Raw genomic sequence first — 56,182 nt, forward strand, 5'->3', positions numbered from 1 at the left:
GGGTATTTGCGTGGTGCTGGCACTGCTCGTGGTTCTCCTTCGGGCCAGGATCATAAGCCTGGCTTCAGGGACTCCACGAATCCGGGGTCAGCTCACGTCGTTTTCATGGAAGGTCCCAGCGAGATGGGCACTGCCGCGCAAGCGGCAACCGGCGCTTTGGTGCCGTATTTCGGTGCAATCATCGACTGGCTGCACGCGGTTGACAATGAAACAGAAACGCCGCAGCACAGGGCAGAGCAGGATAGAACGCACAGCGAAGCATACGGCAAGCTCCTGGAGTTCCTCTATGCCGCCGCGGATACCACCTTGCCGGGCATCCAGGACTGGTGAGCCTGGCGTATTCGGGCAGTTTCAAGACCCGACTCCACCATTACATGTGCGTGCCGAGCACATCAAGCACGCGTGGCAGGGGAATGCGCGGGTGGCCGGCGGGCCGGCTGGCCCTCGGCGACGGGCCGGGGTGTTGATGCGGTAGGAGCTGCGGGAGCGGGCGGCCGAGCGCGGGATCACGACGTCGGCCGAGGTGCGCCATCGGCAGGGCTGTGTGCCAGCACGGGGAAGGTGTCCGCACTGTGGTCGACCACGCCGGTCAGTATCCGGCTGGACGATCTGGAGGTGATCTGCGCGGGGCTGGGGTATTGAGCCGTCCCATCTGCTGATCCGCCAGCCGCCGCACCCGTTGCCCGGCCCGATCACGCCGTCCCGGCCTCAACCCCGGCGCGCCTGCGCAGCGACCCGGGCCGCTGTGCCGGGCGGTGCCGCCGCTGTGAGGGCCCGGCTTGTCCGGGGGTCCCCTGGGCTGTGTTCGTGACAGGCATGGCTTGTGTGGCCCCGATCTTGCGTGTCAGCCTGGGGTGCTTGTTGGCACCGAGTTCGCGGACCGGCCCGCACCGGGTCGATCCGGCGATAGCGTGATCGTCATGACGGCTGAGGGCGAGGCGCTGGTCGGCGGGATGATGAACGCGGGGGCGGTCTTCCGCCGGGGTGCGCTGGTTGACCGCCCGGCGCCGCGCAACGCGCGCGCCCTGCATGCGTATCTCCTCGCGCTGAAGGCGCATGGCTTCGACGCGGCGCCGGCCCCTGTCGGTCTCACCGCGGACGGCCGCGAGCAGCTGACCTTCATCCCAGGCGACGTGGCTCTGCCACCCTTCCCGAACTGGGCGATGACGAAGGCTGCTCTCGAATCGGTGGGGAGCCTGCTGCGGCGCTTGCATGAGACCAGCGCGGCCGTGGCGGTTGACACCCATGCCGAGTGGCCCTGGGACCTGGCCGACCCGAAGGGGGGAACGATGCTGTGCCACAACGACGTGTGCCCGGACAACGTCGTCTTCCGCGACGGCCGTGCCGCTGCCCTGATCGATTTCGACTTGGCGGCCCCGGGCCGCCCGCTCTGGGACCTCGCCATGACCGCACGCTATTGGGTGCCCATGCTCGATCCCGGATCCGCAGCTCCCTTCTACCCCTCCGGGCTGGATGCCCCCGCACGGCTGCGGGTCCTTGCCGACAGCTATGGCCTCTCGGCGGGGGACCGCGCTGAGTTGCCCGGCGTCATCGAGCAGGCCACGGAGGTCTGCCGGGCCTTCGTCACCCGCCGCGTGGCCGACGGTGACCCTGTCTATCTCCAGGCGCTGGCCGAGCGTGGGGGATGGGAACGCTGGGACCGTATGCAGACGTGGCTGGTGGACCACCGCATGACGTTCACGGCTGCCCTGCTGAACTGACTGGACCGGACGTTCGAGGACAAAGGGCAGGGCTTGAACCGAGCCGGGTCGACAACCCTCCACACACCTGTCGGGGATGCGCTGACCAGGACTCCTCGTCCGGTCGGCGGTCGGCGGTCGGAGGACGCAGCGGAGACACAGCGGCCGCCGTGGACGCGATTCTGCGTGCGGGAGACGGCCGGCAGCGGTGCCCGACCTCGGTTGAGAGCCCGGCCGCCGTTGCCGTAGAGGCCGTTCAGCCCAGTTCGGCGTCGCCGTCCGTGCTGCGCGAGTACCTCCTGCCGCACATCCCGCAGGCGACCTTGACCACCGCCCTGGCCGTCGGCCTTTGCTCCCTGCGGAAGCCCCCGGTGCCGTTGCGGCCGCGCTGCGAGGCTTCCTCACACACCTTCAGTCCTGACCGCCCACGGACCCGGTCCGGCCCGGAGGCCGGACGGGCCGGCGGGCGGAGCCTAAACGGAACACGCGCCTTCGGAGGTCGCGGCTTGAGGGGAGGCCGCGGTTTCGTGGTCACTCGGGTGTGGTCCGCTCCGCGTCGAGAACCGGCGCGTGGGCATGGCCGGTATCGCACAACTCCGCGACCAGTCCTCGTGCGAAGCACTCGTCCGTCCCGGGGATCGTGAACACCACGCGGAAATACAGGGGCGCCACCACCCGGTCGAGCACCTGCTCCAGGGAGGGCGTTGCCTCACCCCGCTGGGCTGCCGCTTCCAAGGGGGCCTGGAAGCGCGCACTGACCCGCTCCAGGCAGGCGCGCAGGCCGGCCCTGCGGTCGTCCACGTCCGGTGCCACTTCGGCACGGAAGAACGCCACCCCGCCCGGGCGGGACAGATCCGTGAGCGTCCAGACCGCCACCCGCTCCAGGTCCTGGCGGAGGTCACCGAGCAGTTCGGGTGTCTCCTCGTCCTGGAGTCGGGCGGCCACGTCCGCCAGCAGGGCGGCGGTCGTACCCCACCGCCGGTACAGCGAGCTGGGGTTGACGCCGGCGCGGCGCGCCACGGCCGGGATGGTCACCTTGTCGGCGCCGACTTCGTGCACAAGCTCCACCACGGCTTGATGGACGGCGGCACGTACGCGGGCGCTCCGGCCACCCGGTCGGGTGTCTTTGCTTTTGGCGGGCATACTCCCACATTAAAGCAAAGGCTTGCGCTTTAGCGATCCGCATGCTTAGGCTGCTAAAGCAAAGATAGACGCTTTAAGCGCCCTTCCGCGTCACGTGCTTTCCCGGAGGATCCATGTCCCAGTACGAGGCTGCCCAGCAGCTCGGCACCAGGTTCCACGCCCTGCTCACCGTCGGCGACTGGGACGGCATCAGAGCGCTGCTCACCGACGACGCCACCTGGACGCTGCCCGGTGACAACACCGTCTCCGGTACGGCGGAGGGCGCCGACGCGGTCGTTGAGCGGGCCAAGAAGATCGCTTCCTACGGTCTTCACTTCGAGCTGCTGCACATCCTGGTCAGCCGCGAGAACATGGCCCTGTCGCTGCACAACACCGCCCGCCGGGGTGACGTGCGGCTGGACGAACACCTGTCCACCGTCTGCCGCTTGCGCGACGGCAAGATAGCGAGCATCGAGACGTACCTCTCGGACGTCGCCGGCATGGACGCCTTCTTCGTCTGACGGAGCCGCTGTGGTGGCACACAGCGAGCTATCGTCTGGCGCAGCTCCGGCCGGCTGATGCCCGGGGTGGCGCATGCGCGGCCCCGAGAGATGCCTCCGGTTCGCGCAGCGCGAGACCCGTGCGGTCGGCGCCGCCGTCACCGCACGCACCATCCCGCCGCGCGTGATGATCCGGCGAGGCGTCGTACCGCTCGCGGGTCAGCGGATTCCACGCCGCAGGCGGGCCGTGCGGCGGTCAGGCGATGGTCGCCTGCCGCTCGGTGGGGAGGCCGAGGCCGCGGGCGGCGATCAGTTGGGCAATCTCCTCACTGCCCTCGAAGGCTGCGGACACCGTTATCGGACCCTCTACGAGCGGCTGTGCCGGCGCCGGGCCGGGGCGCGCGGCGCGGAGAGCGCCGTCCACGGCTGCCGTGCGAGTGGTCCGGTCATGGAGGGGACATCACCCGGGGCGGTGCGGGTACAGGTGCTGGGGAACACGACGAGCGCGGGCTGGGAAGGGCGGTTTCGATGAGCGGTGCGGACAAGGCAGGCAACGCCGGCGACAAGATCAAGGGCAAGGCCAAGGAAGCGGTCGGCAAGGCGGTCGGCAACGAGCGTCTGGAAGCGGAAGGCAAGGCCGACCAGGTCGAAGGCGACGTCAGGCAGGCGGGGGAGAAGGCCAAGGACGCGGCGAAGGACATCTTCGGGGACTGAACGGCATGCTGACGAAGGCGAGTCATGGCTGATCGGGCCGTGGCCCGCCTTCGACGCATGCTTCCGCGGATCCCCGGCGTCGAGCCGCCGCAGGGGGACGGACAGCCGGGCGCGAGTCGGTGACGGTGCGTGGAGAGGGCGTCGCGGTGATGCGGCACGCTGACGGTCGGCGGTACGGGTGGTGGGCGGCGCTGCGCCGGACACCGGTGTCCGTCTGGAACGACGACGTCATGGACTGGGCGGCCGCCCTGACGTACTACGCGGTCCTGGCCCTGTTTCCCGTACTCCTGGTCATCCTCTCGGTCCTCGGCCTGACCATGCCCAAGACGACTCCTGAGGTGATCGACCGGATGACGGGGGTCGTCCCGGCCACGTCCCGCGGACTGCTGCGCAGCGCTCTCCGGCAAATGGCCGGTCAGTCGTCAGCGGCATGGATGCTGGTGTTCTTCGGTGTCGTGGGGGCGCTGTGGTCGGGCTGCAGTTACCTGAGTGTCTTTCGCAGGGCTCTGCACGCGATCCACCACGTCAGTGCGCACCGACCGGTGTGGCGCACGGCTCCCCGCATCATCGTCACGGCGATCGTGCTGATCAGCCTGCTGGTCACCACCACCCTCGCGCTGCTGGTGAGCGGCAGCCTGGCCAGACGTCTGGGCCGGGTGTTGAACCTGGGCACCGTGCCCCAGACGGCGTGGGACACACTGCGCTGGCCTGTTCTGGCCGCCGTCGCGGGCGCCCTGGTGCTGGTGCTCTACCGCTCGGGCCCGGCTTGCTCGAGACCCGTGCGGAAGATGGCACCGGGCGGCGGCCTGGCGATCCTGCTCCTGCTGATCGTCTCGTTGGGCTTCACCGTCTACGCCTCGCATGTGAGCACCTACTACCGCCTGTACGGCTCACTGGCAGGCGTGGTGGTCTTTCTCGTCTGGCTGTGGCTGTCCAACCTCGCGCTCCTGATTGGCGCCCAGTTCAACGTCGAGTTGGCGAAACCTGCCGCGCTCCGGTCGGCATCGATCACCGGCTCCGCGTCCCCGACCGCACAGCCTCCCGGATGATGATTCAGGTCATGACTGTCCTCGGTGCCGGCAGGCGCGGGGCGTGTGAGGGCGCAGTGACATCACGCAAACCGCATCGCAGGAGTCTCGGCCGTGGCGCCAGTGGCGCCGTACGCGCGGGCACCGGCGTGGGACTGGATGAGCTGCGCGATGGACCGGTGGGCCGGCAGGCGGGTCTGGACGTGAACCGGACCCCTCCCGTCCCGTCCGCCGCTGACGTCGTGAAACGCCGACAGGCTTGAGCCTGCCGCATGCCTGACGGGGGAGCGGGACAGCGACACGTCCGCGCCGACGACCGGCCCGCTGTGTCTCCGCTGCGTCCGCCGACCGCCGACCGGACCAGGAGTCCGCCGACATCGAACCCGACTGGCTACCACCGTGCGCAGCTCACTCCCGTGCCCTCGGACTCCCGTCGGGCTCGACGCGGACCACCACGGCGTAGGAGCCGAGGCCGAGGAGGTGGTCTGCGGGGATGTCGCCGAGTGCCGTGTAGAGCGTGAGGATGTGCCCGGTCGTGTTGTCGAAGGCGATGTCCTTGACAGTGCCGTGCGCGGTGCCGTGCTCCGTCAGGACCCGGTGCCCGAGGGCCTCGTGGTGGGCGGGAACATCGCTCTGCCCGGGCTCGGTGCCGACGCGGGAGCGCACGATGACGGCGTCCCGCCCGACGGCTTCGACCGCGTTCCATGCGATGGTCGTGGCGTGTTTCGGGGCCCCGGACAGACGAAGGCAGGCGACCCGCCTGTTGCGGGCATCGATGGTCAGCGACTCCACGCGCCCCAGCTGTTCGGCCTCTTCCGCGGTGATCACGGGCAGGCCCAGGGCCTGGGAGAACATCATCATGCCGCGCCTCCTTCTCCGGCCGTGGGCACGCCTGCGCACGGTTGCGCGGCCTGCGCACGGAAGGCCTCGACCTGGGCGCTGAAGCTGGGCAGATCGTCGGCGACGAACCGGCTGGCGTGCGCGGGGACGACCAGGGCCCGGCCGGAGACGGCCAGTGTCTCCCCGCGCGGGATGAACGTCTTCCGCTTGTGGGAATCGAGGTTCTCGTGGGCGGCGATCTCGAAGCCGATGACCCGTCCGCCGACGCCGGCCTCGATCACCACGTCCAGGACTGTGCCCACCTCGGTCCCCTGGTCGGTGAGGACGGGCGCGCCGATGACCTGACCGCGTTCGGCTTCGCCGGTACCCACGACCACGTTGCGGTTCTCAAGAACCGCCTCACTGGGAATCATCACGGCGGACGGTCCGATGGCGTGCACTCCGGAGAAGGGGAGGCTCTCCTTGAGAGGGCCGGACAACAGCCCGCGTCCGCTCAAGGTGAAGCCCGTGACCCGACCGGCCTGAACGTCGAAGACGGTGTCGCGGATCTGGGCGACCGCCTCGCCGCCCAGCGTCACGACCACGCGCTTGGTCAGCTCGGAGGCGAGCATCAGGGTGTTCACCGTCCCCCCTCCCTGCCGCTCCGGTGACCCGAACGCACCGCGATCACCGTGCCGTTACGGCGTTTCGCCTGAACTCCCAACGTTGTCGCGGCGAGCAGTCCTGCCACCGCGATCAGCAGGACCACCCAGCCCCACCATTCCATCGCCGACCTCCTTCCTTCCGTCGTCACCCGGGCCGTCGCGCTGTGTGCACGTCCCCTGGGCTATCCGGTTGCCCGCGGTAAGGGCTTTGCACGCCTACGGCGCAGCGGGAGGCACGCGTTGGAGACATCAGGTCCCCCCTGGCTCCCTTCCGGGGCGGCGGGCAGGGTCAAGCAGCAGCGGGTGCCGGCCGGCGTCGAGGTGTCGCCCCATGCGGGTGAGAGGGGCCAGACCCGCTGTCCGGTGCGTTGCCAGGTCGGGCGTGCAGGCGCAGCCGGAGCAGACCGGTCAGCCGGCCGGCCACCTCGCGCTGGATGCCGGGGACGGTGTACTTCGGGGTCAACACCTGCGTCATGGCTCACCCCGGTATGTCTGCGAAGAATCGGTTTCCGCGTAGATCGCGCGTCCGCACCAGCTCGCTTGCCCGGTTCGTCCGGCGCAGACCTGAGCGACCCAGGCCGGTGCCGTCTCGGCGTGCATGGCAGGCGGTAACCGGGCAATGCGCGAGGTGTGACACGCATCGTCATCATCGTCCTGACTCTGCTGGCCGCTCTCGGGGCCCTGGCCGCGGCGGTCGCCGACTCGCCCGCCTGGTGGTTCGCGGTCCTGCCGCTCACCTTCTTGGGTGCGCTCGGCGCCTGGGACCTGCTGCAGCGCCGGCACTCGGTGCTGCGCAACTATCCCGTTCTCGGCCATCTCCGCTTCCTCATGGAGAGCATCCGCCCGGAGCTGCAGCAGTACTTCATCGAGCGGAACTTCGACGGGCGTCCCTTCGACCGGGACGTGCGCAGCATCGTCTACGAGCGCGCCAAGGGCACCGACGCGGAGGAGCCGTACGGCACCGAGCGGGACGTGTACCAGCCCGGTTACGAGTATCTGGTCCCGTCGATGGCGCCGTGCCCGGTGCCCGAGACCGCGCCGCGCGTGCGGATCGGCGGCCCGGACTGCGTCCGTCCGTACGACATGGCCCTGCTCAACGTGTCGGCGATGAGCTTCGGCTCGCTGTCGGCCAACGCCGTCCTCGCGCTCAACGGGGGTGCCGCGGCCGGGGGTTTCGCCCAGGACACCGGTGAGGGCGGACTGTCCGAGTACCACCTGCGGCCCGGGGGCGACCTCGTGTGGGAGATCGGCACCGGGTACTTCGGCTGCCGCACCCGGGACGGGGACTTCGACGCGGCCGAATTCGCCGACAAGGCCGCGCACGACCACGTCAAGTGCGTGTCCCTGAAACTGTCGCAAGGCGCCAAACCCGGCATCGGCGGTGTCCTGCCCGGAGCCAAGGTGAACGCCGAGATCGCCCGCGTCCGGGGCGTGCCCGAGGGGCGTACGGTCGTCTCGCCGCCGTACCACCGGGTGTTCTCCACCCCGCGCGAACTGGTCCTCTTCGTCGCCCGCATGCGCGAGCTGTCCGGTGGCAAGCCCGCCGGGTTCAAGCTGTGCGTGGGCTCGCGACGGCAGTTCCTGGCCGTGTGCAAGGCCATGCTGGAGGAGGGCACGGCACCCGACTTCATCGTGGTGGACGGCGCCGAGGGCGGAACCGGCGCGGCACCGCTGGAGTTCGCCGACCATGTGGGAGCCCCGCTCACCGAAGGCCTGCTCACCGTGCACAACGCCCTTGTGGGGACCGGTCTGCGCGACCGGATCAGGATCGGCGCCAGCGGCAAGATCGCCACTGGCGCCGACCTGGTCAAGCGCATGGTGCAGGGCGCCGACTACGGCAACGCCGCACGGGCCATGATGTTCGCCGTCGGCTGCATCCAGGCCCAGCGGTGCCACACGAACACCTGCCCCACCGGTGTCACGACCCAGGACCCCCGCCGGGCCCGCGCGCTCGACGTCCCCGACAAGACGAAGCGCGTCCTGCGCTTCCAACAGGCGACCGTGGCCAGCGCGTTGCAGCTCATGGCGTCCATGGGGGTCACCGATCCCGCGGACCTGCGCCCGCACATGCTGCGCCGGCGCGTCGACCCGTTCACCGAACGCTCCTACGAGGAGCTGTACGAGTGGCTCGAGCCCGGGCAGTTGCTCGCCGAGCCGCCGGACTCCTGGGCGGCCGACTGGAAGGCCGCCGACCCCGACCGTTTCACCGTGTGAGCTGGAGGAATCACGTGGCCCGTACCGTTGCCCAAGCCATCGTGGACCCGCTGAGCGAACTCGGCGTGCGCCAGGTGTTCGGCGTCGTGGGAGACGCGCTCAACCCCCTGACCGACGCCATCCGCACCATCGAGGGCCTGGAATGGGCAGGTACCGCTCGCCGAACTCGGCAGCGACTACTTCCAGGAGGTCGACAACGACGCCCTCTTCAGCGATGTGGCCGTCTTCCGCGCGACGGTCACCCCTCCCGACCAGCGACCGCAGATGCTGGAGACGGCGGCTCACCGGAGCGTTCAGGAGAACCGGGCCGGCCGGCCAGCGGTCAGTTCCCGCTCGCCCAGGTCGCCCGGTACGGGAGCCGAGCAGCGTGGCGTTGATCTTCGCGATGGTGCCGTCCATCCGTGTGGACAGATAGCCGCACGGCGCGGACTCGTACAAGTCCTCGGCGCTGTCCTCCAGCAGCGAGGCGAACGCCGCATCCGATGTCTTCTCGTGGTCGGCGTCGTGGGGGTCGGGCGCCGGCTGGACACAGTCCCGTTGGGCAGGCGGTCGGGTCGGCGGCGTTGCTCGCGGGCGATGGCGCTGGGGGCGTCACGCTGGGGCTTTTGGAGCGGATCATGCGGGATCGGTGACGGTGGGGGAGCTGGGGCGGGGGATGGCGCCCGAGGGGGCGTATTGCGCGGCTTGCGCGTCGAACATGGAGGCGTAGCGCCCTTGAAGAGCCATGAGTTCGTCGTGGCTGCCCTCCTCGACCAGCCGTCCGTGGTGTAGGACGTAGATGCGGTCGGCGTGGCGGACACCGGACATGCGGTGGGTGACCAGGACGACGGCCCGGTTCGGGGCGGCGAGCCGGCGGATGCGGTCGAAAGCGGCGATCTCGGCTTCCGGATCGAGGGCGGAGGTGGGTTCGTCGACGATGAGCACGCCGTCGGCATCCGAGGTGGAGCTGCGCCAGTGGGTCCGGGCGAGCCCGATCTTCTGCCACTCACCACCGGACAGTTCGCTGGCACCGCGGAACATCCGTGCCAGCAGGCTGCGCAGTCCGTCGGGAAGTCTGGCGATGACCGGTCCGGCACCCGCGTAGTCCACGGACGGCTGCAGGTCCACGGGACCGGCCTCCTGGTCGGGTCGGCCGATCCGGATGTTCAACGCCGCGGTCACGGGCCAGCGTTGAAAGTCCTGGGTGAGCAGCGCGACGCGGTCGAAGACCTGGGAGCGGTCCAGGGAAGCGACCTCCGCGTCACCCCACAGCACGGTCCCGCTCTGCGGCAGCAACAAGCCCGACAACACCTTCATCAGCGTGCTCTTGCCGGAGCCGTTCTCGCCGACCACGGCGGTGACCGAGCCCATGGGCAGCGTCAGTGACACGCCGTCCAGAGCGGGTGTGTCCCGGTCCGGGTATCGGTAGTCGACCCGGGCGAGGACGACCTGCTTCACCTGTGCCGGAACGGGATCGCCCCCGCTGGGGATGGTGCGCCGTGCCGCCTCGTCCAGGAACCGGGCGTGGTCGCGGACGTAGAGGGACTCCTCGTGCAACTGGTTGATGTTCATCACCAGCGCGCCCAGGCTCGCCGAGCCGGACCGGACGGCGATGACGGCGGTCCCGGCCACGGCCAGACTCATGTGCCCACTCATGATGAGCAGGAACATGGCCGCGTACGTCGCCGCAAGGGCGAGTCCGGACAGCGCGGCGGCCACCCACTCGGTGACGGCTTTGCCGGTGGCCAGCCGCTCTTGCTCGGCCTCGGCGCTCTCGGCCATCCGCTCGTAGCGGCTGAGCAGGAACGGCCCGACGGCGTGGATGCGCACCTCTTGGGCGGCGGTGCGCTCGGTGAGCAGGTTGCCGATGAGGCGGCTGGCCCGCACGTGTTCGACCCAGGTCATCACCGACACGTACCGTTCCTGCGCCACCCGCATTGCGCCCCAGCCGCGCGGCGCCGCGATCAGGATCAGCATCGGCAGGAGGACCGGGTGGAGGATGGTGAGGACGCCGGCCGTGGAGATCAGGGAGATGGTTCCGTTCAGCGCGGCCACGCAGGCGCTGATCATGCGGCGGGCGGATCCGGCGCCGTACTGGGCGACGTCGATCAGCCGCCGGAACTCCGGGTCCTCGATGGCCTCCAGCTCCACGGACGCGGCGGCGGCCAGGTAATGGGTCGTGGCGATCCGCTCGACCAGCGGCTCCAGCCGGCCCGCCCGCGAGGTCGACCAGCCGGCCAGGCCCGAGTTGACCACGGCGGCTCCGGCGGCGGCGAGCAGCCCGGGCAGCACTGCGTGCAGCCGCTGCCCGGGAGTGCCCGAGCCGAGCAGCGCGTGCATGACGGCGTTGACCGCGAGCAACCCGACGGCCGCGGCGAGACCCTGTCCGATCTCGCTGATGGCGACCGTGAGCAGCGCACGGCGGTCTGCCTGCCACGCCATCCGCAAGGTCGCCCCGACCAGCCTCGGCATGGAGCGCAGAGCGGACATCATCGTCAAGTCCAGCCGGGCACGCTCGTGTTCCGACCAGCCCAAGTCGTAGCGCAAAGGACCGCCGAAGAGCTCATGCTCGGCGTCGGAGACCTCCGGCTCGGCCATCTGCACGCGTCCGAAGAATCTCTTCACAGCGCGCCTCCCGTCCCGGGCCGGCTCAGCGTCTGGAAAGCCGGCGTGGGCAGCCGCCGCGCCGTGGTAACCGTGTTCATCCGCACTGAGGCCCTGCGGCTGGGCTCGTCGCGGTACGAGTACTGCGCACTCGCTGTCACGTTATGGGGAGTCGCATGTGCTGGTGTCCTGGCCGAAGTCAACGTGGTCCCCCTTGACGGTTGTGTGGCTGCTCCTGCGGTTCAACGAGCCGGCGAGAATTTCGAACACATGTGTTTCGGTCGTGTTGGTAGCCCTGGGATTCAGCGCGCGCCGGAGCTTGTGGGTTGCATCGACCCTTGCGGCCCCTGGGCCAGGGGCTGGAGCAGCGGTGGCCGAAACGCCGAGGGTTCCGGGGTCTTTCGTACCGAGTGGCGACGCCCGCCATGCCTTGAGCTTGTTGATCAGCCGTTCGACGGTGTTCCTCTCCTTGTGGAGGCCGGCGTCGTGGCCGACGGGCCGGCCACCCCCGGAATCCTTCCTCTTCCGGTTGGCGGCCTGGTCGGCCTTCTCCGGGATGACCGCCTTGATGTGGCGTTCGCGCAGGTGGGAGCGATTGCCGCTGGAGGAGTAGGCCTTGTCCCTGTCCCCGGCGACGGCGTCCGGTCGGGTGCAGGGGCGGCCGACGGGCCCGCGGACCCGGATCTTGCCGCAGGACGAGGATGAACTGCGGGCTGTCGGCTGCCTGTCCGGCGGTCAGCACGAACGCCAGCGGGCGGCACCTGCGGTCGGCGGCGAGGTGGACCTTGCTGGTCTGCCCGCCCCGCGAGCGTCCCAAGAGGGCGGTCTTCAGGCGGAGCTTTCGCCGGCGGCGAACCCGTCGACATTCCTCCCGCTCGGGGGCCGCTTCGGCGTCGCGTCCGCTTTGTTCTTCGGGGCTGCACCCTTTGCCACTGGCGGAAGCGGTTGGAGACGGTTGACCGGGCACCGAACTCGCTACGGCATCTCCCGCCACTCCCCGCCGGTCCGGAACCGCCAGATCACGCCCTCGAACTGCTGCCGCAGGGCCTTGGGGTACGGGCCGTACTCGCCGATCGGCAGGCGCGGCTCGATGAACTCCCACTCTTCGTCCGTCCGTTGCGCGCGCGTCACGCACGACGGTCTAGCGGGCCAGGGCCTGGAGCGGGGCGAAACCCACGGATTGATCACGACCCGATCCGCGCCTTGGAGGAGCTGACACAATGCCTGGACTCGCCTGTATGTGATCACACAGCAGGCGAGCTTCAGGAACGCCTCGTGGATGTCGTCGCGGATTTCCCAGCGGATCCGTAGCCGTCGGAAGCCGTGGATCCACGCGTTCGCCCGCTCGACCACCCAGCGGACCGAGCCCAGGCCGAAGCCGTGCGAAACTCCGCGTCGGGCGATGACCGGCTTGATGCCGCGCTTCCACAGGAGCCGACGGTACCTATCGAAGTCGTAGCCCCGGTCGGCGAACAACTGCCGCGGCCGGTGACGGTGCGGACCGGTCACTCCGCGGATCCGCGGGATCGCGTCGAGCAGGGGCAGCAGCTGGGTGATGTCGTGGCGATTGCCGCCGGTCAGGGTGATGGCGAGCGGGGTGCCGCCTGCGTCGGTGATGACGTGGTGCTTCGAGCCGGGCCGGGCACGGTCGACCGGGCTCGGCCCGGTTTTGGGCCGCCCCCACGGGCCTGGTGGTGGGAGCCGTCGATCACCCCCCGGGACCAGTCCAGCTTCCGGCACGGTGCAGCTGGGTCAGCAGCACCTGGTGCAGCCGGTCCCACACCCCGGACTCGTGCCCGTCCCGCACCCGGCGCCAGGACGTCATCCCGGACCCGAAGCCGAGCTCCTGCGGCAGCCACTCCTCCTGGATCCCGGTGTGCAGCACGAACAGGCTGCCCTGCAGGCAACCACGGTCGTCCAGTGGCAGCCGGCCGGGATGGCGCGGACGCCGCTGCCTGACCGGCAGCAACGGCTCAATCCGCCCCCACGGGTCATCCGGCACCATCCACGGAGGACCGTTCCCCTTCCCCATGACTCGGCCAACGAGCCGGCCAGGAAGGGGACATGGCTACAACCAGGCTTTCTATTAGGTGCTCCAACTCCCGCAGCTGACGGCCTGGAAAATAGGGTGCGGTCGGCTGAACTGGGGTGATAGGTAAGCGATGTGACAGAGAGTCTTGAGTATTCCGCCCTGCTGCAACTGATCGACGAGCGGTCGGCCGCGTTCCGGAGTGCGGTTGCCGCCGCGCCCAGCCTTGACGCGCCGGTGCCGTCCTGCCCCGCGTGGACGTTGTTCGATCTGGTGCAGCACCTGGGTACGGGCCAGCGCTGGTGGGCCGCGATCGTCGCCGCGGGCCCGGCCGAGGCTCCGCCGGCCAAGGATGCCGCGGAGGTGCCGCGCGAGCTCGAGGCGCTGCTGGCCTGGTACGCCGAGTCGAACGAGCTGCTGCTGAGCGCGCTGCGCGAGGCTGGCCCGGAGCGCGAGTGCTGGGCGTGGTGGGCCGCCGGCGTGTCGCCGGCGAATGCCTGGGGCGTTGCCCGGCGCCGGGTGCACGAGGTGCTGGTGCACACCTACGACGCCCAGCTCGCCGCAGGCGCCGTGCAGCCAATGCCGGCGGACGTCGCGATCGACGGCGTGGCCGAGTTTCTCGATACCTGCAACTCCACACCGGCGGCCTGGCCGCACGAGGCCGCCACCATCCACTACCACGCCACCGAGGGCCGCTCCTGGCTCCTCACACTGGACGGCACCGGCGCCTGGCCCGCACCCCTCACGGACGACGCCGCGCCCGCCTCCGCTTCCGCCACGGGCACGGCCGAGCAACTGCTCCTCTTCGTCTGGGGCCGCCTGACGCTGAGCGACCTGAAGATCGAGGGCGACCAGCAGGTGTTCGAGCAGCTGATTGCCTGGGAGCCCGAGGAGTAGCCCGTCAATACCGCCAGCGGACGGCCAGTACGACCTCGTACAGCTCGGGCCCGAGCGCCTCCCGCAGCACGGTCGACTCAGCGGGACACTTTGTTAGCCATCGCCCAGTGGATCATCGTCCGGGATCGCCGCGGCAGGGCTTCGTAGTCCCGCGCCAGGCGGCGATGTTGCATCAACCAGCCGAAGGTCCGCTCGATCACCCACCGCTTCGGCAGTGGCTCGGACCCCTTCGCCCGCGATCGTTGCGCGACTGGGGTGCGCCATGGCCAGGCCGTCGAGCAGGAGCTTTCCGCTGGCCGCCGAGGTCTTCACGCTCTGGGCGTCCACCACGGTCGCGGTCGGCTGCGTGCTGCGGCCGTGGGCTCGGCGGCTCTTGTCGCGTAACAGGTCGTGGACCTGCTGCGTGGTTCCGTCGGCTTCCCACTTGGCGTAGTAGTCGTAGACGGTCTTGTAGGGCGGGAAGTCGTGCGGCAGGTACTCCTACGGGATGCCGGTGCGGTTGACGTAGGGGATCGCGTTGACGATCTCCCGCAGGTCGTGCGCACGGCCCGCCGTGCCGGGGCCGGTTCGCTTCGCCCTCCAGGCGGTGAAGACCGGCTCGATCAAGGCTCAGCGGGCATCAGACACGTCACTGCGGTACGGACGACGAGCACTCACACACCGTGCAACGACCACCAACACCACCAGTCACAAAAACCTCCCAGAACACCAACTACGTAGATCAGATGCCTTCTTAGGCGGGCTGCGGGGCGGGTGTTGCCGGAGTGGCCGCGACCTTGCGGGTCTCGTGCATCATCAGAAGGCCGTTGACCACCATCAGTGTCGCGGTCAGGCCGTGGACACCGAGCGCGGTGGCCACGGAGCCGTGGTGGGCCAGCACGGTGGTCATGTCGCCGTACGCGGCGAGGGCCTCCACCAGCAGCACCCAGCCCAGCGCCCGGCGGTGGCCCGTCACCAGCAGGATGCCCAGGACCAGGGCCAGGACGACATCGCGGATTCCCTTGATGATCAGGAAGCCGTCGCCGTCGCCGGACGGCCAGCTCGGCAGGCCGAAGCCCGGCGCCGTCGTCTCCGGGCTCAGGATGAACTCCATCCCGAACCAGAGGATGAAGAGGATGAAGGCTGCGGCCAGTACGGTATTGATCTTCTTCAGCGACATTGTCCTTCTCCTTGCGAGTCTTCGCCGGCTTGGTGGGCTTCGAGGAGCTTGCTGAGTTTGTGGGATCTGCGCGGCAGCTGTACTTCCGGATGTCGGGATTTCGGTGGTCAGCCGCCGCTGAGGAGTGGGGATTGTGCGGCCACCGGTGCCGCGTCGGCCTGCGGGGTCAGAAGTCCGAAGCCCTCTCGGGCTCACCCCGACGGGGCAAAAGCCGTCGATATGCAGGGGCGAACCAGCGCATGTCGGGGCAGCGCTGGTATCAGACGAGGGCGGAGGTCAGCAGGGCGAAGGCCGTGATGATGACGGCGACGCGGACGTAGTGGTAGCGGTCCCAGCGGTGCAGCTGCTCCTTCCAGTCGGCGGGCCGGTTCTCGGGGGTCCAGGTCTTGTTCCGGTTGTTGATCGGGACGAGCAGCAGTACCGACATGACCACGCTGACGATCAGCAGGCCGGCGGCGGTGGCGACGAGTCCGGCGCCGTGGCGGTGCCATCCGGCGACGGCCCAGATCGCGGTGAGGACGAGCGAGCCGATGTACCAGAACGGCATCAGTGCTCCCAGCATCCGGCCGCCGTGGGCGTGGCCGAGCTGGCCGCTGTCCTCGGGAAGCGCGTCCAGGATCCGGTTCATGATGAAGGCGACGGAGAACTCCACCCCCACCATCAGGCCGACGACGACGGTGGTTACGGCCTCGAGTGCGTTGAGCATGACGATCCCTCCGTGAACTAGCGTTGCTAGCGAATGAGGCAACGCTAGTACTGCTGCCGCTCGGTTGTCTAGCGATGCTAGGATCGATGCATGTCGGTACAGGAACGCAAGCAGCGCGAACGGGCGGAGCGCGAGCGCCTCATCGTGGCGACAGCCCGCGAACTCGCCGAGCAGCAGGGCTGGGACGCAGTCACCACACGCCGGCTCGCCGAGCGCATCGAGTACAGTCAGCCCGTCCTCTACAGCCACTTCCGAGGCAAGCGCGAGATCATCGGTGCCGTCGCCCTTCAGGGGGCCGCCGAACTGGCCACGGCGGTGCGGTCCGCGACCTCCGCCGCGGACCGCCCCCGCGCCCGGGTCGCCGCCCTGGCCCGCGCCTACCTCGACTTCGCCGCACGCAACCCGGCGGTCTACGACGCCTTGTTCCAGCTCGACGGCGGCCTGGCGTACGCGCAGGAGGACACCCCCGAGCCTCTGAAGGACGCCTTCGCCGCCCTGCTGGAGACTCTCGCCGAGGTCGCCGGCGACGGCGTCCACCCGGGACTGTTCACCGAGGTGTTCTGGGCGGCCCTGCACGGCCTTGCGACCCTGACCCGCGCGGGTCGCCTGCTGCCCGAGGACGCCGAGCCGAGGGTGGAGCTGCTGGTGGACCGGCTCGCCATGATCTGACACACCGCCCCGGCGGGCACTCAGCCGGGGCCCTCGGGACCCGTCGCTGCCTGCCTGCGGCAACGCTTCCGATGTCGAGCTGGCATGGGAGCCGGAGGACTACAGGCCGCCCCGGCACACCGCTGCGGCCTGGCCGTTCGTCGAGGATGTGTATCAGTGCCTGCGCTCTGCGGCGGGTGTCTGGGCGGGTGTCTTGGCGGCTTGGGGCGCGGTCGACGCCCATCGATATGAGGGCGCGCAGCCACTCCATAAGGACCGCGATGTTGTGCGCCGCCGCTGCGGCAGGAAGCTCGCCGCGATTGCTTGTGAAGGCGTCCAGCGCGAGCTTGGGCACAGGCCGAGCAGAAGCAGACCGGAGAAGGCCATCAGGTCGGGGAAAAGAACGTGCGGTGACTGGACGGGGATGCTCTTGTTGGTCTGCGCTTTCTCGCCCGGGGCGATGATGTGCCGGTAGCGGCTGCTGGCGCCGAAGGCTGTGAAGGCGGCCGAAGGCCAGCGCGCCGAATGCCGCGAGATCCGTACGTAGCAGGGCAGCCCTGGGGACTTCCTCGATGACCTGCTTGAGATGGCCTCGGTCGATTCCTCGTCGCGTAGCCATGAGACATCCACCGGAGCGGCGAAGATCCCCCCTGGGCCGTCGAGTTCCAGGACTCGGGTCACGGCGGCCCGGAGGGCATCGGAGTCCTCGGCCCTCTGACCTCGTACACCGTCGGGGCGGCGTAGCCCTCCCTGTGTCGCAGAGCGCCGACCTTCTTCACGGCGTCGGTGCCACACAGGATGAGTCGCCGACACCCGGCGCGGCAGCACAGGCAACTCGACTGCAGCAGCGGCTGGAGCGGCAGGCCGCTCCCTCCGTCAGGTCGAGGAGTGCACACGGACGTCCGCTGTCTGAGGAGCCGTGCCCGTCGCCGGTGTCGCAGGCTCAGCCCGCATGAGGGCGGGCCAGGCCGTGGTCGTAGGCGAAGATCACCGCTTGGATGCGGTCGCGGGCGCCGATCTTGGACAGGACGCGGCCGACGTGGGTCTTCACCGTGGATTCCGACAGCACGAAATGCGTGGCGATCTCCCCGTTGGACCAGCCCTTGCCGATGGCGACGAGGATCTCGCGTTCGCGGTCGGTGAGGGCGCTGAGGCGCGGATCCTCGGCAGAGCCGTTGCCGCCGGGTGGCACCAGACGGGCGAACTCGTGCAGCAGGCGGCGGGTGAGTGCAGGCGCGATCACCGCGTCGCCGACGGCCACGGCGCGGATGCCGGCGAGGAGTTCCTCGGGACGGGCGTCCTTGAGGAGGAAACCGCTGGCTCCGGCGCGCAGGGCCGCGTGGACGTACTCGTCGACGTCGAAGGTGGTCAGAACGAGGACCCGCGAACGGTCGCCGGCGGCGACGATGCGGCGCGTGGCCTCGATACCGTCCATACCCGGCATGCGTACGTCCATCAGGACGACGTCGGGGCGCAGTTCGGCAGCCTTGCGGACGGCCTCGCTTCCGTGCGCGGCCTCACCGACCACCTCCGTCTCGGCCACGGAGTCGAGGAGCATGCGGAACCCGTACCGCTGTAGCGGCTGGTCGTCCACGATGAGGACGGTCGTCATCGAGCGCCACCCTGGGGAGTCAGTTCGAGGGTGGCGCGCACCGTCCATCCGGCACCGGCCGGACCCGCGCTGACGTGCCCTCCGTAGAGAGCCGCTCGTTCCCGCATGCCCACCAGGCCGTGTCCTTCCTCGTTCGCCGGGCCGGGACGGCCGACCGGTGTGGACGGGCCGGAGTCCTGGACGGTGATGGTCAGCCGTGCGTCCTCGACGAGGATCGCCAGGTTCGCACGGGTGCCCGCGCCAGCGTGTTTGAGGGTGTTTGTCAGGGCCTCCTGCGCGATGCGGTAGACCGTGAGTTGCACCCCGCTGTCGAGGGCGTCGACGTCACCGGCCGTACGGTAGACGACTTCCAGGCCGGCGGCGCGCACCGCCTCGCACAGCGCGCCGATGTCCGCGAGACCAGGCTGGGGGCTGAGTTCAGGCTCCCCGCGCGGGCCGTCCGGCTCACGCAGGACGCCGAGCACCCTGCGCAGTTCGCCCAGGGCCTGGCGGCCGGTGTCGCCGATGAGGTGCAGGGCCTCCTCCCCCCGCTTGGGGGAGGCGGCGGTGGCGTAGGCGCCCGCGTCGGCGAGGGTGATGATGACGGACAGGTTGTGGCCGACGATGTCGTGCATCTCGCGGGCCACCCGTGCCCGCTCGGCCGCGACGGCGAGCCTGCCCCGCTGGTCGCGTTCGATCTCCAGCCGGGCCGCGCGGTCCCGCAGCCCGGCCAGCTGAGCCCGCCGGATACGGATCATCAGGCCGAGCGCGAGGGCCGCGGTCGCCGTGCTGAGCAGGAAGAAGAGCGCGTCCCAGACCGAGATCGCCGCCGACAACCTCGCCGCGACCAAGCCAAGTGCCCCCGCTGTTGCCGCGCAGGCCCACGGCAGCTGCTGTAGCCGCCCGTGCAGGGTCAGGCTGTACAGGGCGATGAAGAGGGCAACGTCCGCGCGAAGGGCGGCGCCGATCGCCCACTGGAGAGCGAACACGGCCGTGACCGCGCCGAAGGCCACCGCGGGTGCCCGGCGTCGCCACAGCAGCGGCAGCACCAGACCGGCCTGCAGGGCCAGCATCCCCGCCACGGGCAACCGGGTGAACGCCACTCGGAAGCGGCGCGGTCCGTCACCGTCACCGTCCCCGCCGACCAGGCCGACCGCGTGCAGCAGATCGGGCAGGCAGAACGCCACGAGGACCAGCACCACCGCCCCGCTGTCGAGCACCCACGGACGGGCCCGATCGGCGTACCGGAGCCGCTGGCCGGCCCGGCCGAGCCGGGCTACCAGCGGTCCCATCCCGCTGAAATCTTCGGTGGTCACGGAGGTCACCAGCCCATGATGCGGGTAGCTGCGCTCAGACGTCGCTGCGCAGCAGCCGGTACGCCGCTCCAGCGAGCGCCAGCGCCGTCCAGCCGAGGAAGACCACGAGTCCGCCACCGGGCGACAGGGTGGTCGAGTCATGGGTCAGGGCGAAGATCGACTCCCCCGCGTGGCTGGGAAGGTAGGGGGCGATGTGGCCCTGCCACGAGGTGGGCAGCAGGGAGACCAGCCCGGGTACGAGCATCAGGGCGCCCACGAGCACCGAGATGCCGCCGGCCACGGACCGCAACAGCGCTCCGAGGGCGGTGCCGATCACGCCGACCAGGCCGAGGTAGAGCCCGGCGCCCAGGAGGCTGCGTACGACGCCGGCGTGCCCGAGGCCCATCGCGGCGGGCGTGCCGGACAGGATCCGGCTGCCGACGAGGAAGGCGGCGAACGCGCCGACGGTGGCGACCACCAGCGCGACGAGCCCGTACACCGCCGCCTTGGACCACAGCACCGGCAGCCGGCGGGGCACGGCCGCGAGGGTCGAGCGGATCATGCCGGTGGAGTACTCGCCCGCCGTGACCAGCACGCCGAGCACGCCGAGGGCGAGCTGGGCGAAGTTCGTGCCGAAGAGGGACAGGCTCACCGCGGTGGCGGAGGCGAAGTCGCGGTCCAGGTGCCGGCCGGAGTCGAGGTTCGACTTGTAGTGGCTCGCGGCGATGACGCCGAAGGCGACGAGGAACAGCAGGCCCAGGCCGAGGGTGATCCAGGTGGAGCGCAGGGACCAGAGCTTGGCCCACTCCGAGGCCAGGACGCGCCGACCGGTCACCCGGTAGGCGGGCCGGGTGGGAGCGGCCGGAGTGGTCCCGGAGGTTTCGGGTGTTGCCGTGAGGGTGCTCATGCCGCGCTCCCGGAGGTCTCGGTGCCGGTCGTGGAGCCGTGGTACTCCACGGCCTCCCGGGTCAGTTCCATGAACGCCTCCTCCAGCGACACCGCCTTGGTGGTCAGTTCGAACAGGGGGATGGCGTGCTCGGCCGCCTTCAGGCCGATCTCGCGGGCGGACACCCCGGTCACCTGCAGTTCCTCCGACCCGATGCGGCCGGTGATCTCCACGCCCGGCCCGGCCAGCACGTCCCGCAGCCGCGCTGGGTCGTCCGTCGCGACCCGCACGCTGTCGCCACCGGCCTCGCGCACCAGGTCCTGCACGGTGGTGTCGGCCAGCAGCCGCCCCCGCCCGACGACGATCAGATGATCGGCCACCAGCGCCACCTCGCTCATCAGATGCGAAGAGACGAACACCGTGCGCCCCTCGGCCGCGAGGGAGGTGAGCAGGTTGCGGATCCAGAGGACGCCCTCGGGGTCCAGCCCGTTGACGGGCTCGTCCAGCATGACGGTCTGCGGGTCGCCGAGCAGGGCGGCCGCGATGCCGAGCCGCTGGCCCATGCCGAGGGAGAAGGCTCCGGCCCGCTTCCTCGCGACGCTGCCGAGACCGGCGAGTTCGATGACCTCGTCGACCCGGCGGCCTGGGATGCCGTGGGTCAGTGCGAGCGCCCGGAGGTGGTTGTGGGCTGAGCGGCCCGGGTGGATCGACTTGGCCTCCAGCAGGGCTCCCACCTCCTGCAGCGGCGCCTGGTGGCGGGCGTAGCGCTGTCCGTTCACCGTGACGGAGCCGCTGGTCGGAGCGTCCAGCCCGACGACCATGCGCATCGTCGTGGACTTGCCCGCACCGTTGGGTCCCAGGAACCCGGTCACCGTACCCGGCTTCACGGTGAAGTCGAGACCGTCGACGGCTGTCTTCTCCCCGTACCTCTTGGTGAGCTGCTGTGCCTCGATCATTTGCGCCCTCTCACTCGGACCCCGGCGCCCGAAACGCCTGGCGCCTTCTCCATCACGCTAAGCCCGCGACCTGCGCAATCCGGTGGTACCAGGGGGCTGAACAGCGCCGGGCAGGTGGTACCGGGGTACTACGACCCGGTGGTGCGCAGGGAGCGTGGGCGAGGTTGGAGCAGGTGCGGTTTGTCGGGCAGCGTGTTGGTGATCAGAACGGCGCTCGCGCTGCTGTAGTTCATGCCGCAGGCGAGCGTGAGTGACGAGGCCGAGGGCGTCCAGTCTCAGCAGGCGTGCGGCTGCGTGGCCGGCCGTGAACGACAGCGGGCAAGCGCTTGCCGTCACGGTCGGCGCGGCGGCGAGCAGCACAGGGCGCGGGTGGGCCAGGAAGGAGCCGAGGGCGCCGTAGGCGTTGACGTACGTATGGACGAGCGGGCCGGCCAGGGGAACCGGCTCGATGACGCTGAGTACCCGGCTCAGCCACGGCGCGGGCAGTACCAGACGGCACAGAGCGCCGGCCGCGCAGGGCAGGACCAGCCGATCAGGGTGATTCCGTCATGGGCGGTGTGTGCGGACCTGGCGAGTGTGCCCGCGTAACCATCGCTGAGCAGCGGCAGCAGGCTGCCGATGACAGGGGAATGGTGAGCGGGCTCGAGGAAGGTGGAGGCGAGGACGAGCCCCACCATGGGTGGCTGGTCGCCGTCCCCCTTGCCGGTCCACACGGTGGCTCCGGCGGCGACGGGCATCGCCGTGATGAGGATCATCGCGGTGACCGGCCGCTGCCGCCGTCGGTGTCGGGGGTTTGGTGGAGCAGGGACGCGACGCCGGGGATGGCCAGCAGCGGATCGTCAGGTGCAGGACGAGCCCGGCCGGCAGAGCGATCGGGCGTCGAAGCAGGGTGCCGAGCGCGCGCAGGGGGACCTGGAGCCCTGCCGAGAAGACCACCAGGGAGAGCAGGAGCGGTGCAGTGGACACAGGCAGGCTGCCCGCTCAGCCGAGCGGCAGCGAGTGATCCCTGCGCAATCACGGTCCGGGCCCCGGCTGGAGCAGCGCGGCGGCGTAGGCCAGGACCGCCGCGCGGCCGAACCGGTGGCGCAGCCGGCTCGCCGCCTGCTCAGTCGGCCGACGGTCGGCAGGTGTGATGGGCAAGGCGGCCTTCTTCCGTCACGTGGGCAGGAGCGGGAAGGGGCGCCTGTATGGGGAGAAGTAGGCAGTTGCTCATGGTGCCCAGTGCTGCTGCAAGAGGCATGGTGCGCGCGGTGCCGCGTGAGCAGTCAGGATGCGTTCAGGTGTCCGGTGGCACGGTCGTTGGCCATGACTTATGAAACCTCTGAGACATCCGCGCTCGCCGAGGCCGGGGAGCCTGCCGGTCCGGCGCGGCACCGGCTTCGTTGGAACAAGGTGCCCGAAGTCACCGCCTACTTCTGGATCATCAAGGTGCTGTGCACCACGGTCGGGGAGACCGCGGCCGATCTGCTGAACGAGAAGGCCGGCCTGGGTCTGACCGGTGTGTCGGTGCTGATGAGCGCACTGCTGGCCGTGGTGTTGGTGGTGCAGTTCCGTACGGCGGCGTACCGGGCCGGCGTGTACTGGCTCGCCGTGGCTCTGATCAGCGTCGTCGGCACCCTGATCAGCGACAACCTCACCGACAACATGGGCGTGCCGCTGGAGACGAGTACGACGGTGTTCGCCATCGTCCTCGCGGTCGTGTTCGTCGTCTGGTACCGGCGTGAGCGGACGTTGTCCATCCACAGCATCGACACCACCAGCCGCGAGTCCTTCTACTGGCTCGCGGTGTTGTTCACCTTCGCCCTGGGCACCGCGGCCGGCGACTTGGTCTCGGAGCGCATGGATCTCGGTTACTGGCTGTCCGCCGTCCTGTTCGCGGCTGCCATCGCCGCGGTGGCCATCGCGCACTTCACGCTGGGCCTGGACGCGGTGTGGAGCTTCTGGATCGCCTACATCCTCACCCGCCCCCTCGGCGCGTCGATCGGCGACTACCTCTCCCAGCCCACCGGAGACGGCGGCCTGGGTGTGGGCACCGTGATCACCAGCGCTCTGTTCCTGGCCGTCATCCTCGGCCTGGTCGCGTACCTGAGCGTGACCCGCAAGGACGTCACCGGGACGGAGTCAGCCCCTCGGCACACGGCCTGACCTGCCGCACGGCAGGCGTTCAGGATACGTTCAGGCACGCTGTGCCACGGTCGAAGATCGCCACCGCTCGGCGGTCGGCTCGTCTCACAGGGCGCTCGTCCCGCTTCCCGGGGGCGAGCGTCCTGTCGTTCGACCGGACAGGAGAGTTGAATTGGAGAAACCGGAGGTCCTCACCGACCTCGACGTGGCGAGCACGTCGAGTACGACCAAGTCGGTGATCAAGAAGCTGCCCGAGGTCACGCTGGCGTTCTGGATCATGAAGATCGCCGCGACGACCCTGGGCGAGACGGCGGGCGACCTCTTCGCACAGACCCTCAGGCTCGGCTACTTCCTCACCACGATCGCGCTGTTCCTGATCTTCGTGGTGACGCTGGTGCTCCAGCTGCGGTCCAGCCGCTACAACCCGTTCTTCTACTGGACCGTGATCCTGTCGACCAGCATGGCCGGCACCACGATGTCCGACTTCATGAACCGCGACGCCAGCGCCAGGTACCTCTCGAACGGCGCGACCAGACTGGGCTGGGGCCCGCAGGGCCTCGGCCTGGGCTACCCCGCCGGAGCCGCCATCCTGATCTCGATCCTCCTGGCGATCTTCCTCGCCTGGAAGCTGAGCGGGATGACGTTCCAGATCCGCGACATCGTCACCTTCAGGGGCGAGGCCCTGTTCTGGTCGGCGATCCTCGTGTCGAACACCCTCGGCACCTCCATGGGCGACTTCCTCTCCGACAGCTCCGGCCTCGGCTACGCCGGTGGTGCGCTGCTCGTGACCGGGCTGCTCGCCGTACTCGTGGCGCTGATGAACGTGCCCGCAGTGCCGAATGTCCTGCTGTTCTGGATCGCCTTCGTCCTCACCCGCCCACTGGGCGCCACCGCGGGCGACTTCCTCACCAAGCCGGTCGCCAAGGGCGGCCTGGATCTGGGTACCGCGGGCTCGTCCGCCGTTCTCCTCGCCGTCCTGTTCGGACTGATGGCGTACGCCCAGGTTCAGGAGCGCCGGTCTGCCGCCCGGCCGGCGAGGCAGGGGCAGGACCCCGTCACCCGGCGGGCAGGCTGACCGTGAACCTGGCACCCGGCACGTGCCCGGGGTCGTAGGACACCTCACCGCCGACGGCGCGGGCCAGGCGTCGCGCGAGCGGCAGCCCCAGGCCCGCGCCGTCGTGCCCGTCGCCGGGATCGGCGCGCCGGCCGGGCTGGAACAGCTCCGCCACGAACGCCTCCGGCACACCCGGGCCGTCGTCGACGACGTCGATCCGCACGGCGCCGGGGATGCGTCGCGCGGACACGATCAGACGGGAGTGGGCGTAGCGGGCGGCGTTGGTGAGCAGAGGGCTGAGGATGCGTTCGAGGAGAGCGGGGGCAACACCTGCCTCCAGCACCGGCGCTTCCGTCTCCATGGCGGTCTTCACCAGGGCCGGTGTGTCGAGGCCCTTTAGGAGGCGGTCCAGGACGGGCACCACGTCAGTTGCTCCGGGAACCGTTGCCGGATTCAGGGCGTTCTCGCGGGCCTCGTCGAGGAGCGTGTCGCAGATGGTGCGCATGGACTGGGCGGCCTCGGCGATCACCGCTTGGGTGGCGCTGGTCTCGGCGTCCGTGCGGGGACGGGCCCGCCACCAGTCGAGTTCCATGATGATCCGGGTGAGCGGTGTGCGCAGCTCGTGGGACAGCTCTCCCGTCAGCTGCTGTTCGTGGCGCAGGACGGTGCGTATGCGGTCCAGGAGCGCGTCCAGGGAGACACCCAGGCGGGCGAGTTCGGCCGGGTGGTCCTCCGTGCCGAAGCGCTCGTCCGAGCCCACGGCGCTCCACTGCGTGGCCTGGTCGGTCATCGTCCGCACCGGGCGCAGTGCCCGGCCGACGGACAGGCGGGTGAGTACGTACGTGCATCCGAGCATCACGACGTCCAGGACGAGTGACCCCACCAGCAGGGTGTCGGCCGAACTGCGGTACGGAGCCAGGTCCAGGGCGGTGACGACGGTGGCGGTAGCGCGGCTACCGGGGAGAGGCTGGGCGCACAGCCGGACGGGGCCGCGACCGTGGGCATGGACGGTCGCGCAGGCGTGCTTCCGCTGCGCGGCCAGGCGGCCGGCGGCCAGGGCCGGCGGGCTGCCGGCGGTGGCGGAGGGCGGCTTCTCCAGCAGACGGGTTCCGGCGTAGATCCACACGTTCGTGTCGAGGAGCCGGTCGTTGACGGTTTCCAGGACGCGCACCCGGGGTCCGGTGGTATCGACGGTCGTGGCCACCGCTGCCGCCCGGTTGCGGAGTTCGTCGTCCGCCTGGTGCTGCAGGTGCCGGTCCATCACGGCGTTGAACACCACGGTCAGGATCGTCATCAGCAGGGCGGCGGTGGTCAGCGCCACCAGGGAGAGGCGGCCGCGGAGGGTGCGCGGGGCGAGACGGCGCAGGACACGCAAGGCACGGGTCACGACAGACGGTGTCCGATCCCGCGCGCCGTGTCGATCGTCAGGCCGCTGCCGGCCAGCCGCAGCTTGCGGCGCAGCCGGCTCAGGTACTGGTCCAGGGTGTTGTCGCTGACCTGCGCGCCCTCGGGCCAGCCGGCCCGCACCAGGTCGCGGCGGCGCACGAGGGTTCCATCCGCCGCGGCGAGCGTGGCCAGCAGCCGGAACTCCGTGGGGGACACGGTGACACGGGCGTCATGCACGGTCATGCTGTGGTCCACCGCGTTGAGAACCAGGTCACCGGCCGAGGCCACCGTCGTGGTGGCTGTCCGTCTGAGTACGGCTCTCAGCCTGGCGGCGAGTTCGGCCAGGTGGAAGGGCTTGGGCAGATAGTCGTCGCCCCCGGCGGAGAAGCCGGACAGGCGGTCGGTGAGCTGGTGCCGGGCGGTCAGGAAGATCACGGGGGCGAGGAAGCCGTTGGCGCGCATCGCCTGGCACACGTCCCGTCCGTCGGCGTCAGGCAGTCCGACGTCCAGGACGGCCGCCGCGATGTCGGCCGTGGCGATCCGCATGGCGGTTGCGCCGTCGGCTGCCAGGACGGGGTCGAAGTCCTCGTCGTACAGCCCCCGGCGCAGCACGTCGCGCAGGGCGTGATCGTCCTCGACCACCAGGATCTTGGGGCGCATGATTCTCCGTCGGCTTGCGGCCGGGTCGTACCTGCGATGAACGAATCGGGCAGCTGTCGCCCTCATGAGCTGAGCAGCAGAGCACCCAGGCGCCTGGCGGCGAGCCGCCGCGCCAGGGTTTCCGACTGCCGCCGTGTTGCGAGCGTCGCCATCAGGGCCACCAGTGTGCCGACGACGAGGCCGGCCAGGACGTCGTGGGGATAGTGTGCGCCGACCCACACCCGGGACGCTCCCATCGCCAGCGCGGCCACGATCGCGACCGCCCCGAGACGGCGCGAGACGAACACCAGGGCCACGGCCGCCGCTGCGGCGATGGCCGCGTGGTTGCTGGGGAAGGACCAGTCGCCGGGCGACGGACACGCCTCCAGCGTTTGGACGTGCAGGCTCTGACACGGCCGTTCCTCGCGCACCGCCAGCTTCAGGACGGCGTCCACGCCGTACGCGACAACCACGACAAGGGGGACTGTCAGCGCGGTCACCGCCGCGCCGGCGCCCGAGCGCCGGGCCCGCCACCAGCCGACGGCGGCCAGGACGGCGAACACGGCGAGCCCGTACGTCGACCAAGCCGACAGCGTGTCGTCCAGCCAGCCGGGCGAGTGCTGGGCAAGGCGCACCACGTCCGAGTAGGCGGAGCCGTCGATGGAGGACCCGTCAAGAGCGAGGATCACTTGCTTCCTCCCCGCACGTCGGCGCCGCGTCGGGCGTGCAGCGCCTCGACGAGAAGAGGAACCAGGGACAGGACGACGATCAACGCGACCAGCGGCAACAGGTATCGGTCGACGTTCGGGACCGAGGAGCCCAGCGCGTACCCCGCAAGGGTGAGGCCGATGCTCCAGGCCAGGCCGTCGATCACCTGCCACAACGTGAAGGTCCGCACCGGGACCTCCAGCGCCCCCGCCATCGGGTTGAGCACCGTCCGCACCACCGGGACGAACCGGGCCAGGACGACCGCCTTGGCGTACCCGTACCGCTCCAGCAGCTCCTCGGCACGTTTCACCCCCTCGCGCAGCCGCCGGGAACGGCTGCGGGCGATCAGCACGCCGCCCGCCTTCCGGCCGAGCAGGTATCCGCACTGGGCCCCGGCCAGCGCGCCGAGGGCCGCGGCGACCAGCAGCGGCACCAGGGACAGTTTCACCGCCTGGTCCCCCGTACCCGTGCACAGCAGACCCGCTGTGAACAACAGGGAGTCACCGGGCAGGAAGAATCCGACCAGCAGCCCCGTCTCGGCGAACAGCACCACGCCGACGCCCAGCACACCGAAGGCGGCCAGCAGCGAATGGGCGTCGAGCACGTTGACGGCCAGCTGCGCAGCCAGGTGCGACGGAGTGGTCATACGGGGCGAGCCCTTTCCGGGTGATCAGGGTGGTGCGAGTGAACGGCCGGGATCAGTGACTGCAGAAAAAGGGACCGTCTACGGAACTGTAGACGAACGGCGGCCGAGGAGCGTTCCCATGCCATGGGCAGCGCGCGAAGGCCACCCGTGGTCGCACAGCCGGCCGACCTCGAAGCCCCGTTCTGCGCAGGTGTCGAGGATGCGGGGCAGGGCGCCCAGGGCCGAGTGCCAGGCGCCGGGGGCGGAGGTGCAGTCGGAGTCGTGGAGGAGGATGGTTCCGCCGCCGTCCAGATCGCGCGCCACCGTGCGGTGGACGGACTCCGGCGTGGCCCGGGCCGTCCAGTCCTCCCCCCAGCAGGTCCACAGTACCGGCGTGAGTCCGAGGCGGCGGGCCGCCAGGTGGGCGGCGGTCGACATGACACCGTACGGCGGCCGGAAGAGCGTGGGCCGGCGCCCGGTGATCGCGGCGACGGTGTCCCGGGCGCGGGCGAAGTCGTCATAGGTGGCCCGCGGACCGCGCAGGAGCAGAGGGCGGTGCAGCCAGCCGTGGATGCCGATCTCGTGGCCCGCCGCGACGATCTCACGGACCAGACCGGGGGAGCGGTGCGCCTGCGTACCGAGCATGAAGAAGGTGGCGTGCACCTCACGCTCGGCGAGCAGCCGCAGGAAGTGGGGGGTGGATCCTGGGTCGGGTCCGTCGTCGAAGGTCAGGGCGACGTGGTCCGGATGGCCCCGGCCGGAGAGGCCGGGCAGGAGGCGGTTGCGCAGCGGCCCGAACGTGGAGACGACGGGCGTGGCATGTGCGGCGGCGAGAAAGGCGGCCAAGGCGGCGCTGCGGAGGGTAGGGGCGGCCGTCATCAGCGGTGCCCGTCCGGCTGGGAACCGTGCAGCGGGGCGCGGTCGTCCAGGTCGAGGCCGTGGCTGATGGCGCGTGCCAGCCCAGGGCCGTCGTGCGCCGTCGCGATGCCCGTACCGACGGCGCACGCCCACGCGGCACAGCCGACCGCGACCGTGGTGGCGAGCCGGCGGGGGGCGGGGCGTCGGCGCACGGAGGGCCGCCGGCTCGGCCGCGGGTCCGGTTGCGGGAGCCCCGAGCGGTGCATGCGCCCGATCTCCGCTGCCGGGCCTTCGGCCGGCGACGCGGCGAACAAGGCGAAGCCCGTCTCGCGCTGGCGTGGCCCGAGCGGGCCGTCGATCAGGTCGTGCAGTACCGCCTTCAGGGCGGCCGGCTCGCGGATCCAGACGGCCGCGCCTGCTTCGTCCAGGGCAGCCGCGTTGGTCAGGCCGTGGCCGGGTATGCAGCGGTAACTGGCCACGGGCAGGCCCGCGGCGAACGCCTCCAGGCAGGTGAGCCCGCCGGCGTTCTGGACCAGGACGTCGGCGGCGTGCATCAGGCCGGGCATGTCGTCCACCCAGCCGTACACGTGCTCGATGCCGTCGGCGCGCAGCCGCTCGGCCAGGGCCTCGTTGCGGCCGCAGACGACGACCGGTACGGCGGCACCGCAGTCGCGCACCTCCTGGGCCACCTTCCGGACCGGCCCGACACCCCAGGATCCGGCGACCAGGAGGGCGAGCGGACGGTGCGGCGGCAGCCCGAACCTGGCCCGCGCGCGATCGCGTTCCTGTCTGTCGCAGAGCCTGAACCGCGGGTCGGTGACCGGCCCGCACACCCGGACGTCCCGGGCGCCGACGGCACGCGCCTGGGCGGCGGGCACGGCGTGGGCCGCGAGGTGGACGTCCACGCCCTCCGCCACCCACAGCGGATGCACCGAGAAGTCCGTCAGGTACGTCAGGACCGGGACGGTGAGCCGTCCGGACAGGCGCAGGTTGCCCAGCACCCGACTGGCCCCCGGGTAGGTGGAGACCACCGCGCCGGTCCCCGGGGCCAGGGCCCGCAGCACCTGGTTCTCGGCGGAGCGCAGCAGCGCCCGCGCCGCCGGGCCGCTGCCTCCGGCCCGCTCGGTAGCGGCGTAGATCCGCTGGTAGGCCCACGGTGCCCGGACGAGCATCCGGTGATAGCCCTCCTGGACGGCGCGGCCGAGCCGGGCGGGCAGCAGGTCCAGCAGGTCATGCCGGTCCACGGTGAAGCCGTCCGCCGTGAGGCGGCGGGCGAGTTCGGTGGCGGCGCCGTCGTGCCCCGCGCCGACGCTCGCGGAGATGATCGCGATACGGCGGGAGGCGGCGGCCTCGCTCCGCGGGAGCGGTACCGCGCCCGCGAGTGCGGGCACGGAAAGAGTGCGTCCGGCGTGGGGCATCGACTGGTCCTCCGGCATCGGGAGAGCTGGGGAACTCTACAAGATGTAGTAGTTCGCGGTTCGAAGCCCGGAGCTTACCTCCTACAACTAGTAGGAGATGACCGGGTAGCCTGTTCGGACGAAAGCGAGGAAGGGCGGACAGTGGGCGACCCGAGGGACGACGAGGCTTTTGGCGGATCCGGCAGGCGGGCACGCGGCGAGCTGGAGAGCGACGTGCTGGCCGCTCTCTGGGCTGCCGACGGCCCGCTGACCGCCCGCCAGGTCCTGGAGCGGCTGCCGGGCGACCTGGCCTACACCACCGTCCTGACGATCCTGTCCCGCCTCTACGACAAGGGCATGTTGGCCCGGCAGCGGGAGGGCCGCGGATACGCCTACGCACCGGTCCGGGACGAGGCGTCGCACACGGCCCGGCGGATGCGGTCGCTGCTGGAGGAGGGCTCCGACCGCGAGGCGGTGCTGACCCGCTTCGTGTCCGAACTCTCCGCGCAGGACGAGCAATTGCTGCACCAGCTGCTGTCCGGCCAAGAAGCCCAGGGCGAGAACTTCGACGGGAAGCGGTGAGCCGGTGCTGATCAGCGTCTACGTTCCGTTCGCCGTCACGGCCGTCCTCACGCTGGTCGCGCCGCGTCTGGCACGACGGCTCAGCCCGCGTCCCGCCGCCTGGGCCCTGGCCTGCGCCGCGCTCGTCACGGCGGTCGGCTGGACCGGGTCGCTCGCCCTGCTGGCCTTCACCGGTATCGCGCAGATCCCGCCGGTCGCGGCCGAGGGCCACTGGTCGGTGACCGCACTGCGCGCCGAGGACCCGGTGTACGTCGTCGTCGCGGCCGTCAGCGCACTCGTCCTGGTCGCGAGCGTCGCCTCGCTGGGCGTGACCGCTCTGCGCCAGGTCCGCCAGGTGGTCCGGGCCCGGCGGGAGTGCGCCGGGCTGCGCGGCGACACGGAGCTGGCCGTGCTCGACGACGACGCCCCGCTGGCCTTCGCCCTGCCCGGAGCACCAGGGCGGATCGTGGTCTCCCGGGGCATGTTGCGCTGTCTCGGCGACGACGAGCGCGATGCCCTGCTGGCGCACGAGCGGGCCCACCTCCGCGGAAGGCACCACCTCTTCCTCGGCCTGTGGCGGCTCACCGCGGCCCTGAACCCGCTGCTGCGCCCGCTGGCGGGCACCGGCGCCTTCGTCCTGGAGCGCTGGGCCGACGAGGAGGCAGCCGCGCAGGTCGGCGACCGGGCGGTCGTCGCCCGCGCGGTCGGACGTGCCGCCCTCGCCTCCGCCGGCGCCTCTCGCCCCGCCCTTCTGCCCGCGACCGGCGGGGAAGTGCCCCAGCGGGTACGGGCTCTGCTGGCGCCGCCTCCCACCCGCCGAAGCCTGCCCTTCCTGGCCGGCGCCGTCCTGCTGACCGTGTGCTGCGCCAGCCTGGCCAACGCGGCGTCCGACAGCGATCACATGGTCGACGGCGCGAAGCGAGCGCAGTGCGCAGTGCTGGCAGGGACCGCGAGTGCACCGTCGCTGGGTGAGCACGGGGATGACCCTGGCTTCTGCCGCGGCCCTCACCGCGGGGGCGAGCGCGGAGAACGCCGTCACTCTGGCTGACCACGGCGGTACCTGCTCTCAATCGAGGCAGCGGCGGATCGGTGTGATGCCGTGGGCGACGAATAAGGCGGCCCGGTGCCGGAAGGCGACCGCGGTGATGACCTTCTCATCGTCCAGGGCCTCGGTGTGGGCGAGCCGGGAGTGGTCGTCGAGCGCCGAATGCGGGTACGTGTATCCGACCTTGCCGGTGCCGGGACTGGTGCCTTTGGAGGCGCGGGCGGACTCGGCGCCGACGCCGTGCGACTGCCAGCCGCGGCCGGGTCGGGACGCGTCCGAGTTTCTTGGCGTCGACGTGGACCAGATCGCCGGCCCGGTCGTGCTCGCAGCAGATGGCCTCGCACAGATGCTCGCCGGTCGGTGGGTCGAGGTCCCGGAGCCGGTTGAGTCCTCGCCTCACCAGGATGCGGTGGACGGTCGCGGGCGCGCGTGTGACGGCGCGCAGCCGCTGTAGGGCCGGTGGCGAGCCGGGCCGGCCCGCGCTTGGCCTGCCGCCGCAGCGCCTCCACAGGTCGGCGAGTCCTCGGGGTGCGGGCGGGGCTGGTGGCGGGGCGGGAGGAGTGGTCGAGTAGACCGTTCTCGCCGGGCGCGCGCCGGCGGGCGTACCACTTGGCCAGGCAGCGGCGGGCGATTCCGGCGTCCGCCGCCACGTGCGCGGTCGGACGTCCGACGTCGATCCGCAGACACAAGCGCAGGCGTCCTTCGAAGGTCAGCGGTGCGTTCCGGTGTCCTCTGCTGGTGGCGCTCCTGGACTCGGTGGCCGCGTTCACCGGGAGCCCTGGGATCTCAGGGCTCCCGCGTGAGCGGGTTTGCGTGGCGTCAGCGTGCGAACTTTTCGATGGCCGCTGGGGTGGCGGGGGTGAAGAAGTTCACGAGGTTGCCGTCGGGGTCACGGAACAGCAGCGACCGGTTGCCCCAGGGCATCGTGGTGGGCTCGGTGACGAAGTCGGTGACGAAGCCGGTCAGGTTCTGGTGAACGCGGTCCACGTCGTCGACGAGAAACTCGGTGATCACGCTGTGGTTGTCCGCCGGGCGGGCAGAGCCCGGGGCGAACAGCGGGACGGTGCGGGTGCCGGCGATCGCGAGGGTGGCGCCCGCGGTGTTGAGTTCGGCGAAGTCTTCGGTGGCCCACGTCGCCCGCGCTCCTGTGGCTCGCTCATAGAACTCGACGAGGCGCGCTACGTCGCTGGTGATGATGCGGATCGAGACGAACTCCATGGGGATCTCCTTGGCTGTGCTGGAGGCGTGCACTGCGCAGGCTAGGAGAAATAGTGGACAGAATCGGTCCGGTATGGACGTTAGGCTGTGCCCATGCCCCGACCCGCTGCCCGCGTGCTGACGCTCCTGGAGCTGCTGCAGTCGGGCGGCACCCGGACGGTGGCCGAACTCGCCGACCGGCTCGGCGTCGAAGGGCGCACCGTGCGGCGGTATGTGGACCAGCTGATCGACCTGGATGTGCCTGTGGAATCGGTGCGCGGCCGGTACGGCGGGTACCGGCTTGCTCCCGGGTACCGCTTGCCTCCGCTCATGCTCAGCGACGACGAGGCGCTGGCCGTGCTGCTCGGCCTGGTCGCCGGCCGCCGAGCAGGGCTGACGACGACGGAGCACACGGCAAGCGAGACGGCCTCGGCGAAGATCCGGCGGGTGCTGCCCAAGCACATCGCCCGCCGGCTCGACACACTCCTGGAATCCCTCGCCTTCACGGATCAGATCGGCGAGTTCGACACCCCGGACGCCGGGGTCCTGCTCGCCATCGCCGATGCCGTGCGCCACCGCCGACCGGTCTCGATCCGCTACACCGACCGCGACGGACGGCGCAGCGAACGCACGCTGCACGCGTACGGGATCGTCGCCCATGCGGGCCGGTGGTACGTCACGGGCAAGGACGCCCAGATCGGCGAGGACCGGACCTTCAGGCTCGATCGCATCGCAGACGCGCGGACCCTGCCCGGCTCATTCGAAGCGCCCGTGGGTCCCGGTCCGGCACAGCGCGTGTTGTCAGCGTTCGCCACGGCCGAGTACCGGCATGAGGTGACCTTGCGGATCCACGGGACAGTTGAGCAGATCCGCGCCCACCTTCCCGCCAGCGTCGCGAGCCTGGAGGAGCGGGAGCCCGCGGCAGGCCAGGACCGGGCGACTGAGCGCTGGCTGCGCGTCGAGCTGCGGGCGGAGCGGCTCGACTGGTTGCCTCCCGTACTCGCCTCACTCGACCGGCCGTTCGTCATCGAGCGCCCCGATGAACTGCGCGACCTCGTCACCGCGCTCGCCGGTCGCCTTGCCTCCTACGCCCGCCAAGCCTGACCGCGCGAAACCAATGTCATGAGATGGCACACCTGAAGGGCGATGACCTCATCCCCGCCCACCAGGTCGCCCAGCAGGTCAGCCTCGATCAGGCACGCGAGTCCCGGCTCGGGGCCGAAGAAGCCATGGACCGGATCCGTGCGAAGTCCGGCTCCGGCGCGGTCTGCCCGGCCGCCACCGGGCCGGGGGTGATGGGCGGCGGCGGTACGAGGCCTGCAGGGGGCGACGGCTGGTGCCGGTGCGGGCGTCTTTGGGTGTCGGCGGGTTCGCCCGCTCTGGCGGCCGGACGCCCGCGCCGGGACCCGGCGCTGTTTGCCGGGAGGGGAGCTGCGTGGCGGTGGTGTGTGTGCTGCTGGGCGTGTTCGCGGGCGCGCCGTCGTCGGTGGCGTTCGTGGCCGTGTTCGGCGCGTTGGAGAGTGGACATGGTGGTGTGGCGGCGGCGGGTCGGAAGTCGGGTTGTCTTGCCCAGGGCGGGCAGCGGCTGGGGGCCAGGCCACTTCAGCCTTCTCGTCGCCGCTCCAGTCCTCGCCGGGCTGGGGGTGTAGGTGTGCTGCTGGCCGCGGTAGCGGAGGAGCTCGGCGGGCATCGGACAGATCACTCGGGTGACGACGGCACTCGGCCGTGGCTTCTGACGTAAAGGGAGACTGCTCACCCGGCCAAGGCGCATGCACCCCGCGCACGTCCGCTCGCTGACGACCCCGAAGTCGCGGGCCTACGACCTCGGTCGGAGGCACCACCCTGCGGAACATGTCCCACAATTTCTCTGGCATCAGCCGCTCAACTAGATTCGCCACGAACGGTCCAACGACCGCGAGCAGCACCAAAAGAAACGACGTCGAGTCCAGGGTCGCGGGCGGCCGCCGCTCGCCTCGGCAGCGGTGGCGGTTCCCCTCAGGAGCGTCGACAATCGAAGTTGTTGGCCCGGGGCCATGTCAAGCGGTGGTGTGCGTGATCGAGATCGGCACAGGCAACGACATCGGGTAGCAGGCGAGCGTCCCAGAGTTCTTCCTCACCTCCGACGAGTCCGTTCCGCATGTTCAGGGAGTCGACGGAGTGGACCTCAAAACAGGTCGTTGGCCGCCGGAGTCGGGACTGCGTCCAAGCGCGAGTGACGCTTCTTAACGACCGCCGGGAGGATGATCGTGGCACTTACCGAGACGGATCTGCTCAAGATCGGCGATGCCGGCTTGGAAGAACTGTTCCGCGCCAGTCCGCCCGGCAAGATTCCGAAGGGCCCGCTGGAAGGTACCGGCATCGTCCGGTGGGGAGGCGGTTGGGTGGCTCAGCCGCTTGCCTGGCTGGTACGCATGACCCTGTGGCGGGGAAAGGTCTTCGATCCTGAGGGCTATCTGAGTAATCGGATGACCCCGTTCGACATGCTCGCCATCGTGGCCCAGGTTTATACCGGGCCGAGCCTGATGGACGAGCAGGACTGCATTGTCATCGACTACTCCAAACTCTCGCTCGTGGCTCGCGGCGTCCGCGACGAGATCCGCGAGGTGGAGCCAGGACTGTATTTGGGCGTGGTCTGGCTGCTGGGGGCCCGAATCGGCTGGTTCGCGCTGAGGGTGCCGGAAAGCGGTGAGGCAGCGACAGAAGCCGAGGAAGCCACCCCTGGCCGGTCCCGTTGATCGGATATCGGATCGCCCGCAAGCACGGCCCATGCCTCTCCCCTCGTTCGGTCACGCTGAGTGAAGGGAAATTATGAGCATCCCAGGCATACACGCTCGCAGGTCGCTCGCCCGCAAGGAACGCCGCGCCCGAAGAATGGCCGGGGCGATGCGATGTACGTCGGTCACCGTCGCGGCGGCATGCGCCACGTTCGCACTTCCGGCGGTGGACGCCTCGGCGTCGGCGTCCGGTGCCGCGCCGATCGCGGTGCAGGGGACCGTCACCGGGGCAGGCAAGCCGCTGCAAGGTTCTCAGGTCACGCTCATGGCTGGGTCACGGTCCGGAGTCAGGAAACTGGGCCAGGGCACGACCGATGCGCACGGTACCTTCCGGATCACGTACACGAGGCCTGCCGATGGGGTGGTGTACGCCGAGGCCACAGTCGGGCGGGCGCACAGACTTCGGCTGCGCTCGGTCGTCGGGTTCGGCACGGGTGGCGGTGTGGCCGAGCGGACCGTGAGCAAGGTGACGGTCAACGAACTGACCACGGTCGCCGCGACGTACGCCCTCGCCCAGTTCAGCGACCAACGCGGCATCAGCGGACCCGGTCCGGGGCTGCAGAACGCCGCCGCGACCTCGTTCAACCTTGCCGATCCCGCGACCGGCAAGGCAGGAGGGCCCCTCACCGGCGACAGCGCCAACAGCGAGACCCTCGCCACGCAGAACACGCTGGCCAACCTCGTCTCCCTCTGCGTGACGGACAATGCGCGCTGCGACAAGTTGGTCCACCTGGCGACACCGCGCGGCGCGGCCAGGCCGGCCGACACCGTGCAGGCGATCCTCAACCTGGTCCGCAACCCGACTCAGTCGCCGGGTGGCCTTCAGGCCCTGGCGCGTACCGCGACAGTCTTCACACCGGCGCTCACCGCTGCACCCAAGGACTGGGTCCTGGCCGTGCGCTACACCGCTTCCGAGCTCTACGCGGCTGGGCGCATCGCGCTCGACGCGAAGGGCAACGTATGGGCGACCAACAACTGGAAGCCCGGCACACGCGATCCCAACCCCTACGTCACCGTGCTGGATCCGACCGGTCGGCCGACCCTGGGCAGCCCCATCAGCGGCGGCGGAATGAAGACCGGAGCCTGGGGCCTCGCGATCGACCACGACGGATCCGTGTGGGCGCCCAGTTACGGCGGCAACGCGATGTCGAAGTACTCGTTCTCCGGCAAGCCGCTGTCCCCCTCTTCGGGGTGGAAGGACGGCGGACTCGTCAAACCGCAGGGCGTCGCCGTCGACCAGCGAGGAAACGTATGGATCGCCAACTCCTACGGCCTCAAGGGCAAGCCCGGCGTGGGCAGCGTCGTCGTCTACCCCCACGGCGATCCGAGTAAGGCCATCAGCATCACCGACAAGAGCTTCAACCATCCCTTCGCCGTCCAGATTGACGGCCAAGGCCGGGCCTGGGTCACCAACAGCCACCTTTCCTTCAAAGAACTCATGGAATCACGGCGGCCCAGCAAAGTCGGTGGGAGCGTCACCGTGATCGGTCCCGACTTCAAGCCGATCGCCTCCACCAATGACAGCTCACTCCAAGCACCCGTGGGACTCGCCCTGGACTCCAAAGGCAACGCTTGGACCGTCAACTTCTTCAGCAGCGCCGTCACCGAGATCCAGCCGAACGGAACCGTCGCGGGCGTATACCAGCTGCCCAAGAAGGTTGTCCCCTGGTCGGTCGCCATCGACGGCCAGGACCGCGTATGGGTCGCCGGTTTCGGTGACTCCTCCGTGTCACTCCTGTGCGGGGTGAACACCGCCGCCTGCCCGTCCGGCGCTTCCACCGGCACCGTCCTGTCCCCCGCGCAGGGCTTTCGGAACAAGGCGATCCAGCACCTCACAGCAGTGCAGATCGACTCCTCGGGCAACGCCTGGGTGGCCAACAACTGGGCGAAAATCGTCCCGCCCACCGGAGGCGTGGGCCTTGTGGAACTCGTCGGCGCCGCCTCCCCGGTGTGTACCCCCCTGACCCCACTGCCGGTACGCCCGTCGTCGGCTCACGGGAACGCATGCCCGAAGTAGGTATGGCGGGACAGCTGCGCCGGCCTTGCGAAGCCTTAGCAGTGTTTAGGCGTAGAACTTGACGATAAGTCCCGTTGTCTGGCAGGAGCTTTTGGGATGATGCCTGCGGGACATGCTGCTTAGCGCCCTTCGGCGCATCGGCCCCGCCGTCCGTTTGCTCCGCTAGGGCCGGGACTGATGAACGGCGAACCTAGCGGAATTCGTCCGCGTGCTCTTCCACCCACGAGCGGAACGTGCGCGCCGGCACCCCGGTGATCTCTTCCACCGTGGAGGTCACCAAGTCGGATTCGGGCCGGGTCGCCGCGCTGGCCAACAGGGCCTCGACGAGAGCGGGCGGTCGGCCGTCGGCGAGCATCTGCTGTCGTGCGACCTGTACGGGGACCTTCTCGAAGCGTGTCGTGCGGCCGATCGCTTCCCCGATCGAGTGGACTTGCTCGGCTCTGCCCAGTACCTGCGGGCCGGTCAGAACGTGTTTGAAACCTGCATGCCCGTCATCGGTCAGCGCATGTGCCGCCACGGCCGCGACATCGCGCTCATGGATCACCGCTGTGGCGGCGATGTCGGGACCGCGCACGACGTGCGTGGTGCGGATCTGCTCGGCCCACCCGCGCGCGTTGGAGGCGATGGTGTTCGACCGCAGGACGGTCCACTCCAGGCCGGACTTTTCGATCATGCGCTCCATGTCGGCGTGGAGCTGGTTGATCGGGTCGGTCTGCCGCTCGGCGTCCTCGTTCACACCCGACGACGAGAGATAGACGATGCGGCGGGCATGTCGTGCAATCGCTTCCAGTACGGCAGGGGCGCCCTCGGTCGTAAGGAAAGGCCAGATCAGGAACACTGTCTCGCTCCCGGTCAGAGCCCCCTCCAGCGTGTCCGGCTCGGACAGGTCCCCACCCAAGACCTCGGCTCCCTCCGGTAGCGCGGCCGATTGGGGATCACGCGCCAATGCGCGTACAGCGGTGCCTGCGGCCAAGAGCTGAGCAACAACCTCTCGGCCGACATTGCCCGTCGCGCCAGTCACAAGAATCTCAGTCATGATCAGCTCAGCCTCGGCCGTGCTCGGAGTATTCCGTCCTGCCTGCCCGGGCCCGAAGGCGAGGGGCGGGGGCACGACTGGCGAGGTGTGCCGGAGCCTTGCTGAGGGTTCGGAGCGGAGCCGCAGGGCACTGTGTTCCCCTGGTTACGGGGGTCGGCCGTCACCGACGAGGGGCGGCACCATCTGTGTGCGGCGTGCCAGAGCGTGGATCCTCCCCGAACCCGCCCGGCCCTCGCCGCCGGCGAGCATAGGCGGCTGTTTCTGAGCGGTTCATGCCATAGGTAGGGAGCTGTTGCACCTTTCGGCCTGGTGATGGCCGGTGATGCTCGCGGTTGAGCGGGCTGGCGCCTCTGGCTGGCGGGGAGGAAGGTGGAGGTAGGGAGAGCCGCACGCTCAGGAGGTGCTGCTATGACGATCACCCTGGGCGGGGCGGAATCTCCACAGGTCCGCCCGTTTGAGTCGGCGGACGAGGCGTCGGTGCTGGACCTGCTCGCGGCGGACCGGCTGCCGGGCCAGCCGGCGTGTTCTGCGGTGATGCTCGCCGACGCGGTAGCCGGCCGCTCAGTCGTCGACCCCGACGCGGGGGCCGCGCTGGAAGGGACGGTCATCACCACGGTGCTGTGCGCACCCGACGGCGGTATCGCCGGCATCGTGTCCTGCGCCGGGCACCCGGGCGACGGCACGTCGCTGCTGTTGTGGCTGCACTGCTATGAGGACTTCCCTACGGCGCAGGCTCTGATTGCCCAGGCGCTGGAGTGCCGCGGTGCCGGGCCTGTGCAGGCCTTCACGCTGGCGTGCGCTCTCAGCCGGGGTCTGGTCGGTCTGCCGGAGCACCACCGCCGGGTCACCCGCGAAGCCCTCCAGGCCGCGGGTTTCACCAGCCGGTGCCGGTGCAGGTACCTGCGTGCTGAGCTGCCCATCGCAGGCTTGCCCCACCTCGCCGGTGTCCAGATGAACGACACCGCACAGCCGCCGGGCAAACACCTGGAGGTCCGCCGCCGCGGCCGCATCCTGGCCCAGGCCGCCCTGGAGTACCCCGCCGCCGGGGTCGGCTTGATCCGCAGCATCACCGTCGCCCCGGACGCCCGAGGCCAGGGCATGGGGCTGGGCCTGCTCGGCAACGCGCTGGACGTCCTCGTCTGCCTTGGTGCCCGCGAGGCGATCGTCTACCTGAACGAGATGCCTGCCGACCCGGAACGGGACCCCGTCGCCGCCCTGCGTACGTACGCGGCTTCCGACTTCACCGAGGTCGACCGGCTGCTCACGTTCACTCGTCCGTCGACGCTGTCCCTGGCGGAAGCGTGACCAACTCGCCGCCTGGGGCGTGCCGTGGCCTCTGCCAAGGGCTGGAAGGACGAATTGACCAGGCGCTGGGAGAGCGCACGGCAGGACGGCTGACCCGACGGCATCGGGCCCGGAGAGGATCACCTTTGTCAGTCATGTGTACCGGGCCCGGCGCGGGCGCTCAGCCCGCCTGCCGTCGGTCGGGAGCCGACCGGTGGGTGAGGGGTTCGCGCAGGCCGAGGTTCTCGCGCAGGGTGGTGCCGGTGTACTCGGTGCGGTAGATCCCGCGTTCCTGCAGGTCCGGGACGAGCAGGTCGACGATGTCGTCGAGGCCGTCGGGGATGAGGTACGGCGTGACGTTGAAGCCGTCGATCGCGCCGTGCCGCACGAAGTGGGCGAACTTGTCGGCCAGGCGGGAAGGAGTGCCGATGTGCCCGCGCTGCGGGCCGATTGCGATGACGGTCTCGCGCAGCGACCAGCCGTGGGCCTCCGCCTTCGCACGCCATTCGGCCACGACCGAGCGCGGGTCGGCGATGCGCCGGGCGCCGAAGGAGCCGTCGTTCTCGGTGACGACCGGCTCCTCCGAGCCCGGCCAGTTCGCAAGCCGCTCCGAGGGCGCCGTCATGGCGTGCGGACTCCGCCGCGGCCATCAGTGTGCGGGCGGTGGTCTCGTCCTCGTACGGATGGGCGTAGGCAAGGTGGCGGGCCCGTTCCACGGGCTCGGTGACCGCGCGGGCCAGCAGGGCGTGGGCCTGCCGGCGGCCGTTTTCCGTCGCGTCGGCGGAGACGGCGGCCCGGACCAGTGGATGACCGAACCGTACGGCACCTTCGGCGTCGGCTGTCGCGAGGCCGACCCGCTCGGCCTCCGCGAGGTCCGCGGCGGGGTCGGGGAGTCCTGCGGCACGCAGCAGGGTGAGGCTGGGGCGAGCGGCGACGCTGCTGACGAGGAGGGCGCGCTGTACGGTCTCCGGCAGTGTGCGTGCCTCTTCCAGGAGCAGGGTGCGCAGTCTTCGGGGCACGCGCAGCGGCAGGGTGGAGCCCGCGCGCGCCGGTCCGAGCAGGGCGGCCCGGCCCAACTCCAGTGCGTAGGAAGGGTTTCCGGCAGCGGTGTCCTGGGTCGCCCGCAGCGTCGTCGGCGGTAGGTCGGCGCCGATGCCGGCCCGCAGGAGGTGGGCCGGTCTCCTCGTCCGTCAGCGGCGGCACGGCGAGCTCGGCGGTGCTCGGCGGGCAGCGGCGCAGCCGCTCGGGCTGTTCACCGTCGCGCACCCGGTCGGCGGCCACCACTCGGACGTTTACGCTCTCCAGACGCCGTACGGCGAAGGCGAGCGCCTCGGCGGTCGGCTCGTCGAGTCACTGCAGGCCGCCGAGAACCAGCACGACCGGGTTGTCGGCGGCCAGGACACGCAGCACCTCGAGGACGGCGACGCGCACCGCGAGCCGGCCGCGAGCCGGCCGCGGGCGCCGGACCACGCAGCAGGGCCGCCCGCAGTGCGTCCCGGAGCTCGGGCGCGAGGGCCTGCAGGCAGCTGTCCGGTATGCGCGCGACCAGGTCGACGAGCCCGGCGAACGGGAGGTGGGCGTCCGCCTCGGAGGGCGAGCAGCGCAGCACGGTGCCGACCGTGTCCGCCGCCAGGGCCGACACGAGGACGGACTTGCCGATTCCGGCCGGACCATGGAAGAGGACTCCGGAACGGGCCGTCAACCCGGTCCGGGCAGTGTCGAGCAGTTGAGTGCGCAAGGTCAGTGACCGTACTCCCGTGACGGTCGGCCGCCCTGTGTCCGGCACGTACCAAGACCTCGCTTCATGTGTTCATGACAGCCTTGGTGGATTCCGGTTGTCAACGGCCTCTGTCCCGTCCGGCGATCAAGAGACGCGGAGACACCTCCGGAGAACTGACAGTCCCTCGGCCGGGGCGATCTCCACGCGCAGCGGAAACCGACGCCCCGTACCGTGGCGAGGAGGGACGCGGCGCGCGGGCCGAGCTTGCTGCGGGCCGCCGTCGATCGGGTGGGTGCTCTCGCCCCGAGAAGGAACAGATGACCTCGCCCCTGCAACTGGTGCCCGCCCCGGCATCGGATCTGCTACCAGCTCGTGCCGAGCGGCTGCGTGAGCTGATCTGCCCAAGACGCTGGAAGTGCTGAACTGGGACGAGGTGTCCCAGATCTTGGGAAGCCTCCGGGCTCGGTGCCCCCGCGGACGTCGAAACACTCACCCGCCGGATCGGCGAGCCGGAGCAGCGGATCCTCGATCTCCGCTCCGAACTCGCCGAGCGCGACGAGGACTTCGCCGCGGCACGTGCCGCGAACCGGGACTTGATGGCTCAGCTGAACCGCTGACGGGGTGGTTCCGGACTACGCACGCCGAAGACCTGCCTGAGACCTGCCTTCTGCCAGCGGCAGAACATCGGCCCGACCGAGCTCGGCGATCACTACAGTCCAGGCTCATGACGACGGTTACAACGCGCACGGTCGAATATGCAGCCGACGGCCTGACGATGATCGGGCACCTCGCGCTCCCGGCCGGTGTCGACCGCCGGCCCGCGGTCCTGGTCGGGCCCGAGGGGATGGGGCCCAGCGACGTCGAGCGCCGCCGGGCCGATGCGCTCGCCGAACTGGGATACGTGGCGCTGGCCTTCGACCTCCACGGAGGGCGCTATTTGGGCGACCCTGAGGAGATGCTGGCCCGTTGCATGCCGCTGCTCGCCGACCCCGACCGGATGCGAGGCATCGGCCACGCCGCGCTCGACGTGCTCCGCGCAGAGCCGCGGACCGACTCCGACCGGATCGCCGCCATCGGCTACGGCACCGGAGGCGCAATCGCGCTGGAACTCGGGCGCGACGGCGTCAACCTGCGCGCGATCGGGACACTCAACGCACTGACCACGGGCCGACCGGGCGAGACGGCGCGCATTCGCTGCCCGGTGTGGGCCGGAGTCGGGTCGGAAGACCCGATCATGCCGCCCGCGCAACGGGACGCGTTCACCGCCGAAATGCAGGCCGCGGGCGTCGACTGGCGCCTCGTGGTCTACGGCGGCGCCTTGCACGCCTTCCACCACCCACCGGTCGGCCACACTGTGCTCCCCGGCGTCGGCTACCACCCACGGCACGCGCAGCGAGCCTGGCGTGACATCGTCGACCTGCTCGCCGAGTGCCTGCCCATAACGGAGTGATCTGGTCGGCAACCGCGATTCCGGATCGCAAACCAAGCCGGTCGACCGTCACCACTTACCAAGCTCGGCCGCCTGCCGCCGGTGCTTACCGGTCACCACTGCGGGTTTCTGGCGCATTCCGGTCCTGCCCCCTGACCAAGTCATCGCCATCACCCCCAACAGGTCAGGGCGACGGCGTTAAACGCCAGGTGCACAGTGTTGTCAGCAACGACGACCAGGGCGTTCGCCAGGCCGGACGGCACGGCCACGGGCGAGCCCTGGTTCTTCTGCACGTCGGCCCAAGCGACCCGACGTGAGGCAGGCGCCAGCAGGTTCCGCGCCCAGACCAGGTACTCCGCGGCCCGATAGCGGTCCAGGACAACGTGCGTCGCCACGATCACCGCAAGTGGGAGCGGGGACTGCGTGATCAACAGGAACGGCAGCCCATACGTGGTGCCATGCACGATCGCGGGTCACCACCGCTTGACCTTCTCCTCCGCCATCCCGTCCGACTGGATGAGGTAGTCGCCGGCCAGATGCGCCAGCAGGCTCTCGAAGAACAACATCAGGCGGCCACCGCCTCGGTCCGCGACACCTGTCGCTCACCCAACGACCGCGGACACACGCCCCTGAGCTGCACGGTCATCGTGCTTCCCGAGCTCGAACTCCGAGCGACCCCGAGAGAAGCGACGATGTCGGTGGCTGCAAGGCAGTCCCAGGTCGTGCACCGGCCGCCTCCATGCTCGACACGTAGCCCTGCGAGCACATGACGACGGCGCGCAGGGAATGGTCGGCGGCCTCCTAGATGCGCCGGCTGCTGCACAGGTCGAGCCGCCACTCCAGCAGGTCGCGGTCCACCACCAGCGAGCCGGGGATCTCGCCCTCCGCCCGGCGCACCAGGTCGGCGCGCACCTCCACCGGGAGGGTGCCGTCGGCGAGTTCGCGCGCCGCCTGCCGGGGAGTGAGCCGGACGAGACGGCAGCGGGGCTTGAGCCAGCAGGTCGTCGATCGACCGCTGGCGGACGGGCTCCCCGGTGTCGTCAGTGCCGGGCGGATCCTGCCACCGTATGTGCCCCGGTGACTGCATGGTGAGCAACTCCTGTGTCGTCCCTCGGAGACGACCAGTGGTCGTCGGAATCGGGGCGGCGACAGCCTTCGGCGAGCCGCAAGGGAACACGGATCGCGGAGACCTTGTTCCGCGCCACCCTCACGGCCACCGAGCACGCGGTGATGGACGGCAACATCGCCGTCCTCCACCGGATGCGCACGCCGGGCGAGGACATGCGACCCACGATGAACGAGGTCGCCTACCAGCTGGTGCGCTCCTGTTGCGGCGGCCGGCGCTCGCGGTCGCTGCGCTGGCTGACCTACGCGCAGGTGGCCCGCTTCCCCGACCTCATCGAGATCGTCCAGGGCTGTACGTCGGTGCGCATCGCCGAGGCCATGGCGGACCGGCCCGTCCGGCTCAGCCTCGCCGGTCGGCTGCGCCCCTGCGACCCCGTCCTGGCGGCCGAGCAAGTGCTCGCCCTGATCACGGGTCCGCTGGAGACCCGTCCCCGGCTGGGCACCCGCAAGCTGACCACCACCGAAATGCGGACGCCGGCCGAGGCCGCCGTCGACACCTTCCTGCGGGCCTACGCCGCCGACTGAGTGAGCGCCGAGCCAGGAACGCCTCGGTCGACTGAAGTCAGCGCCCGGCCAGAAACGCCTCGGTGAGGTTGTGCAGACGGCGCGCCGCCGAGGCATCGAAGTCCGCCGTGCGCGCGTCCAGTTCACGCCCCTCGACGAACGCGGTCAGCGGCTGCGGCGGCGGGGTCTCCAGCACGGCGAGGATCGGCGCCAGCGCCTCGTCGACGGACTTCGCGGTGCGCTTCATCTCCTCGATGTGGCGCAGCGTCGGCTCGTCGTACTCGCCGCGGAGGCTGGTCCGGGTCATGCCCGGGTGGATGAGCACGTACCGCAGCCCGACGGGGCCGTAGCGCTCGGCCGAGGAGACGCCCAGCAGGTCGTTGAGCTTCCCGCCCTGCCCGAGGGCCGCGCCCCCGTGGTAGCCGTTCCGGAACTCCAGGTCGTCCCAGTGCACCAGGTCGAGCCCCGCGCCGGGCCCGGCCACGTTGACCACGACGGGCAGCTCGGCCCGCAGCAGCGCGGGCGCGAGCCCGTGGCCGAGCAGATGGCGGCTCAGATAGAAGTGCGCGAACGTCTCCTCGATGCCCTCCGCGGTCTCCGCCCGCCGGGAACGGTAGTGACGGGCGCAGAACACCAGGGTGTCGATCACCGGGAAGGCGTCGAGGAGTCGGGCGACGAGGCGCCGGTTGTCCGCCAGCAACCCGAGGTCGGCCGGTAGGAACAACGCCCGTCCCCGGGTGCCTAGTTGCCGAGCCCGCTCGACGAACGCCTTGCCCTTCTCCGCGGACCGGCCGACGATCACCACCGTGTCGCCCTGCTCCAGCCGCGCCTCGGCGAGCGCTCGACCGATGCCGTCCGTGCCGCCGGTGACCACGACGGTCCTGGCGCGACCCTGCATGCGTTCTCCCTGCACTTCCAGCTTCCTCGCGGTGATGACCACGCCGACACGGTGGCGACCGTAACGGGGTGGCACCCGCACGTGGGCACATTCGCCGCATTCGAACGGCAGTTGTGTGGACCAAGTCTGCCCGGTGCGCCCCATCAGGCGTTCCCGAGACGGGACAGCCGGCGAGGACTGGGCCATGGGTGCAGCAGGCGGCGCGCGGATCGCCCCCCGCGTCGGCCGTGAGGACGACGCGCCCGTGCCGGGCGGCGGTATGGCGGGCACCGGTGCTGGCGTACGTGCTCGTTGCGGCCACCGATGGGCGCACTTCTTCAGGCGAGCGGTGGGCGGCCATCGCCCCGACCTCCCCGGGCACGCCGCGGCCGTCGACCACGGCGCTGAGCGGGGCGGCTCACTGTCGGCCCGGAGTCGTCGGCCTGGGCGACGAAGGGCCGCCTGGAGCAGGCCGTATCATCGCGGACGCTGACGAGCTGGTCGGCCGCATGGTGGTCCCTGCCATGCGCAACCTCGCACCGGGTTGGCGCTCGTGTCCGAGGCGGTCCGTGCCCAGCGCCGCCAGGCGACCGAAGCCACCCGGCTCGCCCCGTCGTTGCCGTGCTCGCTCACGACCTGCGCGTTCGATGTCTCCGAACGCTGGGCAGGGCGGTCGACGCGTAGGCCCCCACATTCGATCGAATGACGTCCATCTGCCGTGGCAGCCGTCGGTCCGAGCCGGTCAGGCGGCCGGGTACGGCAGCAGTCCGCTCGCGGTCTTCTCCCACGCGGCTTTCAGCTCGGCGAGCAGCTCCGGCCGGTCCGCGGCGAGGTCGGCCTGCTCACGCTGGTCCTGGACCAGGTTGTACAAGTGGTCCTTGCCGGCGGAGTCCTGGTAGTACTTCCAGTCGCCGCGCCGCAGGGCCCGGTTGCCGCGCACCCGCCAGAACAGGTCGCGCTCGGGCAGTTCCTCGCCACGCAGCAGGTAGCCGGCGAGGCTGTGTCCGTCCAGCGGGTGAGTGGAGGCGGGGCGGGCGCCGCCCAGCTCCAGCAGGGTCGCCGTCCAGTCCGGGGAGAAGACGGGCTCGTCGCTGACCTGGTGGCCGTCCACCCGGGCGGGCCAGCGCAGGATGGTCGGGGTCCGGATGCCGCCCTCCAGCAGCTCCGACTTCCCGCCGCTGAGCGGCCACACGTAGGAGAACCGTTCGCCGCCGTTGTCGCTGGCGAACACCACGACGGTGTTGTGCTCCTGGCCGGAGCTCTTCAGCGCGGCGAGCACCTCGCCGATGGAGGCGTCGAGGTTCTCCACCATCTCCTTGTACTTCTCCACCGAGCCGCCGTCGTTGTGCAGCAGGCTGCTCAGCACCTCGCCGGCGCGGATCTTCGCGGCGATCTCGGCGCCGGTCTCCTCGTCGTCCTCGCCCAGCCAGGGCCAGTGCGGGGTGGTGAAGTTCAGGTTGAGCAACCACGGCTGGTCGTGGTCGCGGGAGACGTACTCCACGGCCCGCTCGGTGAGGACGGTCGTGTAGTACCGCAGGTCCTTGTACTCGGCGTCGCCCTCGTAGAGGTCGTAGTCACCGAGCTGGCCCAGCTTGGAGAAGTACTCCAGGGCGCCGCCGAAGTTGCCGAAGAACTCGTCCCAGCCCGACTTGGTGGGGCTGTAGTCAGGCAGCCAGCCGCAGTGCCACTTGCCGATCAGGGCGGTCGCGTATCCGGCCCGCATCAGCAGGGAGGCCAGGGTCGGATGGTTCGGGTCCAGCCCTTGCGTCTTGTTGCCGATGGGCTCGGCGAGCCCGCCCTGGGTACGGCCCGGGTAGCGGCCGGTGTACAGGCTGAAGCGGGTGGGGGAGCAGGTCGCGGAGCCGGAGTAGGCGTTGGTGAAGCGCACGCCCTGCGCGGCGAGCCGGTCCAGGTTCGGCGTCTTGATGTGCGGTGCGCCGTACGACGACAGGTCCGCCCAGCCCAGGTCGTCACCCAGGATGAACAGGAAGTTGGGCCGCCTGCCGGAGCCGGCCGAGCGACGGGCGCGGAACGGACGCTCGGCGGAGGCGGGAGCGGCTTCGGCGCTGCCGGCCGTACCGGCGACCGCGGTCACGGCACCGCCACCGACCAGGCCACCGAAGGAACGACGGGATATTTCGGACATGCGGAATCCTCGTAATCTGCGTGCCCCGCACGAGGACACGCGAAGAGAAGGAGAAGGAAGGGAAGAAGAGGAAAGGGAGGTGCGGGCTATGACTCAGCGACAGATGGCGCTGGACTGCCGGCACAGGTCGACGTGACGCCGCTCCACGAGCGCGACGCGCGCGCGGCGGTGGTCAGCGGGGTTCCTCATGATCGCGAACGGTGCCAGGGTCCGACCGGAGCCGTCAAGGCGTCGTCCACGGACCGGGACCCGCGGCCTTCCTCCCGTGTGAGAGACACGCCCTCCTCACCGGCCCGCCACCCGCATCCCTGACCAGGACCTTTCCCGGGCAGCAGATCGACCCCCACCGGTCGGACGGCTCGTCGACGAGAAGCAGCCTCCGGCCGCTGATGGCCGTCCCCTGTAAAGCGATCGGCAAGATCAAGATCCGTGACAAGGTCGAGTCGGCCGACCCCAAGACGGGAAGCACCGCAGCGCCCGCACCGTCCAGCACGTCGGGATCAACCACGACGAGGACCTGCTCGACGTCACCGTTGGAGACAAGGGCGGCCACACCGCAACCCTCCACGCCACCGCCAATCACCCCTTCTGGAACGACACCACCCACAGTCGGGTCGCCACCGGCGACCTGCGTCGAGACGACGCCCTGAGACGGTGATCTAACGTCGCAGTTGTATGGGCACGGGGGGCTGAGCTGCTCCCGGCTCCGCCGTACAAGTCTGTCCGGGCGGGCGACATTGAAGCTGCGGGGCGGGCCACTGTCAGTCTGCGGGTGTCTGGGTGGGAGATGGAGCACCTGGTGCGCACCCGCGAGGTGGGCCCGGGTGACCACGTCCTGATGGTCCCCCAGGGCCCCGGCTGGATCTGCACCGCCTGCGTCGTCACCATCACAGACCTGCCGACCTGGGCGATGTGACCCCGGCACCACCCGGCGCCGCAACGATGTAAGGCGGCGGACTCTCGGCAGCCTCCTCGCGACGATCACGGTCCGGCCCCGGACACCGCGCCCGGTGGCCGTCACAACATGACGTGCCCTGACCTGTCGTACTGCGTCGTCAGTCGGGGGCGCGGGTCTGAGCGGCTTCGGTGAAGTTTGCTGCTGGTCGTCGGATCCCTGTGGGCCGGGGGGTGAGTGCCTGATCGACGGCCTCGTTGTGATAGGGATCAGTCATGCGTGTCCTCCTCCCGCTGCCCGACCGGGACTTCGACGTCACCGAGGTCGCCGTCCCCTGGCGGCTGCTGCGCGACGCAGGCCACGACGTGGTGTTCGCCACCGAGCACGGCGGCGTGCCGCCGCAGGCCGATCCGCTGCTGCTCACCGGCGTGCTCTTCGGGCAACTCGGTGCGGAGCCGGAGCCGAAGGAGTTCTACCGCGAGCTCACCGGCGAGGCCGCCTTCCGTAATCCGCTCGCCTGGGAGACCGTCAAGCCGGAGGAGTATCACGGGCTGCTGCTGCCCGGCGGGCACGCGCCGGGCATGCGGCAGTACCTCGGCTCGCCGGTCCTGCAGGCGAAGGTCGCCCGTTTCTGGGCGACGGGCCGCCCGGTGGGTGCCATCTGCCACGGCGTCCTAGTGCTCGCGCGCACCATCGACCCGGCCACTGGCCGCAGTGTCATCGCGGACCGGCGCACCACCTGCCTGCCCAAGTACATGGAGCGCAGCGCCTATTACCTCACCGCATGGCGGCGCGGCCGTTATTACCGGACGTATCCGACGTATGTCCAGGACGAGGTGGCCGCCGCCCTCGACGACTCCGTGCAATTCGAGCGCGGACCGATCGAGCTGCGGCGGCGTGGTACGGCCACCGACGACACTCCCGCCTTCGTCGTCCAGGACGGCAGGTATCTGTCCGCCCGATGGCCCGGTGACGCCTACCTGTTCGCCCGGCGCTTCACCACCCTGCTGGAAAGCCCGCCTGCCTGACTGAGCGGCTTGGTGAGGCTCGCTGCCGATCGTTGGATGCGAGTGCGCTGGCGGGGGAGTGCCTGGTTGATGGCGGCGCCGATGACGTCGACGGTGGTGTGTCCGGACGGGGTAGTCCTCGTGCGTCGCCGAGCACCGGATGCGCTCGTTGGCGTTGAGCTCGGGGCTGCGCGGCGGCAGGTGGAACAGGCGGACGTCGAGCGTGGCCAGGTCTTCGCGTCGGCCTGTGAACGGGCACGGTCGTCCTCGACAACGCTTCCGCGCACGTGGCCCAGCGCTCCGCTCGGGAGCCCGGCGAGGCAGGTGCACACGAACTCCGGCAGCGTCCCGGCGTCGACCTTGCCGCTGGTCTTCTCCCAAACCGGTCGTCAGCCCGCGGCGGTGAGCGCCTCGAGGGCGCTGGCCTGGGTGCGCCAGTCGGTCTGATTGGGGCTGGTGCCGGCCCAGCGCTGACCGAGGGCGTTGAGGGAGTCGCGGTCCTGCGCCCACAGGGTGTCAGCCTGTTTCCGGAGGTAGCTCTCGTAGGTGCTGGAACCGGTGGCCTTCGCCAGGTCGGTGAAGTTCCGCATGAAGATGCCCTTGAACTGCTTCTGGTTGTCGTCGCAGGACGCCGAGCCGATGTCGCACGACTCGGTGAGCACTCCGTCCCGGGTCAGTGCAGGGCTGCTGATGGCGGCGTCGGCCAGGGTCCGCGCGGTGGTCAGCAGCGAAGCGTCCCCGGTCGTCCGCCACAATTCGGTGAAACCGCCGATGGCCAGGCCCTGGTTGTAACTCCAGACAGTGCTGCCGTTGTTGGTGCAGGCCGAGGTCAGCCCGTCGTTCACCAGCCCCGAGGAGTTGATCAACCCGCTGGACCTGTACCAGGCGGCGGCCGTCTCGGCCCGCTGGAGCCATACGGTGTCGCCCGGGATGCGCTGGTGCAGTGCGGTGGTCAGCCAGAGGTACTGTCCGTTCGTCACGGCGTTCTTGTAGGTGCGTTCGCGGTCCCACCACACGCCGCCCCCGCAGGTGCCGGGGTCCCAGTACTGCTGGATGTAACGGGCGATGGTGACGGCCTCGTCGAGGTAACGGGCGTCGCCGGTGTAGTCGTACGCGTCGATCCAGGCGATGGCCCACCAGCCCGAGTCGTCGATGGAACGGCTGATGAAGTCGCCCTCGATCGGATCCGAGCTTCGCGTACCGGCGGCGAAGACGCCCTTGTTCTGCTCGAAGGTGCGCGCCACGATCCAGTCGTAGTCGTGCGTGCCGGTTGTCCTGGCGAAGTCGATGAGGGCGGTGAGCGTGGCGGCGGAGTTCCACCAACTGCTCCGCCACCAGCCGTCGTACGGGTCGTAGGAGGACATGAGCGCGTCCGCTGCCGCCCGTGCCCTCGTCGGCGCGGGCCTGACCCACGCGGTGCAGCTGCCCTCCTGATGGGCGGCCTCCCGGCCGCAGGCGCGGACCGCGCCGCCGTAGAGGAGGCCGCGCGGATCGCGGGTGGCGTACAGGGCGGTACGGGTGCCGGTGGCTCCGGGCGGGGTGCTGGTGCGGCCGAGGGAGGAACCGTCCGGCCAGGACGAGCCGCCGTCCCAGGAGCGGTCGAGCCAGATCTCGTCACCGCTGCCGCCGTTGTCGATGCTCGCCCAGGCCATGGAGTTCTTCTGGCCGACGTGCAGTCGGATCGTGCGGCCATAGAGACTGGTGGACGGCACTGGCTGGTCGTCGCCGGCTGCCTGGCCTGCGTTGGTGCCGTCGCACAGTGTGTCGCAGACGGTGGGGTAGACCCAGTCCGTGCAGCCGACGCCGGCGGCGTCGCCGCAGGCCCGCACGAGTCCGCGTCTGCGGTTGGCGGGATCGGTGATGTTGTACATCAGCGTCCTGGCGCCGGTCCAGGTTCCCGGGATGCTCGCCTTGCCGAGCAGTCCTTCCCAGGTGGCGCCGCCGTCCCAGGAGCGGTCCAGCCACACCGAGTCGCCACTCACGCCGTCGTCGATGCTGGCCCAGGCCATGTCGTCCGCGTCGGAGACGTGCAGTTCGAGGCGCCGGCCGTTGAGGTCCTTGTTGGGCACCGGAAAGCTCTCCTGCCGGGCCTGTGAGGGATCGAGGGTGTCACAAGCCAGCGCACACACGGGGGTGGCGGCGGACGCCGGCGTCGCGGTCGGGATCAGAGTCACGCACGCGAGGACGGCCGTCAGCAGGAAGCCGAGGGGCCGCGGTCTGACAACGATGTCGGCACTGTGTAAGGGCACGGTACTCGCCTCGAATTCACGACGGGGGATGCCGGCCGGCGAGCGTGACCGGAGTCGGCCGCTTCAACTGCCGGGCGGGAACCGAGCGTTGGTCCATACCTGTCTCGGAGGCAGTGAAGCGGCTTGGTGGGGACCTGTCAATCCCGTCAACCGGCCTCCAGTGCAGCGGAATTCGCGGCGACCGCGACGGTTGACACCCCGATTCCGCGCACCCATCAATCGGTGGGACTTCGGCGAGGCTCCTCGTGCACCCAACCGTTCGATCAAGCGCTGGGTCTTGTGGGCCGTGGTCTTGAATCGTTTCATCCCTGCGTGTGCGTGTGCGTGTGCGTGTGCGTGTGCGTGTGCGTATGTGCATGTGTCTGCGTGTTTCGTGTGCCGGCAACCCGTCCCGGAGGTTTCCATGCGCCGTCGTCTCCCGCTGAGCAGATCGCCAGGTCGACATCATGTGCTCGGCCTCGCCGTGATCGCGGCCACCGCGCTGACCGTGGGTCCGGTGCCGTCCGCGGACGCCGCGCCGCCCGCATCCACGGCGACCTCCACCACCGCAACGGGCGTTCACAAGGCGGCTGTTGACCCTCTGAACTATTCGCCGGCCTCCCGTACCGTCGAGCCGACCGCCGTGTATTCCACGTCCGGCAGAGTCGCGAATCCACAGAATGTCCTCAGGGGACAGGCGACGCGGATCTCCGGCGCGAAGTCGGCCATCACGCTCGACTTCGGCAAGGAGGTCGGTGGGCTGGCAACGTTGTCGTTCGGCAGTACCAGTGACAGCGGTCAACGGGTCGGCCTGGCCTTCAGTGAGTCATCCCAGTACGTGGGCACCGACAGCGACCTGAGCAGCGGTCGCGGCGACGTGGACGGAGCGCTTTACACCACGCCGTCCGCGGGCGGCACCTACACGATGCCCACCGCCCGACTGCGGGGCGGTTTCCGCTGCCTCACCGTCTTCCTCGACAACTCGGGCTGGGTGGACCTCAAGGGCGTCAGACTGGACTTCACCGCGGCTCCGGGGAAGACCGACCCGGCCGACTACGCCAACTACTTCCACTCCAGCGACGACCTGCTCAACAGAATCTGGTACGCCGGGGCGTACACCGTGCAGCTCGACACCATCGCCTCCGACCAGGGGCGTCCCTGGCCCCCGCCGGCCACGGGGTGGGACAACAGCGCCACCGTCGGTATGGGTGACTCCGTCCTGGTCGACGTCGCCAAGCGTGACCGCACGGTCTGGCCCGGCGACATGGGTATCGCCGTACCCACGCAGTACACCTACTCCGCCGACCTCACCTCGACCCGCCGGGCGTGCGGAAGAGCTGCTACCTCACCCCCTGAGGAACGCCAGGCTACTGGGCTGCTGCTGGTCTTCGGCCTACTCCGGCCCGCGCGGTCAGGGCGAAGGCCGGCAGTGCCGTCCTGGTGAAGTCCAGCGAGGGTTCCGCGCCTTTGCCGTGGTGGCTGATGACCAAGCCTGCTACTGCCAGTAGCACCGCATGGCGCCGCTCTTGAGGTCAGCCACTGACCCGCTCGCACACGAGGCTGTGGTCGCCCGGCCCCAGGCCCGACACGGTGACCGTTCCGTCGGCCACGGCCACGTCGCCTGTCGATGCCCGCCGCCCGTCCCACAGGGTGCGCCGACCGGCGCGCACGCGTTGCGCCCGCGCGTCGCCGGGAAGGGCGACCGAGCCCTGGGTATGTCCGGGCACGTGGACGGTGATGCGGAAGACGTGCGAGCTGTTCTCCCACTCGACGCGCAAGGGGCCGTACGGCGTCGGCAGTTGACCCGTCGCCCAGTCGACGCCGCCGGGCTGCGGGTGTACCTCCCAGGTGGCGTATCCGGGCGAGGTCGGCCGCGCACCCAGCAGGTGGTGGGTCAGAGCCGGCAGGACACCGGTGGACCAGCCGTGGGCCATGCTGGTGTAGGCGTCCTCGTACGGGGATCCGCCCGGTCCGATGCCTTCCCAGTGGGTGATGCCGGGATCGTTCTTGTCCATCCAGCCGTACGTGCGACGGATCTGGTCGAGCGCGGATCCGGCCTGGCCGCTCAGGAAACGGGCCTCGATCTCCGGGTAGGAGGTGAAGGCGTAGACCCGCTGAGAGGCCTGGTCGAAGAGGGTGTCGTTGTCCATGAACGCGTTTCCGTACGCCCGCTTCGTCGTCGCGTCGAGATGGGCGAGCGCCGATGCGGCGCGGTCGGTGCCGGCGATACCGGTCACGACGGCCAGGGCGTTGCCGTCCTGGGCGTGACGTACCGCGCCGGTCGCGGAGTCCAGATAGGCACCCGCGTCGGCGTCCCACAGCAGCGCGTTGACGGCCTGCGCGACCTTGTCCGCCCTGGTGATCCAGCGCGTGGCGTCGCCCGACTGCCCCAGCAGCCGGGCCAGCCGGGCCGCGTCCCTCAGGGCTTGGACGTAGAGCGCGTTGTAGTACGCGACGCGGCCCGTGCGGCCCAGGAACGCATAGTCGCCATACCCGCCGGTGTCGTTGAGGCCCTTGCTCAGCAGGCCCGCGTCGTCCGTGACGCTGGGGTACCAGGTGTCCAGGACCTTCAGCAGGGCCGGGTAGTAGCGGGTGGCGTACTGGCGGTCCCCGGTGTAGAGGACGTAGTCCCAGCTGCACGTGACCCAGTACAGCGGATAGTCGAAGAGGGGCAGGGTGTAGTTGCCGATGGAGGCGGGTGGGATCCAGCCGTCGGCGCGCTGGTGTTCGGCGAGGTCGGCCAGGACGTTGCGGGCCGCCGCGGCTGCGTCGTCGTGTGTGAGGTAGAGGGTGCGCGCGGAGACGGCGAGGTCGCCGACGTACGGGTCGCGGTCGCGTTTGGCGCCGTCCTGCAGGACCAGCTTCCCCTCCAGCGTGGCGCTCCAGGCGTTGCGTGGATCGACGTCGTCCTGGCGGAAGGTGTCGGTGACCAGTTCGTTGGTGTACGCGGCGCCGTACCAGTAACGGTTCAACTCGTCGTCGGAGCAGAGGAACCAGCCGCGGTACGTGCTCGGTGTACCCAGATAGGCGGTGAACTGCAGCGAGATCGAGTCGATTTCCACGGTTCCCCAGGGCTGAGCGGCAGGACTGTCCGAGGCGAGCGCGTCCAGGCTGATCTTGAGGTAGCGGAAGCCGTGCAGGCCGTCCGCGAACACCTTGTCACCGGCCTGGAAGCCCTTGTGATCGACCCAGTTGGCGCCGCCGGCGGGAACGGCGAACTGGTCCGTGCCCTGCCCGGTACCGCCCGCCTGGTCGGAACGCGTGAAGTCCGAGCGGTCGGTGAGGAACCGCCGGGTCTCGGAGAACGCCACCCGGACGCCGGGGTTGTTGTCGGATGCCGAAGTGAACCGGACCTGCGGATACCCGACCACGACCTTGCCGAAGTCCACAGTGACGCTCGGAACGGGAATCGGATCGACCGGTGCGGGCCAGACCTCGTTGATCCGCGTGAAGTTTCCGTGCGAGGTGTCCTGCGCGTTGGTCACCGTGATGCGCACGCGATCAGTGCTGACCTCCTCCCTGAACGGAACGGCCGTCTGGACCGCGTCGTTGCCGGTGACGGTGGCAGCGGTGTGCCAGTCGCCGTCGCGCCACACGTCGACCGTGTAATCGGTCGGCACGCCGTCGCTGTTGGAGATCACTGTTATGCCCCGCAGGGGTGTGAACTGCGGCGTGACGATAGTCAGAGTGTCGGGGAACGCCCCCAGCGTGTCGTCGTTCCAGAACGTGTCCGGGTTGCCGTCGATCGCGTTGGCGGCGTCGTAGGTACGCGGCTGCCCGTCGTTGCCGTTGTTGCCCGCATGAGTCGACGAGGCCTCGGCCGTCGTGCCGTCGGGCCAGCGCGGCGCCGCCTCGGGGCGCGGGCGCCGCAGGACGGATGTGGCGCCGCCGGGCTTGAGCAACGCCTCGGGGTTCTCCACGTCCCCGCTCGACGAGACGATCCGCAGCGGCCGTACCGTGCGTGAGGACGGCCCCTGGACGTATCGGTGCCACCCGCCTGCGCGACGCGACCGGCTGGCCGGGGCCGGATCGGC

Annotated in this window: 52 protein-coding genes and 5 pseudogenes (1 of these 57 cut by a window edge); 22 read left to right on the forward strand and 35 right to left on the reverse strand. The window is 70.2% G+C overall.

The window, feature by feature from the left end:
* Together AB0950_RS36680 and AB0950_RS36685 are read left to right on the forward strand one after the other, a co-directional pair.
* On the forward strand, positions 1-330 hold a 330-nt coding region (locus tag AB0950_RS36680), incomplete at its 5' end, for a hypothetical protein (protein WP_366780404.1).
* Between the two features lie 590 nt (positions 331-920).
* Positions 921-1,721 carry an aminoglycoside phosphotransferase family protein gene (locus AB0950_RS36685; RefSeq protein WP_366780405.1) on the forward strand — a complete coding sequence of 267 codons (801 nt, stop codon included), beginning with the start codon at positions 921-923 and terminating at the stop codon, positions 1,719-1,721.
* A 235-nt stretch (positions 1,722-1,956) separates the two neighbouring features.
* On the opposite strand, the gene AB0950_RS36690 is transcribed toward AB0950_RS36685, so the two are convergent.
* A complete protein-coding gene (locus AB0950_RS36690; protein ID WP_366780406.1) occupies positions 1,957-2,109 on the reverse strand; it encodes a hypothetical protein in 153 nt (50 codons plus the stop codon).
* A 122-nt stretch (positions 2,110-2,231) separates the two neighbouring features.
* Entirely contained in the window at positions 2,232-2,771 is a 540-nt protein-coding gene (locus tag AB0950_RS36695; protein WP_360569404.1) for a TetR/AcrR family transcriptional regulator, read from the reverse strand.
* Positions 2,772-2,956: 185 nt separating this feature from the next.
* Here AB0950_RS36695 and AB0950_RS36700 point away from each other — a divergent pair, with 185 nt between their 5' ends.
* The 3 genes from AB0950_RS36700 (at position 2,957) to AB0950_RS36710 (ending at position 5,085) form a co-directional block, all read left to right on the forward strand.
* On the forward strand, positions 2,957-3,343 hold the full coding sequence (locus tag AB0950_RS36700) for a nuclear transport factor 2 family protein (protein ID WP_360160420.1): 387 nt from the start codon (positions 2,957-2,959) through the stop codon (positions 3,341-3,343).
* 507 nt (positions 3,344-3,850) lie between these two features.
* Positions 3,851-4,036 carry a CsbD family protein gene (locus AB0950_RS36705; protein ID WP_055705064.1) on the forward strand — a complete coding sequence of 62 codons (186 nt, stop codon included), beginning with the start codon at positions 3,851-3,853 and terminating at the stop codon, positions 4,034-4,036.
* Positions 4,037-4,155: 119 nt separating this feature from the next.
* Entirely contained in the window at positions 4,156-5,085 is a 930-nt protein-coding gene (locus tag AB0950_RS36710) for a YihY/virulence factor BrkB family protein (RefSeq protein WP_360160421.1), read from the forward strand.
* 387 nt (positions 5,086-5,472) lie between these two features.
* On the opposite strand, the gene AB0950_RS36715 is transcribed toward AB0950_RS36710, so the two are convergent.
* Both AB0950_RS36715 and AB0950_RS36720 read right to left on the reverse strand, forming a co-directional pair.
* Entirely contained in the window at positions 5,473-5,925 is a 453-nt protein-coding gene (locus AB0950_RS36715; protein ID WP_360569400.1) for a PRC-barrel domain-containing protein, read from the reverse strand.
* Complete coding sequence (locus AB0950_RS36720; protein WP_360160423.1) at positions 5,922-6,527, reverse strand: PRC-barrel domain-containing protein; 606 nt, start codon at positions 6,525-6,527, stop codon at positions 5,922-5,924. The genes AB0950_RS36715 and AB0950_RS36720 overlap by 4 nt, the downstream gene beginning before the upstream one ends.
* 651 nt (positions 6,528-7,178) lie before the next feature.
* Between AB0950_RS36720 and AB0950_RS36725 the strand changes: the two genes are divergently transcribed.
* Positions 7,179-8,762, forward strand: a complete 1,584-nt coding sequence (locus AB0950_RS36725) for an FMN-binding glutamate synthase family protein (RefSeq protein WP_360160424.1) — start codon at positions 7,179-7,181, stop codon at positions 8,760-8,762.
* 14 nt (positions 8,763-8,776) lie between these two features.
* Positions 8,777-9,041 (forward strand): annotated as a pseudogene (locus AB0950_RS36730) (thiamine pyrophosphate-binding protein); the annotation flags it as partial.
* 78 nt (positions 9,042-9,119) lie between these two features.
* Here the strand turns inward: AB0950_RS36730 and AB0950_RS36735 are convergent.
* The 4 genes and pseudogenes from AB0950_RS36735 to AB0950_RS36750 all read right to left on the reverse strand — a co-directional run.
* Positions 9,120-9,275, reverse strand: a pseudogene (locus AB0950_RS36735) (histidine kinase); the annotation flags it as partial.
* A gap of 102 nt (positions 9,276-9,377) precedes the next feature.
* Positions 9,378-11,339 carry an ABC transporter ATP-binding protein gene (locus AB0950_RS36740; RefSeq protein ID WP_366780431.1) on the reverse strand — a complete coding sequence of 654 codons (1,962 nt, stop codon included), beginning with the start codon at positions 11,337-11,339 and terminating at the stop codon, positions 9,378-9,380.
* 721 nt (positions 11,340-12,060) lie between these two features.
* Positions 12,061-12,476 (reverse strand): annotated as a pseudogene (locus AB0950_RS36745) (transposase); the annotation flags it as partial.
* 93 nt (positions 12,477-12,569) lie between these two features.
* Positions 12,570-13,377, reverse strand: a pseudogene (locus AB0950_RS36750) (IS5 family transposase); the annotation flags it as partial.
* Between the two features lie 132 nt (positions 13,378-13,509).
* Between AB0950_RS36750 and AB0950_RS36755 the strand changes: the two are divergent.
* A complete protein-coding gene (locus AB0950_RS36755; RefSeq protein ID WP_360160425.1) occupies positions 13,510-14,271 on the forward strand; it encodes a maleylpyruvate isomerase family mycothiol-dependent enzyme in 762 nt (253 codons plus the stop codon).
* 77 nt (positions 14,272-14,348) lie between these two features.
* Here the strand turns inward: AB0950_RS36755 and AB0950_RS36760 are convergent.
* From AB0950_RS36760 to AB0950_RS36770, 3 genes and pseudogenes are all read right to left on the reverse strand, one after another.
* Positions 14,349-14,877: pseudogene (locus tag AB0950_RS36760) on the reverse strand (transposase).
* 127 nt (positions 14,878-15,004) lie between these two features.
* The gene (locus tag AB0950_RS36765; protein ID WP_360162366.1) at positions 15,005-15,430 is read right to left on the reverse strand and encodes a DUF4267 domain-containing protein; all 426 of its coding nucleotides are present in this window, start codon (positions 15,428-15,430) and stop codon (positions 15,005-15,007) included.
* 259 nt (positions 15,431-15,689) lie between these two features.
* Positions 15,690-16,136 carry a DUF1772 domain-containing protein gene (locus tag AB0950_RS36770; protein WP_366780407.1) on the reverse strand — a complete coding sequence of 149 codons (447 nt, stop codon included), beginning with the start codon at positions 16,134-16,136 and terminating at the stop codon, positions 15,690-15,692.
* Positions 16,137-16,226: 90 nt separating this feature from the next.
* Between AB0950_RS36770 and AB0950_RS36775 the strand changes: the two genes are divergently transcribed.
* A complete protein-coding gene (locus AB0950_RS36775) occupies positions 16,227-16,805 on the forward strand; it encodes a TetR/AcrR family transcriptional regulator (RefSeq protein ID WP_360162370.1) in 579 nt (192 codons plus the stop codon).
* 922 nt (positions 16,806-17,727) lie between these two features.
* Here AB0950_RS36775 and AB0950_RS36780 read toward each other — a convergent pair.
* From AB0950_RS36780 to AB0950_RS36805, 6 genes are all read right to left on the reverse strand, one after another.
* The gene (locus AB0950_RS36780) at positions 17,728-18,396 is read right to left on the reverse strand and encodes a response regulator transcription factor (protein ID WP_360162372.1); all 669 of its coding nucleotides are present in this window, start codon (positions 18,394-18,396) and stop codon (positions 17,728-17,730) included.
* Positions 18,393-19,691 (reverse strand): histidine kinase, encoded by a 1,299-nt coding sequence (locus AB0950_RS36785; protein WP_360162420.1) that lies wholly within the window; start codon positions 19,689-19,691, stop codon positions 18,393-18,395. The genes AB0950_RS36780 and AB0950_RS36785 overlap by 4 nt, the downstream gene beginning before the upstream one ends.
* Positions 19,692-19,725: 34 nt before the next feature.
* On the reverse strand, positions 19,726-20,577 hold the full coding sequence (locus AB0950_RS36790; RefSeq protein ID WP_360162374.1) for an ABC transporter permease: 852 nt from the start codon (positions 20,575-20,577) through the stop codon (positions 19,726-19,728).
* Positions 20,574-21,512, reverse strand: a complete 939-nt coding sequence (locus tag AB0950_RS36795) for an ATP-binding cassette domain-containing protein (protein WP_360162376.1) — start codon at positions 21,510-21,512, stop codon at positions 20,574-20,576. The genes AB0950_RS36790 and AB0950_RS36795 overlap by 4 nt, the downstream gene beginning before the upstream one ends.
* A gap of 467 nt (positions 21,513-21,979) precedes the next feature.
* Positions 21,980-22,267, reverse strand: coding sequence for a hypothetical protein (locus AB0950_RS36800; RefSeq protein WP_366780408.1), 288 nt, complete (start codon positions 22,265-22,267; stop codon positions 21,980-21,982).
* A gap of 259 nt (positions 22,268-22,526) precedes the next feature.
* Complete coding sequence (locus tag AB0950_RS36805) at positions 22,527-22,652, reverse strand: hypothetical protein (protein WP_360575968.1); 126 nt, start codon at positions 22,650-22,652, stop codon at positions 22,527-22,529.
* A 165-nt stretch (positions 22,653-22,817) separates the two neighbouring features.
* Here AB0950_RS36805 and AB0950_RS36810 point away from each other — a divergent pair, with 165 nt between their 5' ends.
* Positions 22,818-23,657, forward strand: coding sequence for a hypothetical protein (locus AB0950_RS36810; RefSeq protein WP_366780409.1), 840 nt, complete (start codon positions 22,818-22,820; stop codon positions 23,655-23,657).
* Positions 23,658-23,808: 151 nt separating this feature from the next.
* A complete protein-coding gene (locus AB0950_RS36815; RefSeq protein WP_366780410.1) occupies positions 23,809-24,711 on the forward strand; it encodes a hypothetical protein in 903 nt (300 codons plus the stop codon).
* On the opposite strand, the gene AB0950_RS36820 is transcribed toward AB0950_RS36815, so the two are convergent.
* From AB0950_RS36820 to AB0950_RS36845, 6 genes are all read right to left on the reverse strand, one after another.
* Entirely contained in the window at positions 24,692-26,077 is a 1,386-nt protein-coding gene (locus tag AB0950_RS36820) for a HAMP domain-containing sensor histidine kinase (RefSeq protein ID WP_366780411.1), read from the reverse strand. The two genes, AB0950_RS36815 and AB0950_RS36820, sit on opposite strands and share 20 nt — an antisense overlap.
* Positions 26,074-26,736: a response regulator transcription factor gene (locus AB0950_RS36825; RefSeq protein WP_366780412.1), complete on the reverse strand. Its 663-nt coding sequence runs from the start codon at positions 26,734-26,736 to the stop codon at positions 26,074-26,076. Before AB0950_RS36825 ends, AB0950_RS36820 begins: the two co-directional genes overlap by 4 nt.
* A gap of 62 nt (positions 26,737-26,798) precedes the next feature.
* Positions 26,799-27,404, reverse strand: a complete 606-nt coding sequence (locus AB0950_RS36830; protein WP_366780413.1) for a phosphatase PAP2 family protein — start codon at positions 27,402-27,404, stop codon at positions 26,799-26,801.
* Positions 27,401-28,069, reverse strand: a complete 669-nt coding sequence (locus AB0950_RS36835; RefSeq protein ID WP_366780414.1) for a DedA family protein — start codon at positions 28,067-28,069, stop codon at positions 27,401-27,403. Before AB0950_RS36835 ends, AB0950_RS36830 begins: the two co-directional genes overlap by 4 nt.
* A gap of 78 nt (positions 28,070-28,147) precedes the next feature.
* Complete coding sequence (locus AB0950_RS36840) at positions 28,148-28,927, reverse strand: polysaccharide deacetylase family protein (protein WP_360575959.1); 780 nt, start codon at positions 28,925-28,927, stop codon at positions 28,148-28,150.
* Positions 28,927-30,324: a glycosyltransferase gene (locus AB0950_RS36845; RefSeq protein WP_360162394.1), complete on the reverse strand. Its 1,398-nt coding sequence runs from the start codon at positions 30,322-30,324 to the stop codon at positions 28,927-28,929. Before AB0950_RS36845 ends, AB0950_RS36840 begins: the two co-directional genes overlap by 1 nt.
* A 141-nt stretch (positions 30,325-30,465) precedes the next feature.
* Here AB0950_RS36845 and AB0950_RS36850 point away from each other — a divergent pair, with 141 nt between their 5' ends.
* The gene (locus tag AB0950_RS36850; RefSeq protein ID WP_360162396.1) at positions 30,466-30,885 is read left to right on the forward strand and encodes a BlaI/MecI/CopY family transcriptional regulator; all 420 of its coding nucleotides are present in this window, start codon (positions 30,466-30,468) and stop codon (positions 30,883-30,885) included.
* Between the two features lie 4 nt (positions 30,886-30,889).
* On the forward strand, positions 30,890-31,912 hold the full coding sequence (locus AB0950_RS36855) for a M56 family metallopeptidase (RefSeq protein WP_360162398.1): 1,023 nt from the start codon (positions 30,890-30,892) through the stop codon (positions 31,910-31,912).
* Here the strand turns inward: AB0950_RS36855 and AB0950_RS36860 are convergent.
* Both AB0950_RS36860 and AB0950_RS36865 read right to left on the reverse strand, forming a co-directional pair.
* Entirely contained in the window at positions 31,900-32,679 is a 780-nt protein-coding gene (locus AB0950_RS36860) for a leucine zipper domain-containing protein (RefSeq protein ID WP_360162400.1), read from the reverse strand. The two genes, AB0950_RS36855 and AB0950_RS36860, sit on opposite strands and share 13 nt — an antisense overlap.
* A gap of 49 nt (positions 32,680-32,728) precedes the next feature.
* Positions 32,729-33,127, reverse strand: a complete 399-nt coding sequence (locus AB0950_RS36865) for a VOC family protein (protein WP_360162402.1) — start codon at positions 33,125-33,127, stop codon at positions 32,729-32,731.
* 93 nt (positions 33,128-33,220) lie between these two features.
* On the opposite strand from AB0950_RS36865, the gene AB0950_RS36870 reads away from it, so the two are divergent.
* From AB0950_RS36870 to AB0950_RS36880, 3 genes are all read left to right on the forward strand, one after another.
* Complete coding sequence (locus AB0950_RS36870; protein WP_366780415.1) at positions 33,221-34,210, forward strand: YafY family protein; 990 nt, start codon at positions 33,221-33,223, stop codon at positions 34,208-34,210.
* A 1,142-nt stretch (positions 34,211-35,352) separates the two neighbouring features.
* Entirely contained in the window at positions 35,353-35,841 is a 489-nt protein-coding gene (locus AB0950_RS36875; RefSeq protein WP_360162406.1) for a hypothetical protein, read from the forward strand.
* A 205-nt stretch (positions 35,842-36,046) separates the two neighbouring features.
* Positions 36,047-37,897 (forward strand): NHL repeat-containing protein, encoded by a 1,851-nt coding sequence (locus AB0950_RS36880; protein WP_366780416.1) that lies wholly within the window; start codon positions 36,047-36,049, stop codon positions 37,895-37,897.
* A 190-nt stretch (positions 37,898-38,087) separates the two neighbouring features.
* Here the strand turns inward: AB0950_RS36880 and AB0950_RS36885 are convergent, their stop codons facing one another.
* A complete protein-coding gene (locus tag AB0950_RS36885; RefSeq protein WP_366780417.1) occupies positions 38,088-38,933 on the reverse strand; it encodes an NAD(P)H-binding protein in 846 nt (281 codons plus the stop codon).
* 408 nt (positions 38,934-39,341) lie between these two features.
* On the opposite strand from AB0950_RS36885, the gene AB0950_RS36890 reads away from it, so the two are divergent.
* Complete coding sequence (locus AB0950_RS36890; protein ID WP_360162412.1) at positions 39,342-40,238, forward strand: GNAT family N-acetyltransferase; 897 nt, start codon at positions 39,342-39,344, stop codon at positions 40,236-40,238.
* A 160-nt stretch (positions 40,239-40,398) separates the two neighbouring features.
* Here the strand turns inward: AB0950_RS36890 and AB0950_RS36895 are convergent, their stop codons facing one another.
* Positions 40,399-40,842 carry a hypothetical protein gene (locus AB0950_RS36895; protein ID WP_366780418.1) on the reverse strand — a complete coding sequence of 148 codons (444 nt, stop codon included), beginning with the start codon at positions 40,840-40,842 and terminating at the stop codon, positions 40,399-40,401.
* Positions 40,843-42,661: 1,819 nt separating this feature from the next.
* Between AB0950_RS36895 and AB0950_RS36900 the strand changes: the two genes are divergently transcribed.
* Positions 42,662-43,387, forward strand: a complete 726-nt coding sequence (locus AB0950_RS36900; RefSeq protein WP_366780419.1) for a dienelactone hydrolase family protein — start codon at positions 42,662-42,664, stop codon at positions 43,385-43,387.
* 149 nt (positions 43,388-43,536) lie between these two features.
* On the opposite strand, the gene AB0950_RS36905 is transcribed toward AB0950_RS36900, so the two are convergent.
* Entirely contained in the window at positions 43,537-43,830 is a 294-nt protein-coding gene (locus AB0950_RS36905) for a hypothetical protein (RefSeq protein ID WP_360575941.1), read from the reverse strand.
* Between the two features lie 9 nt (positions 43,831-43,839).
* Positions 43,840-43,932, reverse strand: coding sequence for a DUF3307 domain-containing protein (locus tag AB0950_RS36910; protein ID WP_366780420.1), 93 nt, complete (start codon positions 43,930-43,932; stop codon positions 43,840-43,842).
* Positions 43,933-44,557: 625 nt separating this feature from the next.
* On the opposite strand from AB0950_RS36910, the gene AB0950_RS36915 reads away from it, so the two are divergent.
* Complete coding sequence (locus AB0950_RS36915) at positions 44,558-45,016, forward strand: TetR/AcrR family transcriptional regulator C-terminal domain-containing protein (protein ID WP_360575939.1); 459 nt, start codon at positions 44,558-44,560, stop codon at positions 45,014-45,016.
* A gap of 37 nt (positions 45,017-45,053) precedes the next feature.
* Here the strand turns inward: AB0950_RS36915 and AB0950_RS36920 are convergent, their stop codons facing one another.
* The 4 genes from AB0950_RS36920 to AB0950_RS36935 all read right to left on the reverse strand — a co-directional run bounded on the left by AB0950_RS36920 (position 45,054) and on the right by AB0950_RS36935 (position 48,571).
* A complete protein-coding gene (locus tag AB0950_RS36920) occupies positions 45,054-45,893 on the reverse strand; it encodes an SDR family NAD(P)-dependent oxidoreductase (RefSeq protein ID WP_366780421.1) in 840 nt (279 codons plus the stop codon).
* Positions 45,894-46,614: 721 nt separating this feature from the next.
* Entirely contained in the window at positions 46,615-48,018 is a 1,404-nt protein-coding gene (locus AB0950_RS36925; RefSeq protein ID WP_360162535.1) for a sulfatase-like hydrolase/transferase, read from the reverse strand.
* 93 nt (positions 48,019-48,111) lie between these two features.
* The gene (locus tag AB0950_RS36930; RefSeq protein WP_366780422.1) at positions 48,112-48,207 is read right to left on the reverse strand and encodes a putative leader peptide; all 96 of its coding nucleotides are present in this window, start codon (positions 48,205-48,207) and stop codon (positions 48,112-48,114) included.
* 34 nt (positions 48,208-48,241) lie between these two features.
* Positions 48,242-48,571: a hypothetical protein gene (locus AB0950_RS36935; protein ID WP_360162537.1), complete on the reverse strand. Its 330-nt coding sequence runs from the start codon at positions 48,569-48,571 to the stop codon at positions 48,242-48,244.
* 219 nt (positions 48,572-48,790) lie between these two features.
* On the opposite strand from AB0950_RS36935, the gene AB0950_RS36940 reads away from it, so the two are divergent.
* Together AB0950_RS36940 and AB0950_RS36945 are read left to right on the forward strand one after the other, a co-directional pair.
* A complete protein-coding gene (locus AB0950_RS36940) occupies positions 48,791-48,934 on the forward strand; it encodes a YgiT-type zinc finger protein (protein ID WP_360162539.1) in 144 nt (47 codons plus the stop codon).
* A 254-nt stretch (positions 48,935-49,188) separates the two neighbouring features.
* Positions 49,189-49,941, forward strand: coding sequence for a type 1 glutamine amidotransferase domain-containing protein (locus AB0950_RS36945; protein ID WP_360162541.1), 753 nt, complete (start codon positions 49,189-49,191; stop codon positions 49,939-49,941).
* Positions 49,942-50,309: 368 nt separating this feature from the next.
* Here the strand turns inward: AB0950_RS36945 and AB0950_RS36950 are convergent, their stop codons facing one another.
* Positions 50,310-52,169 (reverse strand): glycoside hydrolase family 76 protein, encoded by a 1,860-nt coding sequence (locus tag AB0950_RS36950; RefSeq protein ID WP_366780423.1) that lies wholly within the window; start codon positions 52,167-52,169, stop codon positions 50,310-50,312.
* An 817-nt stretch (positions 52,170-52,986) separates the two neighbouring features.
* Between AB0950_RS36950 and AB0950_RS36955 the strand changes: the two genes are divergently transcribed.
* Positions 52,987-53,592, forward strand: a complete 606-nt coding sequence (locus AB0950_RS36955) for a hypothetical protein (RefSeq protein WP_360162545.1) — start codon at positions 52,987-52,989, stop codon at positions 53,590-53,592.
* Positions 53,593-53,680: 88 nt separating this feature from the next.
* On the opposite strand, the gene AB0950_RS36960 is transcribed toward AB0950_RS36955, so the two are convergent.
* Positions 53,681-56,182: the 3' portion of an alpha-L-rhamnosidase C-terminal domain-containing protein gene (locus AB0950_RS36960; RefSeq protein ID WP_366780424.1), read on the reverse strand. 135 nt of this gene lie beyond the right edge of the window; only the last 2,502 of its 2,637 coding nucleotides appear in the window; the start codon falls outside the window, past its right edge; it ends in the stop codon at positions 53,681-53,683.

Source organism: Streptomyces sp. NPDC007189 (genome assembly GCF_040703635.1).
In the GTDB taxonomy this organism is placed as follows: Bacteria; Actinomycetota; Actinomycetes; order Streptomycetales; family Streptomycetaceae; genus Streptomyces.

Bases quoted from the DNA above. Each gene is read 5' to 3' on its own strand.
- AB0950_RS36810 (WP_366780409.1), top strand. From the start codon at position 22,818: ATGACTTATGAAACCTCTGAGACATCCGCGCTCGCCGAGGCCGGGGAG.
- AB0950_RS36865 (WP_360162402.1), bottom strand. From the start codon at position 33,127: ATGGAGTTCGTCTCGATCCGCATCATCACCAGCGACGTAGCGCGCCTC.
- AB0950_RS36790 (WP_360162374.1), bottom strand. From the start codon at position 20,577: ATGAGCACCCTCACGGCAACACCCGAAACCTCCGGGACCACTCCGGCC.
- AB0950_RS36925 (WP_360162535.1), bottom strand. From the start codon at position 48,018: ATGTCCGAAATATCCCGTCGTTCCTTCGGTGGCCTGGTCGGTGGCGGT.
- AB0950_RS36700 (WP_360160420.1), top strand. From the start codon at position 2,957: ATGTCCCAGTACGAGGCTGCCCAGCAGCTCGGCACCAGGTTCCACGCC.
- AB0950_RS36840 (WP_360575959.1), bottom strand. From the start codon at position 28,927: ATGACGGCCGCCCCTACCCTCCGCAGCGCCGCCTTGGCCGCCTTTCTC.
- AB0950_RS36705 (WP_055705064.1), top strand. From the start codon at position 3,851: ATGAGCGGTGCGGACAAGGCAGGCAACGCCGGCGACAAGATCAAGGGC.
- AB0950_RS36800 (WP_366780408.1), bottom strand. From the start codon at position 22,267: ATGATCCTCATCACGGCGATGCCCGTCGCCGCCGGAGCCACCGTGTGG.
- AB0950_RS36930 (WP_366780422.1), bottom strand. From the start codon at position 48,207: ATGAGGAACCCCGCTGACCACCGCCGCGCGCGCGTCGCGCTCGTGGAG.
- AB0950_RS36920 (WP_366780421.1), bottom strand. From the start codon at position 45,893: ATGCAGGGTCGCGCCAGGACCGTCGTGGTCACCGGCGGCACGGACGGC.
- AB0950_RS36775 (WP_360162370.1), top strand. From the start codon at position 16,227: ATGTCGGTACAGGAACGCAAGCAGCGCGAACGGGCGGAGCGCGAGCGC.
- AB0950_RS36765 (WP_360162366.1), bottom strand. From the start codon at position 15,430: ATGTCGCTGAAGAAGATCAATACCGTACTGGCCGCAGCCTTCATCCTC.
- AB0950_RS36845 (WP_360162394.1), bottom strand. From the start codon at position 30,324: ATGCCCCACGCCGGACGCACTCTTTCCGTGCCCGCACTCGCGGGCGCG.
- AB0950_RS36835 (WP_366780414.1), bottom strand. From the start codon at position 28,069: ATGACCACTCCGTCGCACCTGGCTGCGCAGCTGGCCGTCAACGTGCTC.
- AB0950_RS36945 (WP_360162541.1), top strand. From the start codon at position 49,189: ATGCGTGTCCTCCTCCCGCTGCCCGACCGGGACTTCGACGTCACCGAG.
- AB0950_RS36885 (WP_366780417.1), bottom strand. From the start codon at position 38,933: ATGACTGAGATTCTTGTGACTGGCGCGACGGGCAATGTCGGCCGAGAG.
- AB0950_RS36890 (WP_360162412.1), top strand. From the start codon at position 39,342: ATGACGATCACCCTGGGCGGGGCGGAATCTCCACAGGTCCGCCCGTTT.
- AB0950_RS36770 (WP_366780407.1), bottom strand. From the start codon at position 16,136: ATGCTCAACGCACTCGAGGCCGTAACCACCGTCGTCGTCGGCCTGATG.
- AB0950_RS36910 (WP_366780420.1), bottom strand. From the start codon at position 43,932: ATGTTGTTCTTCGAGAGCCTGCTGGCGCATCTGGCCGGCGACTACCTC.
- AB0950_RS36895 (WP_366780418.1), bottom strand. From the start codon at position 40,842: ATGACGGCGCCCTCGGAGCGGCTTGCGAACTGGCCGGGCTCGGAGGAG.
- AB0950_RS36825 (WP_366780412.1), bottom strand. From the start codon at position 26,736: ATGCGCCCCAAGATCCTGGTGGTCGAGGACGATCACGCCCTGCGCGAC.
- AB0950_RS36780 (WP_360162372.1), bottom strand. From the start codon at position 18,396: ATGACGACCGTCCTCATCGTGGACGACCAGCCGCTACAGCGGTACGGG.
- AB0950_RS36795 (WP_360162376.1), bottom strand. From the start codon at position 21,512: ATGATCGAGGCACAGCAGCTCACCAAGAGGTACGGGGAGAAGACAGCC.
- AB0950_RS36870 (WP_366780415.1), top strand. From the start codon at position 33,221: ATGCCCCGACCCGCTGCCCGCGTGCTGACGCTCCTGGAGCTGCTGCAG.
- AB0950_RS36685 (WP_366780405.1), top strand. From the start codon at position 921: ATGACGGCTGAGGGCGAGGCGCTGGTCGGCGGGATGATGAACGCGGGG.
- AB0950_RS36740 (WP_366780431.1), bottom strand. From the start codon at position 11,339: ATGGCCGAGCCGGAGGTCTCCGACGCCGAGCATGAGCTCTTCGGCGGT.
- AB0950_RS36900 (WP_366780419.1), top strand. From the start codon at position 42,662: ATGACGACGGTTACAACGCGCACGGTCGAATATGCAGCCGACGGCCTG.
- AB0950_RS36715 (WP_360569400.1), bottom strand. From the start codon at position 5,925: ATGATGATGTTCTCCCAGGCCCTGGGCCTGCCCGTGATCACCGCGGAA.